General features: G+C 61.1%; 49 protein-coding genes and 2 tRNA genes (2 of these 51 only partly in view). 31 read left to right on the top strand and 20 right to left on the bottom strand.

The features are described from left to right. The 12 genes from VF285_RS10680 to VF285_RS10625 all read left to right on the top strand — a co-directional run. On the top strand, window positions 1-39 hold the final stretch of the coding sequence (locus VF285_RS10680) for a LysR substrate-binding domain-containing protein (RefSeq protein WP_346952603.1). The gene continues 900 nt to the left of window position 1, outside the view; 39 of the gene's 939 nt are visible here — the last part of the coding sequence; its start codon lies beyond the left edge, outside the window; its stop codon occupies window positions 37-39. A 125-nt stretch (window positions 40-164) separates the two neighbouring features. Continuing rightward, window positions 165-1,637, top strand: coding sequence for an aldehyde dehydrogenase family protein (locus VF285_RS10675; RefSeq protein ID WP_346952602.1), 1,473 nt, complete (start codon window positions 165-167; stop codon window positions 1,635-1,637). Beyond that, entirely contained in the window at window positions 1,634-3,421 is a 1,788-nt protein-coding gene (locus VF285_RS10670) for a thiamine pyrophosphate-binding protein (RefSeq protein ID WP_346952601.1), read from the top strand. The genes VF285_RS10675 and VF285_RS10670 overlap by 4 nt, the downstream gene beginning before the upstream one ends. Window position 3,422: 1 nt before the next feature. Next, a complete protein-coding gene (locus VF285_RS10665; RefSeq protein ID WP_346952600.1) occupies window positions 3,423-4,916 on the top strand; it encodes an FAD-dependent oxidoreductase in 1,494 nt (497 codons plus the stop codon). Window positions 4,917-4,926: 10 nt separating this feature from the next. Continuing rightward, window positions 4,927-5,757, top strand: coding sequence for a sugar phosphate isomerase/epimerase family protein (locus VF285_RS10660; RefSeq protein ID WP_346952599.1), 831 nt, complete (start codon window positions 4,927-4,929; stop codon window positions 5,755-5,757). A gap of 103 nt (window positions 5,758-5,860) precedes the next feature. Next, the gene (locus tag VF285_RS10655; protein ID WP_346952598.1) at window positions 5,861-6,256 is read left to right on the top strand and encodes a cupin domain-containing protein; all 396 of its coding nucleotides are present in this window, start codon (window positions 5,861-5,863) and stop codon (window positions 6,254-6,256) included. 12 nt (window positions 6,257-6,268) lie between these two features. After that, window positions 6,269-7,243 carry an NAD(P)-dependent oxidoreductase gene (locus tag VF285_RS10650; protein WP_346952597.1) on the top strand — a complete coding sequence of 325 codons (975 nt, stop codon included), beginning with the start codon at window positions 6,269-6,271 and terminating at the stop codon, window positions 7,241-7,243. Window positions 7,244-7,363: 120 nt separating this feature from the next. Continuing rightward, window positions 7,364-8,560 carry an amino acid ABC transporter substrate-binding protein gene (locus tag VF285_RS10645; protein ID WP_346952596.1) on the top strand — a complete coding sequence of 399 codons (1,197 nt, stop codon included), beginning with the start codon at window positions 7,364-7,366 and terminating at the stop codon, window positions 8,558-8,560. Window positions 8,561-8,637: 77 nt separating this feature from the next. Then, window positions 8,638-9,513 (top strand): branched-chain amino acid ABC transporter permease, encoded by an 876-nt coding sequence (locus VF285_RS10640; RefSeq protein ID WP_346952595.1) that lies wholly within the window; start codon window positions 8,638-8,640, stop codon window positions 9,511-9,513. After that, window positions 9,510-11,225 carry a branched-chain amino acid ABC transporter ATP-binding protein/permease gene (locus tag VF285_RS10635; RefSeq protein WP_346952594.1) on the top strand — a complete coding sequence of 572 codons (1,716 nt, stop codon included), beginning with the start codon at window positions 9,510-9,512 and terminating at the stop codon, window positions 11,223-11,225. The genes VF285_RS10640 and VF285_RS10635 overlap by 4 nt, the downstream gene beginning before the upstream one ends. Before the next feature lie 2 nt (window positions 11,226-11,227). Then, window positions 11,228-11,965, top strand: a complete 738-nt coding sequence (locus VF285_RS10630) for an ABC transporter ATP-binding protein (protein ID WP_346952593.1) — start codon at window positions 11,228-11,230, stop codon at window positions 11,963-11,965. A gap of 108 nt (window positions 11,966-12,073) precedes the next feature. Then, entirely contained in the window at window positions 12,074-13,432 is a 1,359-nt protein-coding gene (locus VF285_RS10625) for a CoA transferase (RefSeq protein ID WP_346952592.1), read from the top strand. 10 nt (window positions 13,433-13,442) lie between these two features. On the opposite strand, the gene tcuB is transcribed toward VF285_RS10625, so the two are convergent. The 3 genes from tcuB to VF285_RS10610 form a co-directional block, all read right to left on the bottom strand. After that, window positions 13,443-14,612 carry a tricarballylate utilization 4Fe-4S protein TcuB gene (gene tcuB, locus VF285_RS10620; RefSeq protein WP_346952591.1) on the bottom strand — a complete coding sequence of 390 codons (1,170 nt, stop codon included), beginning with the start codon at window positions 14,610-14,612 and terminating at the stop codon, window positions 13,443-13,445. 9 nt (window positions 14,613-14,621) lie between these two features. Beyond that, window positions 14,622-16,025: an FAD-dependent tricarballylate dehydrogenase TcuA gene (gene tcuA, locus VF285_RS10615; RefSeq protein WP_346952707.1), complete on the bottom strand. Its 1,404-nt coding sequence runs from the start codon at window positions 16,023-16,025 to the stop codon at window positions 14,622-14,624. A gap of 80 nt (window positions 16,026-16,105) precedes the next feature. Continuing rightward, entirely contained in the window at window positions 16,106-17,035 is a 930-nt protein-coding gene (locus tag VF285_RS10610) for a LysR family transcriptional regulator (protein WP_346952590.1), read from the bottom strand. A 171-nt stretch (window positions 17,036-17,206) separates the two neighbouring features. Between VF285_RS10610 and VF285_RS10605 the strand changes: the two genes are divergently transcribed. Continuing rightward, on the top strand, window positions 17,207-20,023 hold the full coding sequence (locus tag VF285_RS10605; protein WP_346952589.1) for a pitrilysin family protein: 2,817 nt from the start codon (window positions 17,207-17,209) through the stop codon (window positions 20,021-20,023). 56 nt (window positions 20,024-20,079) lie between these two features. On the opposite strand, the gene dnaJ is transcribed toward VF285_RS10605, so the two are convergent. The 5 genes from dnaJ to hrcA form a co-directional block, all read right to left on the bottom strand. Beyond that, window positions 20,080-21,207, bottom strand: coding sequence for a molecular chaperone DnaJ (gene dnaJ, locus VF285_RS10600; RefSeq protein WP_346952588.1), 1,128 nt, complete (start codon window positions 21,205-21,207; stop codon window positions 20,080-20,082). A 140-nt stretch (window positions 21,208-21,347) separates the two neighbouring features. Continuing rightward, a complete protein-coding gene (gene dnaK, locus VF285_RS10595) occupies window positions 21,348-23,279 on the bottom strand; it encodes a molecular chaperone DnaK (RefSeq protein ID WP_346952587.1) in 1,932 nt (643 codons plus the stop codon). A gap of 99 nt (window positions 23,280-23,378) precedes the next feature. Further along, the gene (grpE, locus tag VF285_RS10590; protein WP_346952586.1) at window positions 23,379-23,969 is read right to left on the bottom strand and encodes a nucleotide exchange factor GrpE; all 591 of its coding nucleotides are present in this window, start codon (window positions 23,967-23,969) and stop codon (window positions 23,379-23,381) included. 96 nt (window positions 23,970-24,065) lie between these two features. Further along, on the bottom strand, window positions 24,066-25,112 hold the full coding sequence (hemH, locus tag VF285_RS10585; protein ID WP_346952585.1) for a ferrochelatase: 1,047 nt from the start codon (window positions 25,110-25,112) through the stop codon (window positions 24,066-24,068). A gap of 26 nt (window positions 25,113-25,138) precedes the next feature. Then, the gene (hrcA, locus tag VF285_RS10580; protein ID WP_346952584.1) at window positions 25,139-26,152 is read right to left on the bottom strand and encodes a heat-inducible transcriptional repressor HrcA; all 1,014 of its coding nucleotides are present in this window, start codon (window positions 26,150-26,152) and stop codon (window positions 25,139-25,141) included. 121 nt (window positions 26,153-26,273) lie between these two features. Here hrcA and VF285_RS10575 point away from each other — a divergent pair, with 121 nt between their 5' ends. Together VF285_RS10575 and recN are read left to right on the top strand one after the other, a co-directional pair. Beyond that, on the top strand, window positions 26,274-27,173 hold the full coding sequence (locus VF285_RS10575) for an NAD kinase (protein ID WP_346952583.1): 900 nt from the start codon (window positions 26,274-26,276) through the stop codon (window positions 27,171-27,173). 5 nt (window positions 27,174-27,178) lie between these two features. Further along, window positions 27,179-28,828 carry a DNA repair protein RecN gene (gene recN / locus VF285_RS10570; RefSeq protein WP_346952706.1) on the top strand — a complete coding sequence of 550 codons (1,650 nt, stop codon included), beginning with the start codon at window positions 27,179-27,181 and terminating at the stop codon, window positions 28,826-28,828. Between the two features lie 3 nt (window positions 28,829-28,831). Here recN and fur read toward each other — a convergent pair whose 3' ends face one another. Next, window positions 28,832-29,257: a ferric iron uptake transcriptional regulator gene (fur, locus tag VF285_RS10565; RefSeq protein WP_346952582.1), complete on the bottom strand. Its 426-nt coding sequence runs from the start codon at window positions 29,255-29,257 to the stop codon at window positions 28,832-28,834. A 219-nt stretch (window positions 29,258-29,476) separates the two neighbouring features. Here fur and VF285_RS10560 point away from each other — a divergent pair, with 219 nt between their 5' ends. Together VF285_RS10560 and dapB are read left to right on the top strand one after the other, a co-directional pair. Beyond that, the gene (locus VF285_RS10560; protein WP_346952581.1) at window positions 29,477-30,001 is read left to right on the top strand and encodes an outer membrane protein assembly factor BamE; all 525 of its coding nucleotides are present in this window, start codon (window positions 29,477-29,479) and stop codon (window positions 29,999-30,001) included. Continuing rightward, window positions 29,998-30,786, top strand: a complete 789-nt coding sequence (gene dapB / locus VF285_RS10555; protein WP_346952580.1) for a 4-hydroxy-tetrahydrodipicolinate reductase — start codon at window positions 29,998-30,000, stop codon at window positions 30,784-30,786. The genes VF285_RS10560 and dapB overlap by 4 nt, the downstream gene beginning before the upstream one ends. Window positions 30,787-30,834: 48 nt before the next feature. On the opposite strand, the gene murB is transcribed toward dapB, so the two are convergent. After that, entirely contained in the window at window positions 30,835-31,995 is a 1,161-nt protein-coding gene (gene murB, locus VF285_RS10550; protein WP_414648122.1) for a UDP-N-acetylmuramate dehydrogenase, read from the bottom strand. Window positions 31,996-32,137: 142 nt separating this feature from the next. On the opposite strand from murB, the gene VF285_RS10545 reads away from it, so the two are divergent. Beyond that, window positions 32,138-32,213: transfer RNA gene (locus VF285_RS10545), tRNA-Gly, on the top strand. A 63-nt stretch (window positions 32,214-32,276) separates the two neighbouring features. Here VF285_RS10545 and VF285_RS10540 read toward each other — a convergent pair. The 3 genes from VF285_RS10540 to VF285_RS10530 form a co-directional block, all read right to left on the bottom strand. Further along, window positions 32,277-32,906, bottom strand: coding sequence for a M15 family metallopeptidase (locus tag VF285_RS10540; RefSeq protein ID WP_346952579.1), 630 nt, complete (start codon window positions 32,904-32,906; stop codon window positions 32,277-32,279). Window positions 32,907-33,041: 135 nt separating this feature from the next. Further along, a complete protein-coding gene (locus VF285_RS10535; protein WP_346952578.1) occupies window positions 33,042-34,061 on the bottom strand; it encodes a sensor domain-containing diguanylate cyclase in 1,020 nt (339 codons plus the stop codon). Window positions 34,062-34,109: 48 nt separating this feature from the next. Beyond that, window positions 34,110-35,246, bottom strand: a complete 1,137-nt coding sequence (locus tag VF285_RS10530; RefSeq protein WP_346952577.1) for a metallophosphoesterase — start codon at window positions 35,244-35,246, stop codon at window positions 34,110-34,112. A gap of 135 nt (window positions 35,247-35,381) precedes the next feature. Between VF285_RS10530 and VF285_RS10525 the strand changes: the two genes are divergently transcribed. Further along, window positions 35,382-35,455, top strand: a tRNA-Cys gene (locus VF285_RS10525). A gap of 129 nt (window positions 35,456-35,584) precedes the next feature. Here VF285_RS10525 and VF285_RS10520 read toward each other — a convergent pair. From VF285_RS10520 to VF285_RS10505, 4 genes are all read right to left on the bottom strand, one after another. Continuing rightward, window positions 35,585-36,784, bottom strand: a complete 1,200-nt coding sequence (locus tag VF285_RS10520; protein ID WP_346952576.1) for an IS256 family transposase — start codon at window positions 36,782-36,784, stop codon at window positions 35,585-35,587. A gap of 208 nt (window positions 36,785-36,992) precedes the next feature. Beyond that, window positions 36,993-37,151: a hypothetical protein gene (locus VF285_RS10515; RefSeq protein WP_346952575.1), complete on the bottom strand. Its 159-nt coding sequence runs from the start codon at window positions 37,149-37,151 to the stop codon at window positions 36,993-36,995. After that, window positions 37,141-38,535: an anti-CBASS protein Acb1 family protein gene (locus tag VF285_RS10510; RefSeq protein ID WP_346952704.1), complete on the bottom strand. Its 1,395-nt coding sequence runs from the start codon at window positions 38,533-38,535 to the stop codon at window positions 37,141-37,143. Before VF285_RS10510 ends, VF285_RS10515 begins: the two co-directional genes overlap by 11 nt. A gap of 277 nt (window positions 38,536-38,812) precedes the next feature. Beyond that, on the bottom strand, window positions 38,813-39,751 hold the full coding sequence (locus tag VF285_RS10505) for a LysR family transcriptional regulator (RefSeq protein WP_346952574.1): 939 nt from the start codon (window positions 39,749-39,751) through the stop codon (window positions 38,813-38,815). Between the two features lie 270 nt (window positions 39,752-40,021). On the opposite strand from VF285_RS10505, the gene VF285_RS10500 reads away from it, so the two are divergent. The 3 genes from VF285_RS10500 (at window position 40,022) to VF285_RS10490 (ending at window position 43,313) form a co-directional block, all read left to right on the top strand. Further along, complete coding sequence (locus VF285_RS10500; protein WP_346952573.1) at window positions 40,022-41,386, top strand: MFS transporter; 1,365 nt, start codon at window positions 40,022-40,024, stop codon at window positions 41,384-41,386. A gap of 11 nt (window positions 41,387-41,397) precedes the next feature. After that, window positions 41,398-42,042, top strand: a complete 645-nt coding sequence (leuD, locus tag VF285_RS10495; protein ID WP_346952572.1) for a 3-isopropylmalate dehydratase small subunit — start codon at window positions 41,398-41,400, stop codon at window positions 42,040-42,042. A gap of 143 nt (window positions 42,043-42,185) precedes the next feature. Continuing rightward, window positions 42,186-43,313 carry an NADH:flavin oxidoreductase/NADH oxidase gene (locus VF285_RS10490; RefSeq protein ID WP_346952571.1) on the top strand — a complete coding sequence of 376 codons (1,128 nt, stop codon included), beginning with the start codon at window positions 42,186-42,188 and terminating at the stop codon, window positions 43,311-43,313. Here the strand turns inward: VF285_RS10490 and VF285_RS10485 are convergent. Beyond that, window positions 43,310-44,776 (bottom strand): M20 family metallopeptidase, encoded by a 1,467-nt coding sequence (locus VF285_RS10485; RefSeq protein ID WP_346952570.1) that lies wholly within the window; start codon window positions 44,774-44,776, stop codon window positions 43,310-43,312. The genes VF285_RS10490 and VF285_RS10485 overlap by 4 nt on opposite strands. Before the next feature lie 141 nt (window positions 44,777-44,917). On the opposite strand from VF285_RS10485, the gene VF285_RS10480 reads away from it, so the two are divergent. The 9 genes from VF285_RS10480 to VF285_RS10440 all read left to right on the top strand — a co-directional run bounded on the left by VF285_RS10480 (window position 44,918) and on the right by VF285_RS10440 (window position 53,544). After that, window positions 44,918-45,538 carry a DUF2946 family protein gene (locus tag VF285_RS10480; protein ID WP_346952569.1) on the top strand — a complete coding sequence of 207 codons (621 nt, stop codon included), beginning with the start codon at window positions 44,918-44,920 and terminating at the stop codon, window positions 45,536-45,538. Further along, window positions 45,535-46,122 (top strand): NUDIX hydrolase, encoded by a 588-nt coding sequence (locus VF285_RS10475; RefSeq protein ID WP_346952568.1) that lies wholly within the window; start codon window positions 45,535-45,537, stop codon window positions 46,120-46,122. The genes VF285_RS10480 and VF285_RS10475 overlap by 4 nt, the downstream gene beginning before the upstream one ends. Window positions 46,123-46,131: 9 nt before the next feature. After that, on the top strand, window positions 46,132-46,932 hold the full coding sequence (gene aat / locus VF285_RS10470; protein ID WP_346952567.1) for a leucyl/phenylalanyl-tRNA--protein transferase: 801 nt from the start codon (window positions 46,132-46,134) through the stop codon (window positions 46,930-46,932). An 84-nt stretch (window positions 46,933-47,016) separates the two neighbouring features. Then, entirely contained in the window at window positions 47,017-47,772 is a 756-nt protein-coding gene (locus VF285_RS10465; RefSeq protein ID WP_346952566.1) for an arginyltransferase, read from the top strand. 88 nt (window positions 47,773-47,860) lie between these two features. Further along, on the top strand, window positions 47,861-48,922 hold the full coding sequence (locus VF285_RS10460) for a quinone-dependent dihydroorotate dehydrogenase (RefSeq protein ID WP_346952565.1): 1,062 nt from the start codon (window positions 47,861-47,863) through the stop codon (window positions 48,920-48,922). A gap of 298 nt (window positions 48,923-49,220) precedes the next feature. Next, window positions 49,221-50,696, top strand: a complete 1,476-nt coding sequence (locus tag VF285_RS10455; RefSeq protein WP_346952564.1) for an ABC transporter substrate-binding protein — start codon at window positions 49,221-49,223, stop codon at window positions 50,694-50,696. Window positions 50,697-50,721: 25 nt separating this feature from the next. Beyond that, a complete protein-coding gene (locus VF285_RS10450; protein WP_346952563.1) occupies window positions 50,722-51,747 on the top strand; it encodes an ABC transporter ATP-binding protein in 1,026 nt (341 codons plus the stop codon). A gap of 3 nt (window positions 51,748-51,750) precedes the next feature. Continuing rightward, on the top strand, window positions 51,751-52,674 hold the full coding sequence (locus tag VF285_RS10445; protein WP_346952562.1) for a sugar ABC transporter permease: 924 nt from the start codon (window positions 51,751-51,753) through the stop codon (window positions 52,672-52,674). Window positions 52,675-52,677: 3 nt separating this feature from the next. After that, on the top strand, window positions 52,678-53,544 hold the full coding sequence (locus VF285_RS10440) for a carbohydrate ABC transporter permease (RefSeq protein ID WP_346952561.1): 867 nt from the start codon (window positions 52,678-52,680) through the stop codon (window positions 53,542-53,544). Window positions 53,545-53,548: 4 nt separating this feature from the next. Here VF285_RS10440 and VF285_RS10435 read toward each other — a convergent pair whose 3' ends face one another. Together VF285_RS10435 and VF285_RS10430 are read right to left on the bottom strand one after the other, a co-directional pair. Continuing rightward, complete coding sequence (locus VF285_RS10435; RefSeq protein ID WP_346952560.1) at window positions 53,549-56,710, bottom strand: efflux RND transporter permease subunit; 3,162 nt, start codon at window positions 56,708-56,710, stop codon at window positions 53,549-53,551. Then, window positions 56,707-57,671, bottom strand: partial view of an efflux RND transporter periplasmic adaptor subunit gene (locus tag VF285_RS10430; RefSeq protein WP_346952559.1) — the 3' portion only. It continues 235 nt past the right edge of the window; only the last 965 of its 1,200 coding nucleotides appear in the window; the start codon falls outside the window, past its right edge — the gene reads right to left on this strand; the stop codon is at window positions 56,707-56,709. The genes VF285_RS10435 and VF285_RS10430 overlap by 4 nt, the downstream gene beginning before the upstream one ends.

Below are 57,671 nucleotides of genomic sequence, written 5' to 3'. Positions count from 1 at the left end.
AAGACGCGGCAGTGGCCCACCATCAAGCTTCTATACTGAAGAATCCCCGCTCCCGGACACGTCCCTCTGTTTCACTTATACCCTTCCTCAAAAAACAGTATTTTCCTTTCACGGCCCGCCTCCTTATCCTGTCCTTATCCACTCATCGAACAAGGCGGACGTCAATGGAAGCACAGGTCGCTCAACATCTGAAAGCAGGCCGCAGCCTGCTCATCTCGGGCGAATGGACACAAGGATCGGCACCCAGCTTTACGGTGCTGAACAAGTTCAGCCAGCAGCCGATCGTGGATGTCAGCACGCCATCGGCGGAACAGGTCCACACCGCCGTGCAGGCGGCGAAACAGGCCTTTCTGGCCAATCGCACCTTGAGTCCGCACGATCGCGGCCAACTTTTGGACGCGACCGCCACCATCCTGGCCGAACGCACCGAGCGCCTTCAAAAGATCATCTGCGCCGAGGCCGGCTTCACCCTGAGCGACGCCGCCGGAGAAATCCGGCGCACCATTCAGACGCTCAGGCTCTCCGCCGAAGAGGCGAGACGCTTTTCGGGCACTCTCATCCCGGTTGACGGCGCTCCTGGTCAGGCGGGCAGAATGTGCTGGACCTTCCGTGCCCCTCTGGGAGTCGTGGCGGCCATCACGCCTTTCAACGCCCCCCTGAATACCGTCGTGCACAAAGTGGCGCCAGCACTGGCAGCCGGCAACGCCATCGTGCTCAAGCCCTCACCTCATACACCACTCATCGCCTGCGAGCTTGCCAGCGCACTCCTCGAAGCGGGAGTGCCCAAGGGGCTGGTAACGGTCCTGCACGGCGGAGCCGAAGTCGTCAATGCACTGCTTGACGAACCAGAGGTGCAGTTCTACGCATTCACTGGCAGCACCGAGGCTGGACGCGCCATCCAGAAAAGAGCCGGTTTACGGCGTACGCAGATGGAACTGGGGTCGATTGCATTCGGCATCGTGTGCGAAGACGCAGATCTGGATTTTGCCATTCCGAAAATCGTCAACGCGGCTTATCGCAAAGCAGGCCAGGTATGTACCTCCATCCAGATCCTGCTGGTGCATGAAAAGATCTTTTCCGCGGTAGAAAGCCGGCTCGTGCCCATCGTAAAAAATATGACGGCTGGGGACCCAAGCAACCCTGCCACGCAGGTTGGCCCCGTCATCAGCAGGCAATCTGCGGAGCGTGTCGCCAACTGGATTGAACAGGCGCAACGTAACGGCACCACCTGCCTCGCAGGGGGTGGCCGTGACGGCAGCGTGATCGCACCTACCCTCCTGAAAAACGTTTCCGCCGATACGCCCCTGGGATGCCAGGAAGTGTTCGGGCCGGTCATGTCGCTCGCCTCCTTTGCCACCAACGACGAAGCAATCGCACGCGTCAATTCCACACCCTTCGGTCTGGCCACCGGAGTTTTCACCAATCGGCTGGACGATGCTTTTCACTTCATCCATGAGATCCAGGCTGGCGGCATCCACATCAACGAGACCCCCAGCTCCCGCGTGGACATGATGCCCTACGGGGGTTCCAAGGCCAGCGGCTTCGGACGCGAAGGACCTTACTACGCCATGCGCGAAATGAGCGAAGAGCGCGTCGCCACTTTCATCCCCAACACTCGTCCAGGAAAACGATCATGACCAAGCGAAAAGGTGGAGAAGTCATCGTCGACTATCTCATCAAGCAAAAAGTGCCCTACGTTTTCGGTATCTGTGGGCACGGCAATGTCGGCATCCTTGACGCGCTGTACGAACGCAAAGACGAGATCCAGCTCGTGTCACCACGGCACGAACAATGTGCAGGCCACATGGCAGACGGGTACTTTCGGGTGCGCCACGAGCCGGTCGCCACCCTGACCTCCACCGGCCCAGGCACGGCAAATCTGGTGATGTCCTTGGTGACGGCGCTGTCCGACTCCTCGGCATTCCTCGCAATCACGGCAAATGTGCCGACTTCTCAGGCCAACCGTGCGCCGTTCCAGGAACTCTACGCCCACAACCAAGCCGATTTCGCACAGGTGTTGCGCCCGGTCGTGAAACGCAGTTTCCAGCCCTCTCGGGTCGACATGCTGCCGCTGGCACTGCGTCAGTCTTTCAACACCATGCTCACCGGCCGCCCGGGCCCGGTGAACATGGACATCCCCTACAACGTCTTCCAAGAAGAAGATGATGTCGAAACGCCCACGGCCGCTCCCACCTTCGGGTCACATCGCCCAGCTGCAAGCATGACAGACCTTGCGACTGCTCTGAAATTGCTGACTGAATCCCGGCGCCCGGCTTTCTTCATCGGCCAGGGCACCACACTCTCGGGCGCCGGGCCGGTGCTGACCGAACTGCAGGCCCGACTGGGCATCCCCGTCATCACCTCACCCAATGGCATGGGATGCGTGCCAGCTGGCGACCCGCTCACACTGGGTTTCATCGGACGCAATGGCCGATATCCCGCCAACCAGGCGGGCCGGCACGCCGATCTGATCATCTGCGTTGGCACGCGCTTCGACGATCGATCTTCGTCCACCTGGAAGCCCGGCTACTCCTGGAACTTCCCTCACACCAAGCTCATCCAGGTCGATCTGGACCCTGCCGAAATGGGCCGTAACTACCCCCCTACCCTCGGTCTGATTGCCGATGCCCGAACCTTCTGTGAACAGCTTCTGGGCGCGCTTACCGCATCGGGTGCACCAGATCGCGAGCAATTCGCGACGTGGCGCGAAGAAATTGCGACCTGGCAAGCCGAGTGGAACCACTTCATCGCCCCCAACTTCAACGCCATCACCACGCCGATTCGCCCGGAATACGTAGTGGGTACTCTGCGCAAAGCGTTGCCGGACGACGTGATCCTGACCCTGGATTCCGGCGTGCACCACAATTGGTTCATGCAGTTCTGGGAACCGCGCAGGCCAGCCAGCATGCTCAACAGCTGGGGCTACTCGTCGATGGGATTCGGGGTCTGCAGCGTGCTCGGAGCGCAGCTTGCCGCACCAGACCGGCCGTGCGTCGCCGTCGTAGGCGACGGCGGGTTCATGATGGCCCCGCACGTGGTGGCCACCGCCGTTGAATACCAGCTCCCGTGCATCTGGATCGTCTGGAACAACTTTGCCTGGGGTGCAATCCGCGATCTGCAATACGGCCTGTTCAAGGGCCGCGAGCTCGGCACCGCATTCTACAAAGGCAAACAGGGGCCCGGTGGGCAGCGCTACAACCCGGATTTCGCAGTCTGGGCACGTGCTTGCGGCGCGGACGGCGTCACCGTCACGCGCAGCGAGGATCTGGCACCCGCCGTCGAACAGGCGATCCGCAACCGGCGGCCCTGCGTGATCGACGTACACGTGGATGGAGAAGTTCGTCCGCCATCAACAGGAACCTGGCAGCTGCCGCCGATCCCCTATCCCGAACCAGCCTTCGGCAAACCCTGGACGGCCTGACATGGCTGACGATCCCAAAGACGCAGTCTTCGACGTACTCGTCATCGGCGGCGGTGGCTCGGGGCTCGCCGCCGCCATCGAAGCGCGTGAAGCAGGTGCCTCGGTGACGCTCCTGGAGAAGAATCCGCGTCTGGGTGGATCCACCGCGTGGTCAATCGGCTCCATCTCGGCAACCCAGACTCCACACCAGCGAGCCCAGGGCATTGAGGACAACCCTCAGCAGCACTGGGAAGACATGCCCAAATTCGCGGGCGGCATGGACAGACCCGATAACGACGCACTGCGCAAGATCCTGTGCGACGAAGTGCCCGCCGCTTTCCAGTGGCTGCTGGATTCAGGTGTCCGATTCATGGGCCCCATGCCGGAGCCACCACACCGGCTGCCGCGCATGCACAACGTGCTACCCAATTCGCGCTCCTACATCTATCACCTTGAAAAGCGTGCACGGCGGGACGGAGTGGACATCCGCTGCAACACCCGCGTCATCGAACTCGTGACCGAAAAGGGGCGCGTCATCGGTGCTCGCGTCGAACGCGATGGCCAGACCCAGCTCTTTCGCGGCATCAATGGTGTGATTCTGGCCGCCGGTGACTTCACGAACAGCCCCGAGCTGAAAGCACGCTTCATGGGCCCGCGGGAAGCCAAGGTCGAGGCCATCAACATGACGGCGACCGGTGATGGCCAGAAAATGGCCGAGGCCTTGGGTGCTACGGTACTCAACGGCGACCTGGCGCTCGGCCCCGAACTCCGATTCATCCCACCTCAGAAAGAAACCCTGGTCCGCCGCTTGCCACCGTGGCGGGCATTGGCCGTCTTTATGCAATGGTCCATGGGCCATCTGCCGCCGGCGATCCTGCGGCCATTTCTCATGCAGTTTCTGACAACTGCGCTCGCGCCCTCGCTATCGCTTTTCGAGGCCGGAGCCGTCCTCGTCAACCAAAATGGTCAGGCCGTACACGACGAACCCAAGAAACTGGCTTACGCCCTGGCTGACGAACTCGGCAATCGTGGCTGGATCATCTTCGGGCAAGAGATTGCGCAGCGGTTCTCAGCCTGGCCAGATTTCATCTCAACCGCGCCAGGAGTGGCCTATGCCTACCTGGCGGACTATGCTCGCAATCGAAAGGACATCTACGCCCGCGCAGACTCCATCAAGGCACTAGCATCGCACCTGAAAATGCGGGAGCCCCTGTTGCAGGAGGCGCTAGGGCACCAGGCCATGACAGGTCCGTACATCGCGCTGGGTCCGGTGCGCTCGGTCTTCGTACACAACGAGGGTGGTCTGAAGGTCGACACCTCGCACCGCGTCCTGGATGCACACGAGCAGCCGATCGACGGACTGTACGCTGTGGGGTCCACCGGCCAAGGGGGGCTGCTGCTCAAGGGGCACGGCCATCACATTGCCTGGGCCTTCGTCTCGGGCCGCCGCGCCGGAAAACTGGTGGCAGCCGCGCGACCCGGTACGAGACGGGCATCAAACCCGCCCCAAGAGTGAGGCAGCACTCATGTCCACCATGCAATCCGCCAGCGTCAACACTTACGGCTACATCTGGAGCCATTCACTCCGAGCGTGTCTGGAACAGCTCGTACCTCATGGGTACCGTCAGTTCGAAGGCGTCATCAACCCGCCCCACCTGGACGTGGAAGCGTCCGAGAGCGAACGACGAGAACTGAAGGCCTACATGCGAGGAGAAGGGCTGTCCTTCACGTCGCTGAACCTGCCCAGCCTGGACACCAATCTCGCCAGCCCCTTCGCCTATACCCGCGAATACACCATCGCGCTCTTCCAGAAGGCTCTGATCCTTGCAGCGGACCTGGGCGCACCCCGGCTGGTCACGGTACCTGGGCGGGTGAATCCGCTACTGCCATGCCCCCCCACCAGATCCCACGCCATACTGCGTGACACGATCGGCGCCCTGATCCCGCTCGCTCGCAACCTTGGCGTAAAGCTGGCCATCGAAAACGTGCCTTTCGCCGCGCTGCCGCACTGCCGGGACATCCGGGAGTTTCTGGACGAAATGAATGACGGCACCTTATGTGCCTGCTACGACGTGGCCAACGCGCACTTCGCCGGAGAATCTCCATCCACCGGTATCGCAGAACTGAACACCAGAATTGAACTGGTGCACTGCTCAGACACAACTCGCAGCGGGTGGCGCCATGACCCAATCGGCAGGGGGAACGTGCCCTTCGAGCTGCTGAAGGACGCCCTGCAGGCACACGGCTACTGCGGACCCATCCTGATGGAAATCATCGCACCCGACATTCTCCCCGCCATCCTGTCCAGCCATGCAGCGCTGGCCCGCATTGGCCTCACCGAGCCGGGTGCGAAATAGCCCCAACGAACTGACGCTCGCCACCGCCTCAAAGCCGACGGCGCCAGGTCGATATCCGCACATGGTTTTTTGTAATCACACCTGATGCAACAAGGAGACCCACATGGCCACATCTCACAACCGCAAGTCAGCCACCTCCCACAAACCCGCGAAGGTCAGGAATCTTGCAGAACTATTCTGGACCGAATACCCCGGACATCACCATCAGGCACTTTCCAAGGCCATCGTCACACCGGAGCTGAGCGGCAGCAAATTCTTCGATCACCGGATTTCCTGTTATGAGCCAGGAGCTTTCGTGGAAAGCCACGTCCACAAGGTTCAGGAACAGATCTATCACTTCCTGAGTGGCGAGGGCGTGCTGATCACCGATGGTGAAAAGCACGTCGTGCACGCCAACGACGTCGCCTTCATCCCGCCAGGGGTGGTACATGAACTGCATTGCACGGGCACGGAAACACTGGTGTTTCTGGTGATCACAACCCCGCCTACGGACGACTGACGAGATTTCACCATGGCAAAAAAAATTCTCGTGACAGGTGCAAGCGGCTGGCTAGGATTCGCCATCGTCAAGGCACTGCTGGCTCGTGGGGATGCGGTGATTGGACTCGATCTCGGGTTCTCTGCGGTGGCCGCCGAGCTGGCGCGGCAAAACTCCTCGCTGACCCTGGTCGTCGCCGATCTCGGCGAATGGAGTCAGGTCGTAGATGCATTCCGCACCTACGAACCGCAAGCCGTCATTCACACGGCGGCCATCGTAGGCGTTGCGCCAGCCGCCAACCTCCCGATCAAGACCCTGCGAGTCAACACAGAAGGCACCATCAACATCCTGGAAGCCATGCGGCTGCACGGCGTCAAGCGACTGATCTACATCAGCACGGAAGAGACCTACGGCGACTTCACCAGTGACATCATCACGGAAGATCACCCACAGAAACCCAACAGTATCTACGGACTCACCAAGCTCGCCGCCGAGCACTATGGCCGCATCTATGCCGACCGCTATGGGCTGGAATGCGTCAACATCCGGACGTGCTGGGTCTACGGCCCCGATCTTCCCAGGGCCCGCGTCCCGAAGATCTTCATCGACGCCGCCCTTGACGGGATGCCCTGTCATCTGCCTGAGGGCGGTGACCTGGCCGTCGATCAGGTGTACATCGACGACACCGTGACCGGGGCACTGCTCGCGCTGGACAAGGCCAACCACCGTTTCGACGCCTACCACATCGCCACAGGCCAGGCCCCTACGATCGCTGACGCCGCGCGCATCGTGAGCGAGCTGGTTCCAGGGGCGGATCTGTATGCAGCAGCTGGCTGGTACCGACATGGTGGACAGTTCCGGACCGCCAGGAAAGGTGCACTCGACATTTCCAGGGCCGGCCGCGAACTCGGCTACGCACCCCAATACGACTTGCGGGCAGGGCTTGAGAAAACTCTGCGCGCAACCCAGGCCGAACGTGCGTCCCGTTCGGCCAACACCCACCCATGAGCAGCAGCCGCATCTCACATTCGGGAGGATCTCTTCAGCCGTATCAAACAACTCGCAACTCTCCACGAAGCTGGTCCTGAGCAGGTCCAGCTTCCACTCTCCTGCAATCACGGAGGCACCATGTTCACCAATCACGACGTTCCACCCAGTAGTCACCCTTTCAGGCTCATCGCAGGGGCAATGCTCTTGGCCGTCGCAGGCGCAGGCAGTACCTACGCGGCACAGCCCGACATCAAGGTTGGACTCTCCATTACCCAGACGGGCCCCTACTCACCACCGGCCATTTTCGAACTCCGGGGCTATCAACTCGCCATTGACGAGATCAACCAGAAGGGCGGCCTCTTGGGGCGCAAGCTGGACCTGATCAAATATGATGACCAGGGCAACCCCTCTACCGCCGTACAGCTCTACCAAAAGCTGCTGACGGACGACAAGGTGGATCTGCTGGTGAGCCCCTACCAGACGGACCTGACGGCCGCCGTGGCCCCCATCGTCAATCGCGCCAAGAAAGTCATGCCATCTCTGGCGGCCAATGTGGAGAACTACTCTGGCAAGTACCCCTACCTGATTCAGGCCATCACGCAGACGCCACAATATATGACGCCCGCGCTCGATCTGGCGGCCTCCAAAGGCTACAAGACGGTCGCACTGCTCATCCAGAACACGCAGTTTCCAATACAGCTCGCAGGCGGGATCGAGGCTGAGGTCAAGAAGCTCGGCATGAAGATCGTCTTCAAGGAATCCTACGATCCGAGCACGACCGATTTCAGTGCTCTGGTTCTGAAGGCTGGCAACACACACCCTGACGTGATCGTGGGCGCCACGTATCTGGCAGACGCCGAAGGTATCGTACGGGCTGCAAAATCGCAGAACGTGAGCGCCAAGATGTTCGCCTTCAGCATCGGGCCCGTGGAGCCTGAGTTCTACAAGTCGCTCGGGTCCGCAGCCAACGGGATTTTCGGTACCACGCTCTACTTTCCTTCCCTGCACACCAAGGGCAACGTTGAATTCGTCAAGTCGTTCAAGGATAAATTCAACGTTGAACCGGACTACCATGCAGCGGTGGCCTATGCCAGCATGAAACTGCTCGGCCAGGCAGTGACGGAAGTGGGCAGCCTGGATCAGACCAAGATCCGTGACGCCATGCTCAAACTGTCCGAAGACACCGTTGTCGGGCACTTCAAGCTGAGCCCCACGGGACTGCAGACGGGCTACCGGAGCTACGTCCTGCAATGGCAGAACGGCAAGCAGGTACTGGTCTGGCCCAAAGAGGACGCCGAAGCAGCGCCAATTCTTCCACACGGCGGCTGGAAGTAAGCCTCAAGCCAGAGTCGGGGCAAAGGCCATCGAAAGCCTGGCCCTGACCTCACACCACTACAGGGATCGACCGAGACATGTGGATCACGATCATCAACCTGCTACTTCTGGGGCTTCTGTGGGGCGGAGTGTACTTGCTCATGGCCACAGGCCTGAACCTCATCTATGGCGTCATGAAAGTCGTAAACCTCGCCCACGGGGACATGATCATCGTAGGAGGACTGCTGGCCTTCACCCTGTTCTCGGCCCATGGAATTTCCCCCATCATCGCGTTTCCTCTGGCGGCTGGGCTGCTGTTTCTGGTGGGCGTAGCGGTCCAGTATCTCATCCTGGAACACATCCCCGTCAAAGGGTCGTTGGGAGAGCTGCGCACGTTGCTTGCAACTTTCGGCTTGTCATACGTCATCGCTAACACGAGCTTCCTCATCTGGGGCTCGCAATTCCAGTCGCTGCCCTTTCTGCAGGGATCGTTCCAGATCGGCCGCATCGCGTTGCCACAGGCACTGGTTGCAGCATCCATCCTGGCATTCTGCACGGCGCTGGCGCTGCACCTGTGGCTCACCCACACAATGGTCGGAAAATCAGTGCGCGCCACGGCCCAGTCAGGGCTGGGTGCCGCCTGCTGCAGCCTCAACGGCCGACTCATCCGTATCATCAGTTTCGGCGTTGGCGCGGCACTGGCAGGCGCCGCAGGCTCGCTAGTCATCACGCTAATTCCGTTTCAAACGACTGGCAGCGGTGATCTTACGATCCAGGCCTTCACTATCATCGCCCTCGGTGGGCTCGGGAACTACATGGGCGCCCTGATCGCAGCCGAACTGCTCGGCATCGCCGAGGTCTTCACTCAATACTACCTGGGTTCCAACTCTGCAAGCGCCGTCATCTACATCGTGTTCATTGGCGTTCTGATCTTTCGTCCACAAGGACTCTTCGGCAAGGTGGGACGCGTATGAAAGGCAAGCTTCTCCAGCCAACCGCTCTGGCCCTGCTGGTTCTGGCCGGCCTGCTCGTCGCGCTGAACGGGTCCGGCTACTACGCCCAAACCCTCTTCACGATCGCACTGTTCATCCTGCTGTCGCTGGGGTGGAACATCATCAGCGGCTTTGCAGGCTACGTCTCCTTTGGCCAAGTGAGCTTCTTTGGCTTTGGTGCCTACGTGGCCGCACTGGCCATGATCCACCTCGAGGCGGAGTGGTACATCGCCGCTATCCTGGCAGCCATCGTCACGGCAGCCCTTGCCCTGCTGCTGGGCTGGATCATGCTTCGACTGCACGGTATCTTCTTCGCTCTCGGCATGTTCGGCCTGGCCCGCATCCTGCAGATCATTGCCAGCAGCCTGTCCATCACGGGTGGCCCCATGGGGACAACCGTGCTGCCTGCAGAGTCACCCAACGAAAGCGCACTCGTCATGGTGCTCGTTGCGGCCTGCGGGATTCTCATCACATACATTCTCAGCCGATCGCGGCTCGGCCTCCGGCTCATGGCCACCCGAGACGACGACCTGGCAGCACAGTCTTCTGGCATCCACACCTTCCGTGCCAAACTTCAGGCGCTCTGCCTGAGTGCGGCATTTGGCGGCATCGGCGGTGCACTGTACGTCTGGAACATAGGCTACCTGGACCCCAGCAGCGCCTTCAACGGCAGCATCGAACTTCAAACGGTGCTCATGGTGCTTGCAGGTGGAATCGGCACCGTATGGGGACCCGTCATCGGCGGCATCCTCATTTCCCTGATCGGCACGTTCCTGTGGGCGCGCTTTCCGACCGAACAGCAGGTCATCCTGGGCGCACTCACGATCTTCATCGCGGTGGTGATGCCCGGCGGTATCACGGCCTTTTTCCAGAAACTGGGCTGGTGGCAACGCGTACCCATCTGGAGCCCTCCACCAACCACTCGGACCGGCCAACTCGATGACGCTACGCCACCCACAGGCACCCCTCAACACACTGCCGTCCTGTCCTGCCGAGATCTTGGCATCCGATTCGGTGGCGTGAAGGCCGTGGACGGTGTCAGTCTGCAAGCGCACCCGGGAGAAATGCTCGCCATCATTGGCCCTAATGGGGCCGGTAAAAGCACCCTGTTCAGCCTTATGTCGAACTACCTGTCTGGAACTGGAACCACGCAGTACAGAGGCCAAGACACACGCGGCATGAAACCTTATGCCCTGGCCCAGCGCGGACTGGCGAGGACCTTTCAGTCCAGCCGCCTGTTCGCGTCGCTGACGGTGTGGGAAACCGTCCTGGCCGCCGCATCATCAGGCAAGATATCTCACAAAGCGGCCACCCAAAACGCGGCCCGAGTTTTGCGGGAGACAGGGCTGATCGAACACTGGGACGCGCTACCTGACACACTGCCACCAGGCCTGCAACGCTTATTGGAAATCGCAAGGGCGCTAGCGCTCAAACCCAAAGTCCTGCTGCTCGACGAGGCCATGGCGGGGATGACAATACAGGAAATCAACCACGTCCACACGGCACTACGTCGAGCAATGAACGACGGTTGTGCCGTCGTCGCCATCGAGCACGTATTGCCTGCCATCGTGGATCTGGCGGCCCGCGCACAGGTGTTGGACTTCGGCAAGACAATCGCCCAGGGAACACCGCACGAAGTATTGCGCGACCCCAGGGTAATCGACGCCTACATGGGCGCGGACTATGAGAGTTGAAGATGACGACCACCACTGAATGTCTGCGACTGGAATCCATCACAGCCGGCTACGGCAAGGTCCCGGTCATCTCTGGCATCGACCTGCGCCTGAACACAGGGGATACCGTCGCCGTAGTCGGGGCCAACGGCGCCGGAAAAACGACGCTGCTGCGTGCCATCATGGGCGAAATTCCAACGCGACAGGGATCCGTAACCTTCGGCTCACACCCCCTGGCCGACCTGCCTACCTACCGGCGCTGCAAGCTGGGCATAGGCTACGTCCCTGAAGGCCGTCAGCTCTTCCCCGACATGTCAGTGCGCGAAAACCTGGAAATGGGTGCTGCCCGCGAGTCAAGCACTGAACGAACCCGCAGGATCACAGAAGTCCTGCGCATTTTCCCGAAACTCGAACCTCTGGTCCACGGGCGCTGTGGCCTCCTGTCGGGCGGTGAACAACAGATGGTCGCTATTGCGCGCGCATTGATGGGGAAACCCAAGTTGCTGCTCCTGGACGAACCCTCTACAGGGCTCGCCCCCAAGATCATCTCCGAGCTTTACGCAACCCTTTCGGGTCTGCTCAAATCAGGGCTCACCATCTTGGTCGTGGAACAGAACGCGCGTGCGGCCCTGCGCTTCGCCCAACGAGCCGTCGTCGTCGAGCAAGGAAAAATCACGGTGACCGGAAGTTCCAGCGAGCTTCTGGCCGACCCGCGCATGGTGGAGGCCTACATGGGCATGGCAGGCATGCACGTTTCCTGACAGCCCCCCGGGTGTATCCTCAGAACGACGACATCCCACTCATTCATTCAAGCGCCTGACGCGGCGTCGGGAGGACACTTGCACGAGTCCTACGGAACAGGCCGCATCATGCTGCAACAGATCCTTGCGGCACTCGATCTGCCGCTGTGTACTGCCGATCGCCTGCGAATCAACGGCAGCGGCTCGCTCGACAGCCCTTACCCGGTCAGCGACCTTGCCTGCGCGACAGTGGGCGGCGCAGCCTTGCTGCTCACTGAAGGGATGGATCTTCCGCAACTGCCCGACGTGCACCTGGACCGGCTTCAGGCTTCTTGGTGGTTCGGCTACAGCCTGAAACCTGAAGGCTGGACGCTCCCGAAGGTGCGTTCTCCCATGACGGGTGACTACCGAGCCCAGGATGGCTGGATACGCATCCACGCCAATGCGCCCCACCATCGCCAAAGGGCTCGGGCCGTACTGGATCTGCCTGAAGCAGCATCGCGCGAGGAAACGGCGGCCCGCGTGCGGCTCTGGCGAGCACAGGCACTGGAAGACGCTCTGGTCGAACAGGCGGCATGTGCGGCAATACTGCGATCCCCCGCAGACTGGAAGGATCACCCCCAAGGCCGGGCGATTGCGGCCGAACCGCTAGTCCACCATACGCCGGGTGGGAAATCCGGCCGTCCCTGCGCGGCCTGGACGAATCCCCGACGCCCCCTGGAAGGGGTGCGGGTCCTTGACCTGACACGAGTGCTGGCTGGGCCCGCTGCCACGCGTTTCCTTGCCGCCTACGGCGCCGACGTGCTGCGATTGGACCCTGCTGACTGGACCGAACCCGGCATGGTCCCTGAAGTCACGGTAGGCAAGCACTGCGCGGCACTCGATCTGCGTGAGCCCGAAGGCCGCCGCCAATTCCAGGCTCTTCTGGGACAAGCTGACGTGCTGATCCACGGCCTGCGGCCTGGCGCGCTGGACCGTCTGGGATTCGACACCGCCACGCGTCAGGCCCTGCGGCCCGGCCTCGTCGACGTCTGCCTGTCGGCCTGGGGCTGGAGCGGACCTTGGTGGATGAGGCGTGGCTTTGACAGCCTGGTGCAGATGAGCACCGGGATTGCATGGCGCGATAGAGAGCCTCGACCCTGCCCCCTCCCCGTCCAGGCGCTCGACCAGGCCACGGGCTACCTGATGGCGGCTTGCGCGTTGCGCGGGCTCATGGGCGTGCGGAAACAGGAGACCGGGAGCTGCTGGCGTGTGTCGCTCGCCCGCACGGCGCAGCTGCTGACCACCGCCGAGAAAAGTCCCCGGAGCCGCTCCGAGCCCCTCATTGCATCCGCAGCGCCGCCTGGCGCGTACGCAGACGAGATCGAGACTACCGCCTGGGGACCCGCGTACCGGCTGCGTCCGCCCTGTACGGCCGGCGATGCGCTCTGGTCCAGCGATCGAGGCGCCGTGGATCTGCGCAGCGACCCGCCGAAATTCTGCCAATGACCGCCAGCCGTCAGGCCGTAGCGGTGGCTTTTGCATCCATGCGCTTGTCCACCGCATTTTTCAGCAGAGCCGCAGACCGAAAGATCCCGTGCGCGAACTTTCCATAGGGCATTGTCAGAAAGAATCCCATGACGGCACCCAGATGGATCGCCAGCAGCAGGCCCATCGCAGGCGTGTCGCGCCACATCAACAAGGCGAGACCCGTGAGGCTCACCAGCAGCAGCAAGGCGATGAAGCCGCGGTCCATAGGCTCCTGAGCCTTGACCTGATGCTGCGGGTTGCGGTGGACATTGAGCCACAGCAACCCGGCCGGCCCTATCAAAAGGCCGATGCCGCCCACGGTGCCAAACAGGACTGGCGCGCTGAAGAAAGGATAGGGAGCTGGATCGTTCAGAAAGTAGTGATAGATCGTCCCCAACGAGGTCGCGATGAAACAACACACGAAACCGTAGAAGGTGAAGTGATGGAACACGCGTCGCCGCAGGGTAAAGCGATCATCCTCGTCGTTGCAGCCCAGACCATGCCCGCCGTCGAGGTACTTCAGCGTGACCACGTTGCCGGTTGCCTGCAGGCCCGCGATGCTCAACGTCGCGTGTGGCACTGCTCCCGGAGAGATCATCCTCCAGAAAGAAGTGACGCCTACACCCAGCGACACGATGGCGTACAGGAAGACGACACCGAACATCACGACCAGCAGATTGTGCGGGAAAATCGCGTAAAAATTGCCGGCCAGGGGAGCATTGAGCCAAGACCCCTGATTGACCAGCAGCACCAGCACCAGGAAGAGCGCCAAACCACCCGCCGTCGCCAGTGCCATGGTCAAGCCTGCCCGCTCATAGAGCTTCCCCAGCGCGCGTGGCCAGGCAAACTCGGCATACGTCTTGGGGCGGACCGCCGCCATGGCCTGCGGCACGTTGACCCCAAACTCGTGAGGGGGAGCATACTGGCACGAATGCAGGCAGGCGCCGCAATTGAAACAGACGTTGGCCAGATAGTGGATATCGGCCTTGTTGAACTCCAGCAAACGCGTCATGGCTGGAAACACGGCGCAGTATCCTTCGCAATAGCGACAGGCGTTGCAGATCGTCATGACGCGCTGGACTTCCTCTTCTTCCGGAGAAAGCATCAGCGTCGAGACGGCATCATGCGTCAAATTCGTGAGGTCCTGAAGGGTATCCATCGATTTTCCTTATGCGGCCAGCGAAGCGGTGCGGCCGAGTGCTGCCGCTGCCGCCTGAGTGCCTGCAATGCGGCCAAATGCCGTACCAATGCTCATGCCCACGCCGGCGGTGTATCCCTGTCCCAGCACGTTGCCCGCCATGACCTCGCCCGCCGCATACAAATTGTCGCTGGGCGCGCCACCGAAATGCACGGCAGCCTGCTCGTCAACCCGAACGCCAAGGTAGGTGAAAGTAATGCCTGGACGCAAGGCGTATGCATAAAAAGGAGGCGTATCCAGAGGACGAGCCCAATGTGTCTTGGACGGGGTCAGGCCCTCGGTGTGACAGTCATCCAGCACCTGGTGGTTGAAGCTCCCCACCCGGCAGGCCCGGTTGTACTCTTTGACGGTGGACGCAAACACGGCGGGGTCCAGGCCCACCTGCTGTGCCAATTCTTCGAAGGTGTTCGCCTGGTCTCCTTTGAAGACGGGTGGCATGAAGTGCCCGACGGCCTTGCGGTCAATGATCGAATAGGCAATCTGTCCCGGTTGCCGCGCCACAAGACGTCCCCAGATGGCATAACGCTTGGGCCAAAAATCCTCGCCTTCGTCGTAAAACCGGTGACCCTCACGGTTCACCACCAGGCCCAGAGACACACAGTCGATGCGGGTACAAATACCACCGTCATAAAGCGGGGCGCGCGCGTCGATGGCAACAGAATGGCACTGGGTCGGATCACCGATGCGATCGGCACCCTGGCCGAGCAAGTCTTTCAGCAGGACACCCTGATTGAAGCGCGTGCCCCGAATCAGAAAATTATCGGCGGGCCACTCGCCCGCCTCATTTTGACCCCAGGCCTCGCGCAACCATTCACGGTTGGATTCAAAGCCGCCAGCCGCCACCACACACGCGCGGGCCGTGATACGCTCGTCACCCACCCAGGCGGCACAGAAATGAGCTCCCTTGAGTTCCAGCCGCGTGACGGGAGATTCGTAGCGAATCTGAACACCCAGGGACTCGGCGCTACGGTAATAGGCATTGACCAGCGCCTTGCCGCCTCCCAGAAAAAATGCGTTGGTACGCGCCACGTGCAACGCACCTGACAAGGGCGGCTGAAAGCGCACGCCATGCTTGCGCATCCACGGCCGACACGTAGACGAGGCCTGAATGGCAATCCTGGCGAGTTGCTCATTGGTTTTGCCACCCGTGACCTTCAACAGATCCTGCCAGAACTCTTCCTCGGGATAGGCCTCAACCAGCACGTCCTGAGGCCCATCGTGCATGCAACGCAGATTACGCGTGTGCGACGAGTTCCCCCCCCGCCATACCTTGGGCGAAGATTCCAGCACCAGCACGCTGGCGCCCGCCTCACGCGCCATCAACGCAGCGCACAAGGCGGCGTTGCCGCCTCCTATAACCAGCACATCGAGCATGTCCGTCACCCAGGAGTGGAATACCCCCAGCATACGAGCGGATACAGACCGGCGCTAGAGACACATTCCGCAAGACATCTTCACGAATCGTGAAGGCTAGTGGCTCCCACCCACTCGCCACCCGCGACCAGCGTGCGCACCACGTCACGCATGACCACTCGCGCGGCAAGGGCGGCGGGCGACAGCTCATCGTCGGACAAACTGGCGAGCAAATTGCGACGCGACAAGCCCGCATCGGAAATCTGCGCCATCCGCAGGCTGGCGGAGGGCATCCGGCGAATAGCGGCCCCGGGTTGAATCGTGGCAATCAAGCCTGCGCCCACGACGTCCATCAGCATGGCCAGAGAATCGATCTCCAGGGTGACGTTCAGGCCCAGCGAAGCATGATCTGCGGCCGACGTCAGCACATTGCGCAGACCATGCAGGCGCGTGGGCATGGCAAGCGGCAAGCCAGAAAGGCTGGACAGGGTCGCTGTCTGGCCCTGCGGAAAGCCGGGGAAACCAGGCACGGCAATCACATAGAGTGCCTCATCGAGCAACGGTGTCACGCTCCACTTATGGGCCGCTTCGTCGTTGAAAAGGATCGCAAGGTCCAACTGACGCGCGTTGAGCATGGACGCCAAATGCCCCGACAGGGCCTCGACCAGATGAAAACGCACGTCCGGGTAGCGCTCACGCATGGCGCGCACCAAGGGCAGCCCCATCACCGAGGCCGTCGTCGGCGCCAGGCCGACACTGACGTAACCCGAAAGACGCGCCTGGCGAGCAGCACGCGCTGCTTCGTCGATATTGCGCAAAGCCAGTTGCGCCTGCCGAAAGAATGCAATACCCGCGTCGGTGGGAACGGCACCGGTGCGTGTACGCTGCAACAATCGGGTGGAAAGCTCGGACTCCAGCCGACTGATCTGCTGACTCAAGGCAGAGGTCACCAGATTCAATTCTCGGGCGGCCCGGCCCAGACTGCCCTGCTCCACCACGCAAACGAAATAGCGCAATTGACGGATTTCCATCCCTGCGATCTTATCGGGGAAGCGGCCTGCCCGTCTATCGTGCTGGAACTAAGCACCGGCCCACCCGTCTAACAGGCTTCGTCCCTTTGGGATCTGCTCGGCACGAACCGCGCCTGAACGCTACATTAACGGTGACGTCCACCCGGTTGGAACCTCACGAGCCTGTACTCCATGATACGTATCAAGACTTTTCTCCTGATCCTGGCCTCTCTCCTGACTCTCCCAGGCCTTGCCCAGGCCAAGCCACAAGCAAAGCCGGATGCCACACCGCCCGCTGCCACCGCCACAAAGCCGGCTGCGACCCCCACTGCAGCAACGCCTCTTCCCAAAGGCATCCAGGAAGTCGTCCTCATCCAGGGGGTGACGGAATACAAGCTGGACAATGGCCTCACCGTGCTGCTGGCACCGGACGACTCCCGCGCACAGACCACCGTCAACATGAGCTACAAGGTGGGCTCCAGCAACGAAGGGCCTGGCGAGACCGGCATGGCTCACTTGCTGGAACACCTGCTGTTCCGGGGCACGCCCAAGCACCCGAATGCGCTGGCCGAATTTGCCAAGCGAGGACTGGCGGCCAACGGCTCGACCACGACCGACCTGACCAACTTCTACGCTACCTTCGCCAGCAATCCCCAGACGCTGCAATGGTTCCTGGGATGGCAGGCGGACGCCATGCTGAATTCCTCCATCACCAAGGCGGACCTCAATGCGGAAATGCCCGTAGTCCGCAACGAAATGGAGCGCGACGACAACAGCCCATTCAATACACTTCTGCAACAAACGGACGCCGCAGCCTACGTCTGGCACCCCTATGGCAGAGCCGTCGTAGGAGCGCGCTCAGATGTGGAGCACGTGGACGTAGCGCAACTGCGCGCCTTCTACCATCGTTTCTACCAGCCTGACAACGCGGTGCTCATCGTCACCGGGAATTTCCAACCCAGCCAAGTGCTGCAGTGGATCGCCGGCGACTTTGGGCCCATGGCGAAGCCTGAGCGCGTGCTGCCCAAGCAATACACCGTCGAACCGGTGCAACAAGGCGCCCGCGCTGTCACACTGCGCCGCGCTGGAGGAAGCCCCATCATCGTGGCGCAGTACCATATTCCAGAGGCTGCGAGCGACAGTTTTGCCGCGCTGTCGATCGGCAGCGACATGCTGTCGGATAGTCCTTCCGGGCCTCTCTACCAGGCCCTCGTGCAAAGTGGAGAGGCCAGCAACGTGTTTGGCTTCGCACGCCCCATGAAACAACCGGGATACGCCATCTTTGGGGCTCAGTTGCAACCCGGCACCGACGTCCCTACGGCACTTCACGCGCTCGAAACCACGCTCGAGGCCAGTGGCGTGTCCAAGCTGGATGAAGCGTCACTGACCCGCGCCCGCACAGCTTGGCTGAACCAATGGAAGCAGACTTACAACCAGTCGGCAGACCTCGCCGACGCACTGTCGGACGGCGTGGCGCAGGGCGATTGGCGGCTCTTTTTCATCAAGAAGCTGCGCGTGCAAGCTCTAACGCTCAAGGATGTCCAGACACAGCTGCAGGCCTGGCTGCTGGCCAGCAACCGAACCAGTGGCCAGTACCTGCCCACCGCCAACCCAAAATACGCACCAACAGCGCCGGCCGCCGACCTCACGGACTGGCTCAAGAAGCTCAAGACGGGAACGAAGCGCCCGGCAGTGGCCGCCTTTGACACCAGCCCGCAGGCGATCGACACCGCCACCCAACGCAGCACGCTGAAGCTCGAAAACGGCCCGGTGTCGCTTGCGCTACTACCGAAACCAGCGGCCGGGGAACGTGTGCACGCGGTCTTGCAGCTGCGCTTCGGTTCGGTAGATCAGTTCAAGGGTCTGAACCTGATTCCTGAAGTCACGGCAGCGATGCTGACACGCGGAACACCCGACATGACCCGCCAACAGATCGACGACAAGCTCAACACGCTCGATTCAGAGCTGTCGTTCAGTGGCGAAGGCAACGTCGTCACGGCGGTGTTGAGCAGCAACCGGACCCAGTTTCCGAATCTGCTGGACCTCACGTTCCATTTGCTGCGCGAGGCGGATTTCCCTGACGCCGAACTCGCCAAAATTCAACGCAGCCTGATGGTGAACGTCGAAAACCAAGCCTCAAACCCCAGCTTTTTGGTGCGCAACGCGCTGGACCGCTACGACCAGCCCTGGAAACCAGACGACATCCGTTATACCTCGACCCCCGAACAGACACTGGCCTGGGCCAAGGCGCTGACTGCCGACGCATTACGGCAATTTCACGCCAAATTCTATGGTGCCGGCAACATCACGCTGTCCGTCGTGGGTGACTTTGACGTCTCCGCCGTCACCACGCACCTGAAGGCAGACCTCAAGGGTTGGCAGTCGGCGCCCGCCTATCAGCGGATCCCAGACCCCTGGTACGCCATGAAACCCAAGGTGTTCCATATTCCTACTCCAGGGAAATCCAATGCGAACTACCGGGCGATTCTGCCCGTCAAGCTGCAGGATACGGATCCTCGCTGGCCGGCGCTGATGCTTGCCAACTATTTGCTGGGGGGATCGGAGGACTCACGCCTGTGGCAACGGGTGCGCGTCAAGGACGGCCTGTCTTACAGCGTGGGCAGCAACCTGAGCGTCTCATCCTGGGAGCCCTCAGGCAGTTGGGTTTTCTTTGCCAGCATGGCGCCGCAGAACGCCCCAGCCTTGGAGCGCGCCATGCAAGACACGATCGCGGCGGCAATCCAGACGGGATTCACGCAGGCGCAGGTGGACCAAGGCGTGAAGTCATTGCTGAACTACTTGCAACTGGGACGCTCGAGTGACGCTTACCTGAGCAGCCGCTGGAGCGACTATCTACATACCGGACGCAGCTTCGCGTGGCAGACTCACATCATCACGCAGCTCAAGGCACTCACGGCCGGCGAGGTGAACAAGGCACTGCACGACACGATCAAGCCCGACCAACTAACCGTTGCAGTGGCTGCTGCGCCGGTACACGACCACCGGTAAACACATTGCCCTCCAGAATATCCGGAGGGCAATGTACGACTTGAGGTGCAAGCGGTTCAGGAGAAAAAGCTCTTGACCTTATCAGTCCATGATTCGCTCTTGGGCGAGTGGCGATCACCGCCACTGCTCAGCGACGTCTCGAACTGACGCAGCAACGCCTTTTGTTCGTCGTTCAAGCGCACTGGCGTCTCGACCGACACGTGACAATACAAATCACCCGGATAGCTTGACCGCACACCTTTGATGCCCTTGCCGCGCAAGCGGAAGGTCTTGCCAGTCTGGGTCCCTTCAGGGATCGTGATCTCGCCCCGTCCGGACAACGTGGGCACCTCTTGCACACCACCCAGCGCTGCCTTGGTAAACGGGATAGTGAGCTCGCAGTGCAAATCTTCACCGTCGCGCTGGAAGATCCCATGGGGCTTGATCCGGATCTCGACATAGAGATCGCCTGCAGGACCACCATTGACGCCGGGTTCACCGTTTCCGGAGGAACGAATGCGCATGCCATCGTCAATCCCTGCCGGGATTTTCACCTGCAGGGTCTTGTTCTTACGGATGCGTCCCACCCCATCACACTCGGGGCAAGGGTCGGTGATTTCCTGGCCTGTGCCATGACACGTAGGGCAGGTCTGCTGCACACTGAAAAAGCCCTGCTGCATGCGTACCGCGCCGCTCCCACCGCAGGTGTGGCAGGTCCGCGGCTTGGTCCCGGCCTTGGCCCCCGTGCCGTGGCAGGTACCACAGGGGTCCCAGCTGGGAATGCGGATCTCGGTATCGAAACCGTTGGCGGCCTGTTCGAGGCTGATTTCCAGCGAATATTTCAAATCTGCACCGCGGTAGACCTGCGGTCCACCGCCTGCACGCCGGCCACCCGCGCCACCGAAGATTTCACCGAAAATATCGCCAAACGCGTCCGCAAAGCCCCCGGCACCGCCCATGCCTGCACCCGCAGCATTCGGGTCCACTCCTGCATGACCAAAGCGGTCGTAAGCAGCCCGTTTTTCTGAGTCGGACAACATCTCGTAGGCCTCTTTGACCTCTTTGAATTTGTCCTCGGCCTCTTTGCTGCCAGGGTTGCGATCCGGGTGGTACTTCATGGCCAGCTTGCGGTAGGCCTTGCGGATGTCATCATCCGACGCGTTCTTGGCGACGCCCAGAATCTCGTAAAAATCTCGTTTTGCCATGAATATCGATTACCCGCTTGATGCGCTGCTGATTAAAGGGCACAAGCCCGGGCCGGCTTACAGCCGGCACCGGGCAGGTGCGAAACGTTGGGGACTGCATCCAAACGCGCGTATGGCGCCTCTGAATGCAGACTCCCTCGTCAGTCGCGCTTGACTTCCTTGAAGTCCGCGTCCACAACATCATCCTGTGCTGGCGCCGCTGCCGCGTCAGGTGCTGCACCCGCAGCACCTTCTGCAGCCTGCTTGGCCTGCATGTCGGCATACATCTTCTCGCCCAGCTTTTGCGAGGCCGTCGACAACGCTTCAACCTTGGCTTCGATCGCCGCCTTGTCGTCCCCGCGCGCAGCTTCTTCCAGTTCCTTGACGGCAGCCTCGATGGCTTCTTTCTCGGAAGCTTCGAGCTTGTCGCCATATTCACTGAGCGACTTGCGGGTGGCGTGCACCAGACCATCGGCCTGATTGCGTGCCTGTGCAAGCTCGGCCACGCGGTGATCCTCCTCGGCATTCGCCTCGGCGTCCTTCACCATGCGTTCGATCTCGTCTTCGCTCAGGCCAGAACTTGCCTTGATCGTGATCTTGTTTTCCTTGCCCGTGCCTTTGTCTTTGGCTGACACATGCAAAATGCCATTGGCATCGATGTCGAAGGTCACCTCGATCTGCGGCAGGCCACGCGGTGACGGCGGAATGCCTTCCAGATTGAATTCACCCAGCGCCTTGTTGCCTGCGGCCACTTCGCGCTCACCCTGATAGACCTTGATGGTCACTGCCGGCTGATTGTCGTCAGCCGTGGAAAACACTTGCGAGAACCGTGTCGGGATCGTCGTGTTCTTCTTGATCATCTTGGTCATGACACCGCCCAGGGTTTCAATCCCAAGGGACAGAGGGGTCACGTCCAGCAGCAGCACGTCTTTGCGATCACCCGAGAGCACGGAGCCCTGGATGGCTGCACCGGCTGCCACGGCTTCGTCGGGATTCACGTCCTTGCGCGGGTCGCGGCCAAAGAACTCCTTGACCTTGTCCTGCACCTTGGGCATGCGGCTCATGCCGCCCACGAGAATCACGTCGTCGATGTCGGACACCTTGATGCCAGCGTCCTTGATGGCGATGCGGCACGGCTCGATGGTGCGCTCGACCAGGTCCTCGACCAGGGCTTCGAGCTTGGAACGCGTGATCTTCAGGTTCAAGTGCTTGGGACCCGAGGCATCGGCCGTGATATACGGCAGATTGATCTCGGTCTGCTGCGTGGACGAGAGTTCGATCTTGGCCTTTTCAGCGGCTTCTTTCAGGCGTTGCAGCGCCAGTACATCCTTGGACAGATCCGTGCCGGATTCTTTCTTGAACTCGGTGATGATGTAGTCGATGATGCGCCGGTCGAAGTCTTCACCGCCCAAGAACGTGTCGCCGTTGGTCGACAGCACTTCAAACTGCTTGTCGCCATCCACATCGGCAATTTCGATGATGGACACGTCGAAGGTACCACCCCCAAGGTCATAGACCGCAATCTTGCGATCGCCGCGCTCGGATTTGTCCAGGCCAAAGGCCAAGGCTGCGGCGGTGGGCTCGTTGATGATGCGTTTGACTTCCAGCCCGGCAATCCGTCCGGCATCCTTGGTGGCCTGCCGCTGGCTGTCGTTGAAGTAGGCCGGTACCGTGATCACAGCCTCGGTGACTTCTTCGCCCAAATAGTCTTCGGCCGTCTTTTTCATCTTGCGCAGCACTTCGGCGGACACCTGGGGAGGCGCCAGCTTTTTGTCCTGGGCTTCGACCCATGCATCACCGTTATCGGCCTTGACGATCTTGAACGGCATCAGGCTGATGTCTTTTTGCACGTACTTTTCGTCGTACTTGCGGCCGATCAGGCGCTTGGCGGCGTAAATGGTGTTTTGCGGGTTGGTGACTGCCTGACGCTTGGCTGGTGCACCGACCAGGATCTCGCCATCCTGCATGTAGGCGATGATGGAAGGCGTGGTGCGTGCGCCCTCGGAGTTTTCGATAATGCGGACCTTGGACCCATCCAGCACGGCGACGCAGCTATTGGTCGTGCCCAGGTCGATCCCGATGATCTTGCTCATGTTAGTGAATCCTGTCGATATTTGAATGAGGGGGCAGGTATTCCTGCCGTTGTTGTTCAGGTGGAGGCAGCCCGTAAATTTTCAAGGCCACCGCAGAGCCTATGACTGGCCGGCAGAGACCATGACCAGCGCCGGGCGCAACACGCGATCAGCGATCAGATAGCCTTTCTGCAAAGTCTGAGCCACGCAGCCTTGGGCGTGTTCGGAAGGAATCGTCGAGATCGCCTGATGCCGATGCGGATCGAAGGCTTCGCCCGGTACCGGCGCGATTTCGTGCATCTGGTTGCGCTCGAACGCGTTATTGAGTTGACGCAGGGTGGACTCGACCCCCTTCTGCCAGTCTTCAAGGCTCTGATCTGCATGGGCGAGTGCCGCCTCGAGGCTGTCGCGCACCGGGATCAGGCTCTCGGCAAAGGACTCGGTGCCGAACTTTCGTGCTTTGGAGACGTCTTCCTGGGCACGGCGACGCACGTTCTCGACTTCGGCATGAGCACGCAACAGCTGGTCGTGATAATCCGCGACCTTGTCCTGAGCCTCTGCCAGCAACGCAGCGAGGTCTTCACCCGGCCCCTGCGCAACAGGGGTCGCAGTATCAGGCGTGGCCTGCGGTACGGTGTTTTCAGGCGCGGCATCCTGCGCCTGGGAACCGGATGGAGCCTGGGGGTCCAGGTCTTCCTGTGGTGCCGACATACTGAAATCTCCAAAAACAATGAAATGCGAACACCTCCCATATGGGGGTGATGACAGATCCTTCAAGCCCCTGAATGAGGATGTCTCAGGCCACGGTCAGACCCAGCCGCCCAGATTCTCGGCCAACAGTGCCGAGAAGTCGGCAGACCATTGGGGGTCGGCATTGAGGCAGGCAATATAGCGAAAATTCTGCCCGCCCGAGGCCAGAAATGCCTCGCGGCATCCCATGTCGATCTCTTCGAGGGTCTCGAGACAATCGGCCACGAACCCCGGGCACATCAGATCCACCGTTCCCACGCCCTGTTTGGCCCACGCTTCCAGCGTGGGCTGCGTATAGGGTTGCAGCCAGGGCGCCGCCCCAAAGCGGCTCTGAAACGCCACATGCAACAGGCCGCCGTCCTCGCCCAGCCGTTCGCGCAACGCCTGGGCAGTCTGCATGCAGTCCCTGAAATAGGGGTCGCCAGCCCGCACCGCTTGTTGAGGAAGCCCGTGAAAACTCAGCAGCAGGCGATCAGGCTTACCGACCTTCTGCCAATGGGCACGCACCGCGCGACACAGCGCATCCTGATAGGCCGGTGCTTGATGAAAGCGATCAAGGAACCGCAATGTAGGTTGATGGCGCAGCTGTGCCATCCAGGCGTTGACGGCATCCACGACGGTCCCCGTCGTGCTCGAAGCGTACTGCGGATACAGCGGGACCACGAGAATGCGGCCACAGCCCGCAGCCCGCAGGCTGCGCAGCTCGTCAGCAATGGCGGGCTGCCCATACCGCATGGCCAAGGCAACCCGGACGGGCAGCCCTCGTGCTCCCAAGGAAGCGGCGACGGCATCACGCAGATCTTCTCCATGCACCAGCAGGGGGGAGCCCCGCTCCATCCAGATGGACTGGTACTTGGGCGCGATGACCGAAGGGCGGCGCGTCAGTACGAGACCGCGCAAGATGATCTGCCACAGCCAGCGAGGCAGCTCGACCACCCGCGGATCTGACAGAAATTCGCCCAGGTAGCGGCGCACGGCGGCGGGCGTGGGAGCGTCCGGAGTACCAAGATTGACAAGCAATACGCCCACCGGACCACGACCCGGCCCAGCAACATCCGGGTCCAAAGCCTGAGGATCAGGCGCTTCAGAAAGGAATCGACTCATAAATAGGTAGGTAGGTAGGTAGGTCTTCAGGAGGCCGCCTGGCCCAAGGCATTGGACAGCATGCGCGCCGTGATGTCCACGATAGGAATCACCCGTTCGTAGGCCATGCGAGTCGGCCCGATCACACCCAAAGTGCCTACGACGCGGCCGTCGACCTTGTAAGGCGCCGTGATGACGGAGACTTCTTCGAGCGGCACCAGGCGGGAATCCCCGCCAATATAAATCTGCACCCCTTGCGCCTGACTGGACACATCCAGCAGATGCAGGAGATCAGTCTTCTGCTCGAACAGCGCAAACAGGCGCCGCAGTCGGTCCATATCGGCCGTCATTTCGGAGATGTCGAGCAGCTTGCCCTCGCCCGAAATCACCACGGACTCGTCAGCCGTATCGGGCGTGCCGATACCGGCATCCACCGCCTGCTGCATGAGCCGGGAGATGTCGGATTGCAAAGACGCCAGCTCTGCTGCCAATGCGATGCGCACTTCGTAGAAAGATTTGCCCGAAAAATGGTGATTGAAGAAATTGGAGGCCTCGAGAAGCTCGGCCTCAGCGTATTCGCGCGGCACGAACAAAATGCGGTTCTGTACGTCGCCATTGGGCGTCACGATGATGAGCAGCACACGCTTGTCGGAAAGACGGATGAATTCGATGTGACGAAAGACCTGTGTACGCTTGGGCGTCAGCACCACCCCGGCAAACTGCGAAAGATTGGACAGCAGCGTCGCCGCTGCCGTCACGGCACGCCCTGGCTCAGCGGCAGGCAGGCTGCCGGTAATCCGCAGATCCGGGCTGAGCTCGTACGGCTGCACGGTCAGCAGACTGTCGACAAAGAGCCGATAACCGCGCGGCGTGGGAACACGCCCCGACGACGTATGCGGGCTGTGGATCAAGCCGAGGTCTTCGAGGTCGGCCATCACGTTGCGGATGGTGGCCGGAGACAAGTCGAACACCTTGGACAGCGTGCGCGAACCCACCGGCTGTCCATCCGAGATGTACCGCTCTACCAGCGCTTTGAGCAATGCCTTGGCTCGATCATCCATGACCCGTTCGTCCAGAGTGCAGGACGTTTGCAGCCTGCCCCACCGGCACGGCTGCAATCATCCCCCTATAATCAGATACTCCCCCTATTATTCCATCTATTTCCGCGAGGCACCCCCTTCCATGCATTTTCACACGGTCGCTTTGGTCGGACGGCATCAGGACAGTGGCATGGATGCCCCACTACGCCGGCTGGGCAAGGTGCTGCGGACGGCCGGGTGTACGGTGTTGATCGAAGCCGAGACCGGGCATCGTACAGGGGTAGACGACTTCGAACAGGCCAGCTTCATCGAAATCGGCGAGCGCGCCGACCTGGCCGTGATCATGGGCGGAGACGGCACCATGCTGGCCGCCGCACGGCAACTGGCCACCACTGACGTCCCGCTCATCGGCATCAACCATGGCCGCCTGGGGTTCATCACCGACATCCCCTTGGGTAGCGCAGACGAGGCCATCACCAGCGTGCTCAACGGCGCCTTCGTTCAGGACGAACGCATCTTGCTCGAAGGTCGGGTCATGCGCGGCGAAGAGCAGATCTTTTCGGGCATGGCACTGAACGACGTCATCATCAACCGTGCGGGGCGCGGCGGCATGATAGAACTGCGCGTCGAATGCAACGGGGCCTTCATGCATAGCCAACGCGCCGACGGCCTGATCATTGCCACACCCACGGGCTCCACAGCCTACGCGCTGTCGGCGGGTGGGCCCATCGTGCACCCGCAGGTGCCGGCACTGGTACTGGTTCCCGTCGCACCGCAAACGCTGTCCAACCGGCCGATCACGCTTCCTGAAGACAGTGTGCTCAGCATCACCATCCTGGCCCTGGGGCGGGTCGAATCGGGCGCCAGCGTGCACTTCGACATGCAGGCCCTGTCCAACTGTCAGGAAGGTGATCGCATCGACGTGCGTCGAAGCCCTTACCGAGTCCGGTTTCTGCATCCCCAGGGATACAGCTACTTCTCAACGCTACGCAGCAAGCTGAACTGGAATCGCATGCTGCACCCATGGGACGAACCCGACTGATCCCCATGCTGCGCGCCCTGCACATCCGCGACTTCGTCATCGTCGACCAGATCGAGCTCGGCTTCGAGGCCGGGTTCACCGTCTTTTCAGGTGAAACGGGTGCAGGCAAATCGATTCTGATCGACGCCCTATCGCTGGCCCTGGGGGGACGAGGTGACGCAGGCCTGGTGCGCGAAGGCGCATCTCGTGCCGACATCAGCGCAATCTTCGAAGCTCCCGCTGCGGCACAGTCCTGGCTCGCCGAGCAATCACTGGAAGGCCCAGAACTCATCCTGCGACGCGTCATCGACGCCCAGGGTCGCAGCAAGGCCTATATCAATGGTTTGCCGGCCACGCTCACGCAGCTGCGCGATCTGGGGGCCCTGCTGGTGGACATCCATGGGCAACACGCTCATCAGAGCCTGCTGGACACCGCCCAACAGCGCTTGCTCCTGGACACGCAAGGGGGACATATCGATAAGGCTCAGGCCCTGACAGAAGCCTGGAACCAATGGCGTGACGCCCAGGCCAGGCTGCAGCAGGCGCAGACGCATGAGGCGGATCAGGCTGAACGCATCAGCCGCCTGACGCAAGACGTCGCCTTTCTGGACGATCTGGCACCGATGGAGAGCGAATGGCCAGACTTGTGTGCCCGACAGTCGCGCCTTGCGCATGCCGAAGCCCTGCTAGAAGGCGCTCAACAGGCCGTCGAGGCACTGGATGGCGAATCCGGGTCCGTCGCCCAGGCTTTGCACGTGGCGCAACAAGCCCTGCAGGCCCTCCTGCGTCACGACCCCAGCCTGGAAGAGCACTACCAGACTCTGGAATCCGCCCGCATCCTGTGCAGCGAAACCGTATCAGGGCTGAACGCCTACGCCGATCGGCTGGAACTGGACCCGGACGCACTCGCTGAGGCGAATACCCGCATGAGCCGGATGTTCGATGCTGCACGGCGCTTCCACACAGAACCCGAGGCCCTGACCGCCTTGCACGAACAAACGCGCAGCTTGCTTCAAGAAGCCGAGGCCGGCCAGAATCTGGACGCCCTGACACAGGCGTGTGCACGTGCCGAAGAACACTACCTGGCATGCGCAAAGAGCTTGTCATCAGCCCGTGCAGTCACCGCGCAGCGTCTGTCAGAACAGGTCACTGCAGCCATGCAAACGCTTTCAATGGAAGGCGGCTCGTTTCGGGTGGATCTCACGGCCAGCAAACCGACTGCCCACGGAATCGATTCAATCGAATTCCTGGTTGCCGGACACGCGGGCGTCACGCCGCGCCCGCTCATCCGCGTCGCCTCGGGCGGTGAGCTGGCTCGAATTTCACTGGCGCTGTCCGTGATCGCGAGCGAAGCAGCGCGGGTCCCAACCTTGATCTTCGACGAGGTGGACAGCGGCATTGGTGGCGCGGTCGCCGAGGTCGTGGGCCGATTGCTGCATCAACTGGGGCTGCGTCACCAAGTCTTGTGCGTGACTCACTTGCCCCAGGTGGCGGCCTGCGCGCGTCAGCACTTTCAGGTCAGCAAGTCGACAGAACAAGGCCAAACGACATCGCAGATCCAGAGCCTGTCTGACGAACTTCGGACCGATGAAATCGCCCGCATGCTGGGCGGGGTCAAAATCACGGCGACCACGCGTGAACACGCACGCGAAATGCTCAGGCTGTCGTCGGCGTAGCGATCAGGCTTTCTTGGCTGCCAGGCATTTGGGGCAAATGCCGTAAAGCATCATATGATGGCTTTCAAGTGCAAAGCCGTTGTCCTTGGCTACCCGTTGCTGGCGTCTTTCGATTTCGGGGTCGGAAAATTCGACCACGCGACCGCAATTGGTGCAGATGAGGTGATCGTGGTGATCCCCGTCGTTGAGTTCGAACACGGCTTTGCCGCCATCGAACTGGCTGCGCAACAGAATGCCCGCCTGCTCGAACTGCGTGAGGACGCGATACACGGTGGCCAGGCCGATGTCTACGTCTTCGGCGATGAGCGCACGGTACACGTCTTCGGCACTGTGATGCCTCGTTTCAGCTTTGCGGAAAACATCAAGGATTTTCAGGCGCGGGAAAGTCGCCTTCAGCCCCATGTTCTTGAGCTCGATTTGGTCGTTCATGTTTGAAGTATCCCGGGTCAGGCACTGGAAAGCAAGCGGCAACAACGGCCAAGCGGCCATCCGACACCGGCCCTTACACGCGCGTCTCTGCGAATTCCCTTTATGATAGCGGTTTTGGGGTTTGCAGACTGCAGACCGCTCATCCGAATTATGGGGGCTTTTGTGCGTATCCGAGCGAGTACCCAATCTCACAGAGTGAAACTATGCCTGGTCACGGGCATGCTGACCCTAGCTCTGGCAGGGTGCGGTTCGACCAACTGGGGCTTCCCTTACCGGGCCACAGTGCAACAAGGGAACTGGATCACCTCGGAACAGGTGGCACAGCTCGAAGTCGGCATGACACGCGACCAAGTGAAGTTCATCCTGGGCACCCCTACCCTTGAAGACGCCTTCCACGCCGACCGCTGGGATTACCCCTTCTACAACCAGCCAGGCTACGGCAAGGACGAACTGCGCAAGTTCACGGTCTGGTTCAAGGACGACAAACTGGTGCGCTGGTCGGGCGACGCACAACCCGACCGCCAGCCATTCCAGAAGATCGACAACGGGCGCGAAGCCATCCAGAAAGAAGGCACCCCCAAGGCCAACCCGCCAGCCGTCGCAGCACCCGCTCAAGGCACTGACACCACGGCTGCACCCACTGATACCACAGCCACTCCGGCGCCAAGCGCTATTCCGGTCCCCGCGATGCCGGCCCCGGTACCGGCTCAGCCAACACCAGCACCCGGAGGCCAGCAGCAATGAGAATCGCCGTCGCAGGAGCCTCCGGCCGTATGGGGCGGATGCTGATTCAGGCTGTGCTCGAAGCCGAAGACCTGACCCTTACCCTCGCATTGGACCACACGGGCTCAGGCGCCCTCGGACAAGATGCAGGCGCGTTCCTGGGCCGTGAAACCGGGGTTCTTGTCACAGACGATTTACAGGCCCTGTCCCAAGCAGATTGCCTGATCGACTTCACTCGCCCTGAAGGCACGCTCAACCATCTGAAGGCCTGCGTGCAGCACGGCGTCAAATGCGTCATTGGTACCACCGGGTTCGACGCGCAAGGCAAACAAGCCATCCGCGCGGCCGCTCAAAAAGTGGGCATCGTGTTTGCACCCAATATGAGCGTGGGTGTCAACGTCACGCTCAAACTGCTGGAAACAGCGGCCAAACTGCTCAACTCAGGCTACGACGTCGAGGTCTTCGAGGCTCACCACCGCAATAAGGTCGACGCCCCTTCCGGCACGGCCCTTGCCATGGGTGGCGCTGTGGCGCAAGCCTGGGGAGTCGCGCTCGACGACGTCGCCGATTGGTCCCGCCATGGCCACACGGGCGTGCGACAAGACGGGCACATCGGATTTTCCAGCGTGCGGGGCGGCGACATCGTGGGAGACCACACGGTGTACTTCTGCGGTATTGGCGAACGCATCGAAATCACGCACCGATCCAGCAGCCGCGCCACCTACGCGCAAGGTAGCCTGCGCGCTGCACGTTACCTGTCGCGCAAAGAATTCGGCCTCTTCGACATGCAGGACGTGCTGGCCTGAATACGGTCGCAGCGGCAGTGTCTCGCGGCTTGCCGTCAGCCACGACAGTCAGTTCAGACTGACGGGCTCCTGCTCCAACGCCACCCCAAAGCGCTGCCGGACATCAGCCTGCACGGCACTCGCCAGCGCGTGCACATCGTCGGCCGTAGCGCCGCCATGGTTGACGAGCACGAGCGACTGGCGATCATGCATACCGACAGGCCCCAGACATCTCCCCTTCCAGCCCGCCTGCTCGATCAACCACCCGGCCGCCAGCTTCACGAAACCGTCAGGCTGCGGATACATCCGCAGCCCCGGAAAACGCACCTGCAAACGCTGTGCCTGAGCCGCAGGAACCATGGGGTTCTTGAAGAAACTGCCGGCATTGCCCAGCACTACCGGGTCGGGCAGCTTGTGGCGCCTGATATCGCAGACTGCGTCGAACACCCGCTGCGGCGTCAGGTCCTTTTTACAGTCGTCCTCATGGGCGCTACTGACAACCGCTTGCGCCTGCGCAGGGTCGCCCACCTGCAGTAACGGATGTCTCCGCAGATCGGGGTAACCCAACCGAGGGGACCAGCGCTTGGGCAAAGCCACCCGCACCCGGGTGATCAACCAGCCCCCCGGCCCCGCCTGCTTGAAAAGGCTGTCACGGTAGGCAAAGCCACAATCGCTGGCAGACAACTCACAGGCACAGCCAGCCCGCAAATCCCAGGCCACTACAGAATGCAGGCGCTCGGCGAGCTCCACCCCGTAGGCGCCAATATTTTGCACCGGAGCCGCACCAACAGTGCCTGGAATCAAGGCCAGGTTCTCGAGCCCAGCCCAGCCCTGAGCTAGGCAGTACGATACGAATCCGTGCCACGATTCGCCAGCCGCCGCCTCCACGATCCAGTGGGTCGCCGTTTCGCGCCACAAGCCCACTCCGCGCAGGGCCACACGCAGCACTCGGTGCTGAGGACATGGCTCCATCACCACGTTGCTGCCGCCGCCCAGAATGAAAGGTGCTTGCGAGGCTGGACATGCTGCAACCTCGCGACACACCTCGGCAAGCTCAGACTCGTCAGACAGCACGGACACCGGTGCACGCGCCGTCAAACCCAGCGTGTTGTAGGGCTGTAAATCCTGCTCGACGAAGGTCAACGGCACGGCAGAAAGCCTCTGTGGAAGGGGAAGGCGTAAGCATACCCTGCTTCCAGCACCACCGAATTTGACACGGAAGTAAGCCATCCCGTATAGTTCGCTTCCTGCCTGATTTCGTGCGGTGACGGGCTTCTTCCAGGAAGCCCCCTAGCCCGGAGAAACACGAAGCCAGTTTGACGAGCGTAGCAAGACGTCATATAATGCAGAGCTTAGCTTCTGGCTAAGAAACGCGGGAATAGCTCAGTTGGTAGAGCGCAACCTTGCCAAGGTTGAGGTCGCGAGTTCGAGACTCGTTTCCCGCTCCAGATTCAAAAAGAGCCCAGACTCCGGTCTGGGCTCTTTTGCGTTTGCAGACGCTGATCAGAAGATCAATGACACTCCACAGTGTCGTAGTACCAGTGCCAAGGTTCGAACTCAATTCCCTGCGAGTTGCCAGCGGGATATGTCATCGAGAATCCGAAACTGGCAGCGTGCTTTGCCAACCACCGATAGGCGATAGTGCTCGCAAAAGCGCGGGTGACAGGTTCGGAGCCAGGGGTTGCAAGATCGATCGCACGCCCGGTCTGGTGCTGGCTGTAGCCGGGTGGGGTGTTCCGCGCCAGGACGTGGGCCAGCGAGGCCCCTTTGCGCAGGTCTGATGCCATGATGTCATATTGATCCTGCGCGCTGCGAAAACCCGATACCCCCTGGATGGAAACCCCGTCTTGCGCGGCAGCAGCAATCATGCGCCGATAGGCGTCGGCAGCTGCAGGCGCGAGCGTCAGGTCGTAGCCGTAGATGTCTTTCCCGGCCACAACGACACGCGCGGCCTGGGGCTCGATCATCATGCCGTGCTTCGACCCATAATCGTTCGTGATGCCCAGCATCTGGCCAAGTTCATGGATTTTTTCGAGATAAGCGGCCGTTGGCGGAGCACTCGGAGCGCACGCCGGTTGCGCGGTATCGGCGCGAGCATCGGCCGAAAGGGTACTCAGTGCGAGACACAGCAGTGCAGCCATCGATACCGACACCAACGCGCAAAAAGGAAGGCCCGATTCAGAACCACGACGAGTGTGCAGGGAATTCCCCACTTTGACGATTGCCCTCAAGGCCCCTTTGCCGACCGGATGGAACACCTGACCCGCCAGAAGAAATCACTGACGCCCGACTTTGCGTGCTTTCTTGACCTGGTACATCAGGCTGTCAGCCAGGCGCAATGCGCCTTCAGCATCCACTTCGAGCGGGTCGATCGCGACCACCCCGACGCTGGCACCGCCGTAATCAATGCTGGTCGTACCAATATCGTAGGTTCCAATGCTAGCCTCGGCAAGGCGACACTGCAGCGCCTGATTGGCTGCCTCTGTCGTGGCCTGCTCATAAGGGCCGGGTGCCAAAACCACAAACTCGTCACCCCCCACGCGCCCCAGCAGGTCAGCCGAACGCAAAGTCTCGTGCATGCGCTGCGCTACTTGCGCCAGCAACCGATCACCGGCCAGGTGGCCATACGTATCATTGATGGCCTTGAAGCCATCCAGGTCGATCAGCCCCACCATGACGTTCTGGCCGTCGCGCTTGGCACGGGCGAGCAGCCGGCCAAGCTCGTCTACGACCGCTCGACGATTAGGCAAGCCGGTCAGCACGTCAATCAGCGCTTGATTTGCCAATTGAGCGTTGGCCACACGCAATTTTTCGACCAGGAGCTCACGCTCGACCCACCTGCCAATCAGGTAAGAAAAAAGTTGCAGCAAGGGCTGAGCGCGCTGAGTCAGCGGCTTTCGATCCATGCTTGCGGCGCACAGAGTGCCCAGCAACTCGCCTTCTTGCGTACGCACGGGGACGCTCAGATAGGTTTGAATCCCAAGCGCACGCGCAGCGTCTGAGTCCCCCCAATGCCCGGAGACATCATCGGTGTACGAAAGGTGTTCATCCAGTGCACGCTTGCACAGTGTGTCTCGCCAAGGAACATCAAGGCCTTCCGGGATCTGGAGGGCCTCCTTGTTGAGCGCGAACTGCACATGCTGAATGCCAGCGTCCAGATCGATCGTGGTCAGGTAAGTGGTCTCGAACTTCGTGGCGACACTGAGCGCATCAAGCAACGGACGGGTCAGTTCCTCAACAGACTGCGCGCGAGGCACCGTTTGCAGGACTTCAGAAAGAAAATCTTCATGTTCCATGCCACTTCCCACTAGAGCCAGCCTCCAGAATATCGCGAAAGGATGCCCTCAGCGCCCAGAGTGCAGCACGATCTGCGTGATTTCCGACGGCCGACCCAAGCGAATTGCCAGACCATTCCACAGGCCGGTGCCATTGCTGACATACAGCACCATGGGTCCCACGTGATAGATACCGGAAAGGAACCCGTTGTTGGCACGCTTCACCAGAAGATCCGGCCCGCGGATCTGGCCGCCATGAGTATGACCCGACAACTGCAACGCAATGCCCGCTTGCGCGTTCTGAACCGCATCGCCAGGCCGGTGCTCGAGCAGGATGGTGGTTGTCCCTGGCGGGACACCCGCCAGTGCAGCCGTGAGATCAGGCTTCGGCAGATCAAAGGCTCCGGCCTGCCGATCCGTGAGGCCAGCGACAGCCAAGGTAGCGCCATCGTGCTGGATCAAGACATGCTGATTCTCCAGCATGTGCAAACCCAACGCCCGGTAGGCCACCATCCAGTCGCGATAATCGGCGTAATACTCGTGATTCCCAGGGATCGCCAGCACGCCGTCCGCCGCTGTCAGGTTCTTGAGAGGGCTGACATCCTGTGCACGCTGTGCCGGGGCGCCATCGGCCAGGTCGCCAGTGATGACGATCAGGTTCGGCTTCAGGGCATCGGCACGAGCGACCACGGCGGCCTGCCAGGACTGCGGCAGCAACCGGCTGGCATGCAGATCAGTCAGCTGCACGATGCGATATCCGTCGAAGGCCTGCGGCAAGTTCGGCAGCGTGATGTTTACCGTCTTCACGTCAGGAACTTTGACCGCCTGCCAGACACCCACCGCCGCCAAAACGAGAGCAAGTGCGCCCACGAACCACTGCACCCCGTGCCCCGTCAGGATGACACGCCCCGGTGCGCGCGCCACGATGAACACCAGGCTGCCCACCACGTCACGCAACAACACCAGCATGCCCAGTAGAAGGAATGCACCAAAGGCCCAGGCCAGGACCAACAGGACCGCTTGCGGCAGCTCGGGGGAGGCCAAAGTCCCAAAATAGCGCCCCGTCACCCAGTGATATTCGGCGGCGAGAAACAGCACCAAGGCCAGCAGCACCCGCCCCCCTGCCCCGATGGGCAGCGGCCAGACAAAACGCCAAATAACGTAGAGCCAGACTGCGCCCATGACAATCGATAAATTGCTGCCCATGATCCACCCGTAATGCTGCAAAAAAGCTGCAACGACCTATCTTAGCCTGCGCCGTCCCAATCAGAATGGTGCCATTGCAAAGTATCGTATAATGGCCGACTTGGCTTGACACGCACGGTGGTTGAGCCGCTTGTTGGCGCAATGGCAGAGTGGTTATGCAGCGGATTGCAAATCCGTGTACGTCGGTTCGATTCCGGCTTGCGCCTCCAGGTTTGATGCGGGTTTACAGGCATTTACCGCAACATCGGATTTCCGCAAACGCATATCTTTGATTGTGTCCCCCCCGCGTGGTGTAACTTCGGGCTCAGTAGAGCTCGGGCGGGTTTGCGCTGCGGTTATCAGTTTGCCACGGCCGGCAGGTCGGCGGCAGGGTGATCAAGGATTTCGTTCAGCGCCTCGCGGGGCATGTAACGAGCGCGCTGCACGATCCACTCGTCATTCTGTTCGCACAGGATGGCGCCGACCAGGCGCCGAACCGCCGCCTCGTTGGGGAAGATGCCCACGACCTCGGTGCGGCGTTTGATCTCGTGATTCAGCCGCTCGATGGGGTTGGTGCTGTGCAGCTTGGTGCGGTGCGCGGGCGGGAAGTTCATGTAGGCCAGGACGTCCTCCTCGGCCGTATCCATGAGCGCGGCTAGCTTGGGCACGGAGGGGCGCAGCTGATCGGCCACGCGGCGCCACTGCTCGCGGGCGGCAGCGGCCGTGTCCTGAGCGAAGGTGGTCGCAATGAAGGCGGCGACCACCCGTTTGCCACGCCGGCCGGCGTAGGACAGGGCGTTGCGCATGAAGTGCACGCGGCAGCGCTGCCAGGAGGCTGTGAACACCTTGGAGACGGCCGCCTTGATGCCGCTGTGGTTGTCGGAGATCACGAGCTTCACACCGCGCAGGCCCCGGTGGGCGAGTCCGCGCAGGAACTCCTTCCAGAACACCTCGGCCTCCGAGGCGCCTATGTCCATGCCCAGCACCTCGCGCCGGCCGTCAGCGTTCACGCCCATCGCGACGATCACCGCCACGCTCACGATGCGGCCTTCCTGGCGCGTCTTCACATAGGTGGCATCGATCCACAGGTAGGGCCAGTCGCCCTCGATGGGACGGGTGAGAAAGGCCTGCACGCGCCCGTCGATCTCCTCGCACAGCCGCGAGACCTCGCTCTTGGATAGCCCCGTGCCGCCCATGGCCTGCACCAGGGCGTCCACCGAGCGGGTCGACACCCCCTGGATGTAGGCCTCCTGGATTACGGCGGTCAGCGCCTTCTCGGTCATGCGCCGTGGTTCGAGAAAGCTTGGAAAGTAGCTGCCCTGGCGCAGCTTCTGGATGCGCAGCTCCACGGCTCCGGCGCGGGTCTGCCAGTCCCGCTCACGGTAACCGTTGCGTTGAGCCAGTCGGGCTGGATTCTTCTGCCCATAGTCCGCGCCCGTGCGGGCCTGCACTTCCAGTTCCATCAGTCGCTGGCTGGCAAAACCGATCATCTCGCGCAGCACGTCGGCGTCGGCGCTCTTCTCAAGCAGCCCTTGAAGTTGCATCATGTCGTTGGTCATCGGTGGTTCCTCAGGTTGGGTCAGGTATGCAACCCAAACCCCTAAACCCGAAACACTACCGGTGACCCCAGTTACACCACTGCGAGGGACACAACCCATCCGGATGAACCGGCTTGAGCTTGACCGGCTTACCCGTTGGAGATCGAAGTTTCATGGCAGGCAATAAAAAAGCCAGCGCGTGGCTGGCCCGAGAAGCACAAGAAGACTTTTAGTCAATATCCTTTGGATCGTATCCAAGGACTGCAATGACAAACGGTGGAGTTTCTTTCAACTCTTCGTCATCCGGGTCATCGTCGGAAGCGTTGCGCCAATCCACAGGCTGCGCTTCAGGCCAGCCAAAATGCACATTAGGCAGTTCATTTTCCAATTGCAGCCTCCCATGGGGCGAATACAGCAGGATCGATGTAGCTTTGAAGCGCAACGGTGGGCGTATTTCCTAAAACGGCTGAAACGCGCTTACCGACCTCTTTGGTCAGCTTCTGATACTCCTTCGCGTTCGTGGGTGATGCCATTCCGGCCACCTCCCTCATTGCCGTGGAGGTCCCAACATGCGTGCGGAAATCTTTGGTTTTGAAGTGGCCGCCATCAAGTGAGTGAGAGTAGCCCAGGAGCGTTTTCTCGCTAATGCCTGCGAAGAGCTTCCCTGTGTTACCTGCTCGCTTTTTGCGTTCGATTAGCATGGCTTTCAATGCCTCGTCACGCACTGGAAGATCAAGCTGGATGCCCTTTTTTCCGACGAATGAAAGAGTCACTTCTGACCCTTCTATTTTAACATGCTGGCCTTTTAAAGTCGTTGCCCCATAAGCCTTTTTCGCCGCTTTCGTGTCTGATTCAGACCCCGGGCGGATGCCCATTTTCATGACCAAATCCATGCAATCGGAATTGGCTCTGACCGCCCGATCGGAGGATTGTCGATCCTTCATAACCTGAGCGGCCATTCCATCGTATTCCCTCATCAGCGCACTGATGCGTCCGAATTTTGCAGCGGCTTGAGACTGCTGAAACCGCTGCGAATAGACGTACTGCGCACGCCCCTTGGAATCCTTGCCTACGGCCTGCAGATCGGCCTCTGGGTCTTGGCTGATCCGGACATCGGTCCAAGCCGGCGGCAGCTTTAGCGCCTGGATGTGTGCGGGCCACAATTTGCGGTCATTTCCAGCATCAATGAGCGTCCCAGATTTACTGGCCCGACCACCACTCTTTCCCGCTGACGCTACGCCGCCCCCAGAACCAGCTTCGAACTTGCCGTCCTGATCGCGTGGATGCTTCGATTCCTCGAACTCCGCAGCGTCCTGAGCGGAAGGGGGTTCCTCTTCCTGCGGTTCTTCCTCCAGCGGACTCAACCCTTCCTCATCCGGTCCTTCGCCAGCGTGCGCCATCATGGGCTCAGGCAGTTCCCGCGAGAGATCCAACGCCGCGTACGGGGAATCCTCTTCGGCAGCCAGATGCTCGCGCACTTCGTCAGGCAAGAGCACGCCCGCATCGATGTACACGTTATCGGTATCGGCCTGCGTTTTTCGAATCGTTGCGGCTTCGGTGGGAGCAACAACCTTGAGCGGATTCCAATCGAACGTGATTTCTGGATCGATTTCGCCGAAAATGGATAACTGCACCGCTTCCAGAATCCACTGGATGACTGGCGAGTAAATCTCTTGGTTGGACGCCAACGTATCCTGGAAGACCTCAATCTCGCCTTGGCTTGTAGCATTCAGCCCCGACGGGGTAATGCCGGTCAAGTACACCAACGGTATGGGTGCTGCACGCGATCAATTGGGCCACACATCAGAGCGCACAACACGCAGATACGTGCGTCACAGACTGGGCAAGAAAGTCACCGCCACCCGCTGAAATTATTTCCGCAAAAAATCGGAAAGCCTTTATTCATGCTGGTCTAAAAACGCATTTTTGGTGCCGTTTGCGGAACAACTAAAAATGCTAGAATGGCTTAAACACACGCTTTCCAGGACTTTCGTAGTCGGATTGCAAATCCGTGTACGTCGGTTCGATTCCGGCTTGCGCCTCCAGCGTTTACAAATAATCATTTACCACCAGCCCGCGGCAACGCGCCAAGTGCCGAATCAGCAACTGAGACGGTAGCGGCAATACCCGAAAGCGGCGTGCCACAATGTTCAACGGACGCTTGCCCCACGGCTCCTTCAGCGCAACCATACGCAACGGCATGACACCCAGGTAGGGTTCAACACTGGGCGATGGCAGAATTCCGACGCCCAACCCGGATGCAACCATGTTGCGCACCGCCTCGAAACCCGTCACTTCCATGCGCACACGCAAGGTACGCCCTAGCCGATCGGCGGCAGACGTACACAACTTGTGAATCGACGTGCCATACGTCAAGCTGATGATGTCCTCGTCCAGAATCTCTTCAAAGCGCACGCCCCGGCGCCGTGCAAACCGGTGGTCGGACGGCAGAACCACAACCAGCTGGTCCACCCCATACGTCAGCACATCCAGATCCAAGGCCGGATCAGGGGCGGAAGAACAGATCCCAATGTCAGTCAAACCCGACACGACGGCCTGCACCACCTGATCGCTGGTCTTCTCAACCAGATCAAGACGGATCTGGGGGTTCTCCTGCAAAAAGGACGAGAGATCCCGGGGCAAATACTGAACCATGGCAGTCAGATTGACATGGATGCGCACATGACCCCGTACCCCATTGGCATATTCCGAGAGCTCGTCCGAGATGCGGCGCAGGTGCTCGTCCAGGCGCTTGGCGTGGTGATACAGTGCTTCGCCGGCGGGCGTGGGCCGAACCCCACGGCTGTGCCGATACAGCAGCACCGTTCCAGCGCGCTCCTCCAGAACCGAGATTCGCTTGCTGGCTGCGGACGCCACAATGTGGTTGCGCCGTGCTGCTGCAAAAATGCTGTGCTCTTCGACCGCTGCGAGAAACACCTGCAGGGACTCGAGGTCAAATGAGATCGGGTTCCGCTCCTTCTGACTCATCCACACGCCTCCCGTGAGCTGACGCCGCTTCCAGGCATCGTAGAAAACGATGCCTGGCGTGAAGATCCATCAATATTCAAATCCCGCCCGGTTCCGTAATATTTATCCCGTCGCAGGGGTCATCGGCCGCTTTGGGCTGATGCACGAGCCTGTGCGGCAACCGTGACGTCAAGACTGTTGCGTGTATCGGACGATACACCAAACGCACAGGAGCGAGCTGCACGTCCTGCGTCGGCACGAAATACAAACAATACTATTCAGGAGACACACATGATAGAGGAATCGGCTATCGCAGCGCCTTCGGGGCGCTGGCACGATGGCCTGACCCGCAAGCACTGGCAGGTGCTGCAGGCGGGCTTCCTGGGCTGGATATTCGACGGCTACGAAGCCATGGCGATCATCGTCGTGCTCGGCCCGATGATGCACTCCATTCTGACCCCGACGCAGGCTGCCTCCACCAGCATCTATGCGGGCGGCGTGATCGGCATCACCCTGCTGGGATGGGGACTGGGCGGCATCGTCGGCGGCGTGCTGGCCGATTACATCGGGCGCAAGCGCATGATGATGTGGTCGATTTTCCTGTATGCCATGTTCTCCGGGTTGACCGTCTTCGCAAATGGGTTCCTGGTTCTGTGTGCACTGCGGTTCCTGACGGGGCTGGCGATGGGCAGTGAATGGGGAACCGGCGTCGCGTTGGTGTCGGAGACCTGGCCGGACCGGGCGCGCGCCAAAGGCCTGGGGTTCTTGCACTCCGGCTTCGGTTGGGGAACCCTGGTAGCCGCCGTCATCTGGTACGCCCTGTCCTCGATTCACCCACTGGGCCAGGAAACCTGGCGCCTGATCTTCGCTGTGGGCGCACTTCCCGCTCTGGGGGTGCTTTATCTCCGACGCGGACTGGATGAATCCGAACAATGGAAGCAGGCCGTGCGGGAAAAGCGCTGGAACGCGACGAGCAATAAAGCCCGGCAAAGCTCCGCGACACAGAAATCCGCCGATAACGACAAGCGCCCATTCACGCTGAAGCTGCTGTTCACAGAGCCGACAGCGCTGCGGCGAACTGTCCTGACCATGATCCTGTCGGCCGTCACCACAGTGGGTTGGTGGGCCATCTCAAGCTGGCTGTTGACCTACACCGTGACGCTCGGCAAAGCAGAAGGCGTCGCAGACCCTGCAGCATGGGGCTCCCGCGTATCGATTACCTATACCATCGGCGCCATCGTGGCCTACATGCTCTCGGGCTTCATCATCGACCTCCTGGGGCGCAGGCTCTTCATGTGCCTGACTTTCCTCGGTTCGTTGCTGGTCACCGTCGCAACCTACAAGCTGACCAGCACGGTCGAGGGGATGGCCATCCTCGCACCCATCAATGGCTTCTTCACACTGGGCTGCGCTTTTGCGTGGATGGCAATCTACCCGGTGGAACTATTTACTCCCACCGTACGTACATCAGCAATCAGCATGATATTCAACGGCGCACGGTTGATCGCCTGGGTATTCCCCATTATTGCAGGCACCCTGATCAAATCTTTCGGCGGCATCCCCAACACCGCACTGACCATGGGCTCCGTCTACCTGCTTGGGATCCTGCTGCCCTGGTTCCTGCCCGAGACCACAGGCAAGAAACTGCCGGAATAAAGGCCACCACCATGCAAGCCTTCGCCACGCACAAGGGGGTGGTGGCCCCCCTGGACCGCGAGAATGTCGACACCGACCTCATCATCCCGAAGCAGTTCATGAAATCCATCCGGCGCTCCGGGTTCGGTGCCAACCTGTTCGACGAGCTACGCTACCTGGACCACGGCGAGCCGGGCATGGACAACAGCAAACGTCCAATCAATCCACACTTCATGTTGAACCAGGCCCGGTATCAACAGGCCTCGATTCTTTTGGGCCGACGAAACTTCGGCTGCGGCTCCAGCCGTGAGCATGCGCCCTGGGCCCTGCAGCAGTATGGATTCAGAGTCCTGGTCGCTCAGTCCTACGCCGATATTTTCTCCAACAACTGCGTGAAGAACGGCCTGCTGCCCATCACGCTGCCCGAGGAAATCGTCGATAACCTCTTCCAAACCGTGGCCAGCACCCCCGGGTACTCGTTGACCGTGGATCTCACCCAGCAGACCGTGTCGGCGCCGGATGGAGAGGTCTGGAAATTCGAGATCGACAGTTATCGGCGCGAAGTCCTGCTTCAGGGCCTGGACGAAATCGGCCAGACCTTGATGCACGCCGACGAGATCCGTGCCTTCGAGGCTCGGCACTTCGCCAGCCACCCCTGGCTGCTCACCCCACACTAGCCAAGCTCGAGACCAGGGCTCCGCTTTGGCACCCTGCTACGTCAGGCCCTGGATTCGTTGCAAAGCCCAAGCCCAAGCCCAAGCCGAATGCCGTCGCTTTTGCTGATAATGTAGAGCCTTGGCTTTTTCGGATGGTACTGCGGATGACAACACCCACCCTCTTCACTCCCCTTCATCTTGGCTCGCTGCAGCTGGACAATCGCATCGTCATCAGCCCGATGTGCCAATACAGCGCTCAAGACGGTTCGGCCAGCAGCTGGCACCGCACGCATCTGGGCAACCTGTCACTGAGCGGTGCGGGCATGCTGCTGCTCGAAGCCACGGCCGTGGAAGCCATTGGGCGAATCACACCCGGGTGCCTCGGACTGTACTCGGACGACAACGAAGGCGCACTGGGGCAGGTGCTCGAAGAAGTACGTGCCTGGAGCAACATCCCGATTGGCGTGCAACTCAACCACGCGGGCCGCAAAGCCTCGTGCCAGGTGCCCTGGAAAGGCGGAATGCTGCTCCACCCGCAAGAAGGTGGCTGGGTGCCTGCAGCGCCCTCGGCGGTCGCCCCACACAACGGTGATCCGGCCCCTCATGCACTGACTCACGCAGACATGGCGCGTATCCGGTCCTGCTTCGTCAGCAGTGCACAGCGAGCCAAGCGGCTTGGGCTCGACGCCATCCAGTTGCACGGCGCACACGGCTACCTGATGCACCAGTTCCTGTCACCGATCTCGAACCAGCGCGACGACCTCTACGGAGGCTCGCTGGAGAACCGGCTACGCTACCCGCTAGAAATCTACGACGCCGTGCGTCAGGTTTGGCCCGACAAGCCCCTGGGCATCCGGGTGTCGGCCACCGACTGGGTGGACGGCGGCTGGGACCTGGACCAGACCGTGGCGCTGGCGCAAGCGCTCAAGGGAAAAGGATGCGATTGGATCGACGTCTCGACGGGTGGACTCTCGCCCCAACAAAAGATCTCGCCGCACCCGTCGTTCCAGGTCCCGTTTGCACAACGTGTCCGCAAAGCGTCAGGCCTCACGACAGGTGGGGTAGGCCTCATCACCAGCGCCAGGCAGGCAGATGACATCATCCGTTCGGGCCAGGCCGACATGATCTCGATTGCACGGGCTATTCTGTGGGACCCCCGCTGGCCCTGGCACGCGGCCGAAGAATTGGGCGCACAGGTTACGGCGGCCCCACAGTACTGGCGCAGCCTGCCACACGGCGCGCACCCCGTATTCCGTGATGAAATCCCGGGCCAAGGCCAGAGCAATTCTTAGGGCAAGGCGGCAATGACCTGCGCCACGCACGCCGTCAGGCGCTTGGCGTAGGGCACATGCAAGAACTCGTTGGGCCCGTGCGCGTTCGATTTGGGCCCCAGTACGCCGCAAATCATGAACTGCGACTTCGGAAACCCCTGCTGCAACAGATTCATGAGCGGGATGGTTCCGCCCTCGCCCATAAAGCCGCAGGCGGCACCAAAGTGCTGCTGAGAGGCCCGCTCCAGGGCCACACCCAGCCACGGCGCCGTTTGCGGCGCATTCCAGCCATTGGCCATACCCACGTCAGGCCGGAAGGTAACCTTCGCCCGATAAGGCGCATCCTGTTCCAAAAGTGATTTCAATGACTGCGCCGCCTTGGCCGCATCCACCAAAGGAGGCAGCCGCAACGACAGCTTGAACGCCGTGCGCGGGCGCAGCACGTTGCCGGCACTGGCCAAAGGCGGCAGACCCTCGGCACCCGTGATTGACAGCGCCGGGCGCCAGGTGCGGTTCAGGGTAGCCTGCTCGGGGTCGGTCGTCATGGGCAGAACCAGGCCGCCGTCAGTGCTGCAGCTCCAGGGAAAACGTCGCCAGACTTCATCACCCAGGATGCGAGCTGCCGCGCGCACCTGTTCGACTCGTTCAGCGGGTATCTCGCAGTGAAACTGTGACGGCAGCACACGACCTGTCTTGCTGTCCTCCAGACGATCCAGCACCTGCCGCATGACGCGGAACGTAGACGGCACCACGCCACTGGCATCCCCGGAGTGCACTCCTTCATCCAGCACCTGTACATCGAGCGTGCCGGTCACCAGCCCGCGAAGCGAAGCCGTCATCCAGAGCTGATCGTAATTTCCTGCACCCGAATCCAGGCAGACTACCAGGGCGACCTGCCCCATGCGCTCACGCAGGGAATCGACGTAGGGCAGAAGATCGTAACTGCCCGATTCTTCACAGGTTTCAATCAGACCGATGCAGCGCGGGCGTGGGACTCCCTGGCGATCCAAGGCCAACACGGCCGTCAACGACGCGTACGCTGCATAGCCGTCATCCGCCCCGCCCCGGCCAAAAAGCTTGCCATCCAGGTACTTGGGGGTCCAGGGACCCAGGCCGGTACGCCAGCCTGAAAACTCGGGCTGCTTGTCCAGGTGACCGTACATCAGTACAGCCTCGCCAGAGTCTGGCCGCGTGGCCGGTGCCTCGAAATAGATGACCGGTGTACGCCCTGGCAAGCGCAGGATTTCCACCGTAAGGCCCTGCACCGCCTGCGCCTGCAACCACCCCACCGCATTGAGTACGACCTGATCAATGTACCCGTGCGCCACCCAATCGGCGTCGAAAGCCGGGCTCTTGGCCGGAATGGCAATATAGTCAGTCAGAGCGGGTACGATTTCGTCGTCCCATTTTTCATCGATGAAGGCTTGCAAGGCCACGCCGTCAGGCTGGGGACGGTGAGCGGCGGAGGCATGAGGTGAATCCATGAGGCATCCTGTGAGTCGGCGCGTTGGCGTTGGCATACTTTTGATTCTACGCCCGGGGGCGTCGCCTAAAATGGCGGACAGGGCGTTGCACGCATCCCCCAAATGCAGGCGGATCACTTCCCCGAGACGCGAGGTCTTCTGATGGATGAACAAGTTCTGGCCGCCATGGTCCGCTGGCCGCATGTACCGGACGTCTATGGCTGGCTGTCGCTCTCGCCGCGCGGAATCTGGCACCTGCATCCCGGTGGTCACGGGACCAGGCTCGACAACGTCGGCGAACCCATCACCAGCCCTCAGATCAATGCCTTCATCGGCCGAAACTACACCGCCGATTCGGCAGGCCGCTGGTACTTTCAGAATGGCCCGCAAAGAGTCTACGTACGGCTGGACGCCGCTCCCTGGATACTCCGGACCACGCCCGATGCAGCCGGAATCCTATGCCTGGCCACCCACACAGGAACGGCCTTCGGCTCGATCACACACTGGTGGCTGGACGAACAAGGCCGCCTGTACGCCCAGTCGGTCCTAGGTGTCGGGATGGTGGACGGTCGAGACCTCCCTCAGTTGCTGGAGCACCTGCATACGCCTCATGGTTCCCTGCTGAATGCGCTGGAGCACAGCACCGCTCAAGGAACCGAGGCGCTCGACGTCGGCCTCGAAGGGGAGCCCCTTGTACCCTGGAACTCGCTCCCGGCGGAGCGCATACGGGAGTCCTCAGGATTCATCCCGAATCCCCAACCAGACGCTAAAATTCCCGCATGACCTCCCCTGCCCCCTCCTTCTATCACCCCGCGCCCCGTGCGCAGCAGTTCTGCTCCCAGTGCGGCCATGCGCTGTCGCACGAAGTCCCGCCCGACGACAACCGGGTACGTGATCTCTGCAAGCACTGCGGCGCAGTGCACTACCAGAATCCGCGCAATGTCGTAGGAGTGGTCCCTATCTGGCATGATCAGGTCTTGCTCTGCCGCCGGGCCATCGAACCTCGATACGGCAAGTGGACACTCCCGGCCGGCTTCATGGAACTGGGCGAAACGACGGAACAAGGGGCCGCGCGCGAGAACCAGGAAGAATCCGGGGCCCGCATCCGCATTCAATCACTACTCACCGTGATCGACGTGCCGTCCGTCAACCAGGTGCACCTGTACTATCTTGCAGAAGTGTTGGACCCGACGCTTGATCCCGGGCCCGAGACCCTGGAAGCCGCCTTCTTCAAACTGGACGCGATCCCCTGGCAAGAGCTGTCATTCCGCTCCGTCAGCACGACGCTGGAACACTATTTGCAGGACAGGCCCGGCGGCCGCTTCCCTACCCATCACTACGCGATCGATCTGCGGTTTCCAGACTGACCTCACCCAATGTCCATTTCATGGGTTGAACCTGACACGCCGCTGCCCAACCCGGTCACCGCGACGCCATCCGGCTTGGTGGCCGCTGGCGGTGACTTGTCTGCCGCACGCCTGGACGAGGCCTATCACAAGGGGCTGTTTCCATGGTTCAGCCCCGGAGACCCCATCCTATGGTGGAGCCCGGACCCCCGCATGGTGTTGCGCTGCGCGGATCTGCACGTCAGCCGATCACTGGCCAAACGCATTCGGCAATTCGGACGCGCAACCAGTCGGCCTGCTCTGCAAGTGACCCTCAACAGCGCATTCCCCGAGGTCATTGCCCACTGTGCGCAACGCGGTGCACCCCGGATTGGCGTCGGCGCAGCCCACCTTGGGCTCACGCAAATCTGGACGGAACAGGCAGAGGGGACCTGGATCACCCCGGACATCGTCGCCGCCTACGGCCAATGGCACCAGCAAGGCCGAGTCCAGAGCATCGAAACCTGGATCGACGGCCAACTGGCGGGCGGACTCTATGGTGTCAGTCTCGGGCGCTGCTTCTTCGGGGAATCCATGTTCAGCCTCGTGGCCGATACCAGCAAAGTAGCCCTGGCTTATCTGGTGAACTATCTACGCCGTTGGGACGTGAGCTGGATTGACTGCCAACAAGAAACGCCCCACCTTGCCAGCCTGGGTGCCAGGCCGATCCCTCGTCAGGATTTTCTAGCCGAGCTCGCGGCAGGCGTGAACCAGCCCTCACCCCCCTGGGGACGTGGACGCCTGATGCCCGATGGCACGCTCATCTCCGAAGCCGAGGTGCGGCACCCCTGAACCCGCGCTCCAAACCGGACTCTTGCTGGTTTTCGACACACACTGGTGCCACAATGGACTGGCCCCGTCTTTCGCGCGTTGGTCATGAGCAAACCTGGTGAATCCATCTTCCGTCATCTGCAGTTCTACACCACGGCGGCCTACCCCTGCAGCTACCTGCCAGGGCGCATGGCACGCTCGGAAGTCGCCGCTCCTGCGCATCTGGTCGACGACGCAGCGTACTCACGGTTGATCGAGCAGGGATTTCGTCGCAGCGGCCTGTTCACGTATCGCCCTTCATGCGGCGAATGCCAGGCCTGCATTCCTTTGCGCGTGGACGCCCGTCGATTCGTGCGCGACCGCACACAACGCAAGCTCTGGCGCCACTTGCATGATCGCCTCACGGTGAACCGCACACTGCTGCACTGGGACGCCACCCACTTCGAGCTCTACCAGCGCTACCAGCGGCAGCGCCACCCCGGGGCGGGTATGGATCAGGACGACCGGGAACAATACACGCAATTTCTGCTCACCAGCCGGGTGCGTTCCGAAATGGCTGAATTCCGCGACACCGATGGGTCGCTGCGCATGGTGGCAATCATGGACCGTATCGAGTCCGGCGTTTCGGCGGTGTACACGTTCTACGACCCGGATTTTCATGGCAGCCTGGGCACCTATGGCATCCTCTGGCAGCTGGATTACTGCCACACCCTGGATCTGCCCTGGCTCTACCTGGGGTACTGGATCAAAGAAAGCCGTAAAATGGCATACAAGTCCAGATTCAGACCACACCAGATCCTGCGCAACGGGATTTGGGTCGAAGCTGCCGACGACGTTTCCGCTGATCACACCCGGCCTTGACCTTTGTCTCGATCTTCGCGGCAAAGTTGCCCTGCGTGTAAAAATCGGACCGCACACTTTCAGTCACCCAGCCGCCTGCCCCCTTGCCATGTCGCTCTTCTTTCAGACCTACCCCATGGCCCGCCGTGCGCTGTTCTCCATGGACCCGGAACGAGCACACGAATGGACGCTGCAGACGCTCAATCGCTTGCAGCACTGTCGCGCCACCCGGCTGCTGACCAACGGACACACGCCGCGGCTCCCTCGCACCGTCATGGGGCTGAAATTGCGCAACCCGGTCGGCCTGGCGGCGGGTCTGGACAAGAACGGCGCCTGCATTGATGGCCTGGCCATGCTGGGCTTCGGCTTCATCGAGGTCGGCACCGTCACGCCCCGCGCACAGACAGGTAATCCGGCCCCCAGAATGTTCCGGTTGCCACGCGCGCGTTGCCTCATCAACCGCATGGGGTTCAACAATGACGGGCTGGATGCCTTCGTCGCCAACGTGCAGCGCAGTCAATGGCGTCGTCAGGGCGGAATCCTGGGCCTCAACATCGGCAAGAATGCGGATACGCCCATTGATCGGGCAGTCGATGACTATCTCGCCTGCCTCGATGGAGTCTACCCCCACGCTGACTACATCACGGTCAATATTTCATCACCCAATACGCGCAACCTGCGAAGCCTGCAGGATCACGAGGCGCTGGACGCGCTCCTGGAATCCCTTCGCGAGCGGCGCGAGGTCCTGGCTGACCAACATGGGCGACGCCCCCCACTGGCCGTCAAGATCGCACCCGATCTTGACGGGGCTGCTATCGACGCCATCGCCGACACGGCAATGCGTCACAAAGTGGATGGCATCATTGCCACCAACACCACGGTCTCGCGAAACGCCGTGCACGGCCTGCCCCACGAACACGAGGCGGGAGGCCTGTCCGGCCCCCCTGTGCACGAAATGTCGTTGAGAGTGATCCGTCGTCTGCGCGAACGGCTGGGACCCTCGATGGCACTCATCGGTGTAGGGGGTATCGAGGCTGGCGATCAGGCGGCCGAGAAAATTCAGGCAGGTGCAGATGCGGTGCAACTCTACACAGGGCTGATCTATCGGGGCCCAGCGCTGGTCCGCGAATGCGTGCAGGCCATGCAGGCGCGCGCCGGCAATCCACGCTGAGATCTTCCACGGCAGGTGCGGGCGGTGGACCCGAGGGCTCGAGAGAAGCCCGAATTCATTAGGTGAAAACCCTGTTACTCCCCTGAGAGCCCCTCCAGCTCTGGGTTTGTCGGCTATTGCGTTCCAAAAAATCCGCATTAAACTCTGTTCAGGTTCCAGAGAGGTGACAACTCGCCTCCCGCGGTAACGAGCCTGGTTGATCACGTCGCAACAAGCTCTCTTCCCCACTAGGGGAGTAGCGCCGCCGAGTGTGGTTCTTCTGACGACCTACTCCCGCCCTTCCCCAAGGAGGCAGGTCATGTCGCATTCGTCTCGCGGCCCCGGTCAGGACCGCACCCAATCTCCGTCCCGTTATTCCGCCGGTCGACGCCGCGTCCTCAAGGCCGGTGGCCTGGCAGGGCTGGCGGCCATTGGCGCGCCCCTTTTTCCACTGAACGCGTTCGCCGCCGACAAAACACTCAAAATTCTGCAATGGAGCCACTTCGTCCCTACCTACGACAAATGGTTTGACGCCTTTGCCAAGGCCTGGGGCGAGGCCAACGGGGTCAAGGTCACCGTCGACCACATCAACATCGCGGATCTGGTCACGGCCACGACCTCCGAAATGTCGGCCAATTCCGGTCACGACATCATCGAACTTGGTCCGGAAGCTGCGCAATTCATGCCCAACGTCGTGGACATGGCAGACGTCAATGAAGAAGCCGCCAAGCAGTTCGGCCCCATCGTCGACATCATCAAGCGAGTGTCCTATAACCCTGTGGTCAAGCAGTGGTATGCGTTCTGCCACGGCTGGACGGTCGATTGCGGCGACTATCGCTACAGCCTCTGGAAAAAAGCGGGCATGGACACGGGCCCGGCCACCTGGATGCAATTGCTCGACATCGGCGAAAAAATCCGCAAGGAACAGGGTATAGAAGTCGGGATCGGCATGTCGCAAGAGCTGGATTCCAACATGGTGGCGCGCTCTGTGCTGTGGTCCTGGGGAGCCTCGGTGCAAGACGCCGAAGACAACGTCATCCTGGGCACCGGCAAGAATCGCGAACTTGCGATCGAGGCTGTCAAGTACATGTCGGATCTCTACCATCGCACGATGACTCCCGCCATCTTTGCCTGGAACGCCGCATCGAACAATCAGGATCTGATTGCCGGCAAGGCTTCGTACATCGTCAACTCGATTTCCGCTTACCGGTCGGCGCAAGAAACCAAACCCGACATCGCCAAAGACGTGTTCTTTACCGGCCCCCTGGCCGGCCCGACAGGCGACGCCTGGGCCAACGTGCACGTGCTGTACAACTACATCATCCCCAAATTCGCCAAGGCCCGTGAAGACACGGCCAAGCGGTTCATCCTGCATCTGGCAGCCAACTATGACCAGGCGATGTACTACAGCAAGCTGTACAACTCGCCCAGCTACTTCGGCACGCCCGTTCCCACCGGCAACCGCACCTACCCGGCCGTAAAGGACGCCAAGACGCTCAAGGACCTGAACGACGCCTGGTTCACCAACGACCCGTTCAAGCTCCCTGGCGAAGCCGATGGCAAGCTCAAACCGCTCATCCCGGCCACCAAATGGACGACGAACCTGGGCCATCCGGGCTACTCCAACCCTGCCGTGGGCGAAGTCTTCAACACCTTCGTTCTACCCAACATGATGGCCAAGGCTGCCCGGGGGGATCTCAAGCCCGAACAGGCGGTCGACGAAGCCGCCAAACAGATCCAATCCATCTACGCCCAATGGCGTGGCCGAGGCTTGATCGGCGGCAAGAAAATCTGACACGTTTCATTTTAAAGGAGGCCCAATGGCCAGCCTGAGCATCGAGCACCTGTGCACCACCTACGACCACGGTCGGGTCAAAGCCGTCAATGACGTCAATATTGAGGTTCCCGATGGGGAATTCCTGGTGCTGCTGGGGGCCTCGGGCTCAGGCAAATCCACACTGATGCGCACCATCGCGGGGCTGGAGCGCCCCACAAGCGGCATCATCCGTATCGACGGCCGCGTGGCCAATGAAGAACCCCCACGCAGCCGCAATATTTCGATGGTCTTTCAGAGCTACGCCCTCTATCCGCACAAGACAGTGGGGCGCAATATCTCGTTCCCTCTCGAAGCCAGCCATATGTCGGCGGCCGAAATCAAAGAAAAGGTCGAATGGGCAGCCAAGCTTTTTCACATTGAAGGCTACCTGGGTCGCAAGCCACGTGCGCTGTCGGGCGGCGAACGCCAGCGTGTCGCCCTGGCGCGCGCGCTGGTACGTACCCCCAGCCTGTTCCTCATGGACGAGCCGCTGTCCAATCTGGACGCCAAGCTGCGGCACTCGGCCCGCCGAGAATTCAAGCGCCTGCACCAGCAAACCGGCATCACGACGCTGTACGTCACACACGACCAGATCGAAGCCATGGGCCTGGGGCAGCGCATCGCGGTCATGAACCACGGGGAACTGCAACAAATCGGCACGCCCCACGAAATCTATCACGAGCCCGCCAACACGTTCGTCGCGCAGTTCATGGGATCGCCACCGATGAACCTGATCCCCGAAGGAGACTGGCTGATTGGCTTCCACGCCGAAGACGCATGGCTGCCCACAGACGATGCAGCGGCACCGGCAGACCAGCACCCTCTGACCATCACCATTCAACAGATCGAGGCACTGGGGGCGGACGCACTGATCTATGCATCGCTGAACGCAACACAGACCGACCTGATTCTCAAGCTGCCCGAACGCTTCTCTCAGGAGCTTGCGCCTGGTCAATCCGCTACATTTTACGTGCCACCCCATAAAATTCGCCGCTTCGACCCGCGCAGCGGCCTGCGCGTCAAGGGCTGAACCATGGCGACGACACACCGACTGACGCTGGATCAGCGTGACACCCTGCTTGCCATGGGCATGGTCCTGCCGGCCATCCTGTACATCGTTCTATTGCTGGGCGTGCCCGTAGTGCTGGCCATCGTCTACAGCCTGAACGACGTCACGACCGGCAGCCCCGTCATGCACTTTGTGGGGCTGGGCAATTTCACGGCACTGCTGGCGACCCCCGACTTCATGCGGGCCGTGAGCAACACCTTCGTGATCACCACCAGTACCCTGGTCGGCGTACTGGTGCTGGGCACGATCCAGGCCGAGCTACTGGTACGCCCCGTTCGGGGCAAATGGCTAATACGGTTTCTGATCCTGCTTCCCTGGACCGCCCCTGCATCACTGTCGGCCATCGCCTGGCTGTGGATGCTGGACTCCACCTTCAGCCCGCTGGACTGGATTCTTCGAGGCGCAGGCCTGCTCGGCCACCCAGGCGCGCTATTCGGCGACTTCTCCAACACCTACTGGCTGGGGCGTAGCGGCCTTGCCCTGTTCTCCATCATTCTGGTCAATGTCTGGCGCTTGCTGCCTCTGGCAACCGTCATCATTCTGGCAGGGCTGAACGGGGTCCCGCGCGACATCATCGAACAATCCGAGATCGATGGTGCCGGCTACTTCCGCCGCCTTTTTCACATCATCCTGCCGATGCTGATTCCGGTGTTTGGCGTGACCATCCTGTTCACCTTCGTCTTCGTGTTTTCGGACATCATCACCGTCTTCATCCTGACGCGCGGCGGCCCCGCCAACGCGACGCAGGTATTGCCCTCGTTGGCTTTCTTCACCGGCGTGCAAGGCGGCGCGCTTGGGCGAGGCGCAGCCACGGCGCTATTCCTGCTGCCTGTGCTGGCCGCCGTCTCCATCCTGATCTTGTCGCTGATCCGACGCCGGGAGATCTGACCCATGACATCCACTCCAGCCCCCACCACACAAGCCCCACGGCACCTGGGGCGCAAGAGCGCACTCTACGTGGGCACGCTTCTGTTCGTGATCTTTTCGGCCCTGCCGTTCTACGTCATGCTCATCACGAGCTTCAAGACGCAGGCCGACATCTTCACCCCTTCTGTCAACCCGTTCTGGTTTCATCATCTCCCCACACTGGACAACCTGCGCCTGCTGTTCGAACAGACCCAATATGTGCAATGGCTGTTGAACACGCTTTACGTGGGCGTGGCCGTCGTCCTGATCACGCTGGTCCTGTCGGTACCTGCTGCCTACGGGCTGGCACGCCTCGCAGGGGGCTGGGGTGAAAGCCTGGGTATCGGCATTTTTCTGACGTATCTGGTCCCCCCCACCCTGCTCTTCATCCCTTTTTCCAAAGTCATCGCATTCTTGGGGCTGCAGAACTCGATGGGGGCGCTGATCGTGGCTTACCCAACCTTCACGATCCCCTTTTGCACTTGGCTGCTGATGGGCTTCTTCAAGGGTATCCCGCGCGATATCGAAGAACAGGCCATGATAGACGGCCACAACCGATTCAGCGCCTTCATGCACGTGGTGCTGCCACTGGCCCTGCCCGGAATTCTGACGGTCATCGTGTTTGCCTTCACCCTGTCGAGCAGCGAATTCATCTACGCGCTGGCGTTCGTGACGCGTTCGGCTGACAAGACCATCAGCATTGCCGTGCCCACAGAGCTGATTCGTGGTGACGTGTTCCACTGGGGCCCGTTGCTGGCGGGGGCACTCATCGCCAGTATCCCGATCGCGGTGCTCTATACGTTCTTCATCGATCAGCTGGTGGCAGGCCTGACGGCCGTGGCACGAGACTAGAACACTACGCAGACCGTTGTGCTGCCCTCAGGCGCCGCAACTTGCGCGCCTGTTTCAGCGCACGGCCGCGTATGTAATGGTGGTGCACGCGATCCAGGTACAGATACACGACTGGCGTTGTGAACAGGGTCAGGGCCTGCGACAGAATCAGGCCGCCCACCATGGTGTAGCCCAGAGGCTGGCGCAACTCCGACCCGGCCCCCGAACCCAACATGAGCGGCAGCCCGGCGAACAAGGCGCAAAGGGTGGTCATCAGAATAGGGCGGAACCGCAACAGGCAGGCCTGGTAGATGGCCTCACGCGGTGATAGCCCCTGCTCGCGCTCGGCCACGATGGCAAAGTCGATGAGCAAGATGCCATTTTTCTTCACAATGCCGATCAGCAGCAAAATCCCGATGAGCGCAATCACACTCAGGTCGAACCCGCTGGCCATCAGGATCAGCAAGGCGCCCACCCCGGCTGCCGGCAGCGTCGACAGAATCGTCAGCGGGTGGATATAGCTTTCGTACAACAACCCCAGCACGATGTAGACGGCCACCAATGCCGCAGCAATCAGATACGGCTGCGTGGCGAGCGATTCCTGGAACGCCTGTGCCGTGCCTTGAAATGAGCCCTGCACCGACAACGGAACTGCCATGGCAGCCTTGGCCTGATTGATGGCATCCACGGCCTGACCCAGGGCGTAGCCCGGTGCCAGGTTGAAGGAAATGGTCACAGCGGGGAATTGCCCCTGGTGGTTGATCGACAGGTAGCCAGGCTTGGACGTGTCGACCTTGACCAGGCTGGACAGTGGGACCTGCGCTCCTGTGAGTGGCGACGTGATGTACAGGTGCGAGAACACGTCAGGGTGTCTCTGCCATTCCGGGGTGATTTCCAGCACCACGTTGTAGCTGTTGATCTGCGTGAAATACTGCGCCACCTGACGCTGCCCCAGTGCGTCGTAGATGATGTTGTCTATCATGGCCGGCGTGATGCCAAACATGGCCGCCCGGGACCGGTCAATGGTCACCACTGCCGTATTGGCCCGGTTCTGCTGGTCCGTGGCCAGATCCGTCAGGGGCGCGAGCGTGCGAAAGCGTTCCAGCAAGCGCGGCGCCCAGACGTTCAGCTCATTCAGATCGGGGCTGGTGAGCGTGTATTGATATTGCGTGCGCGACAGGCGCCCCCCGACATTGATGTCCTGCCCTGCCTGCATGAAGAGCCGCACACCCGGAACTTTGGCCAACTGAGGCTGAAGACGGCGGATGACTTCGTCGGCAGACGCCGTACGACCTTCGGAGCGTGGACGCAGGCTGATGAAGTAACGCCCATTATTGAAGGTCGGCGCGTTGCTCGTCATGCCAAACGCGGTGATGTCAGGGTCTTTCCGCAAGACGTCGGCCAGCGCCATCATGCGGTCATTCATGGCCTCGAAAGAACTGCTCTGAGAAGCCTCGGCAATGCCGAAGATCGCACCGGTGTCCTGTTGCGGGAAAAAGCCCTTGGGGATGACGATGAACAGAGCCGCAGAAGCCACTACCGTCGCCAGAAATACGCACAAGGTGATGAACGAGTGGTTCAACACCACGTCCAGGCCCCGTTTGTACCCCTGCAACAGCAGGTCGAAGCTACGCTCGAAAGCGCGATAGACCCGCCCATGACGCGCCTGCTGCAGATCGCGCAGAAAGCGCGAACACAGCATGGGGGTCAACGTGAGCGTCACCAGCACCGACACCGCAATCGTCATCGTGACCGTGACGGCAAACTCGCGAAACAGGCGGCCAACGATCCCCCCCATCAACAACAGCGGGATGAAGACAGCCGTGAGGGACACGGAAATCGACACGATGGTGAAACCGATTTCTTCTGCGCCCTTCAGGGCAGCCTCCATGGGCTTCATGCCTTCTTCGACGTGGCGCCAGATGTTTTCCAGCATGACCACCGCATCGTCGACGATGAACCCGACAGAGATGGTCAGCGCCATCAGCGACAGGTTGTCCAGACTGTAGCCAACCAGGTACATCAGCGCAAAAGTGCCCATGAGCACCAGCGGCACGGCCACGCTCGCGATCAGTGTGCCAGCCACGTTGCGCAGGAACATGAAAATCACGCCGACTACCAGCGCAATGGATAGCAGCAGAGTGAACTCCACCTCATGCACCGAGGCCTGAATGTTCTGCGTGCGATCGACCAGCGTACTGACGTGAATGCTGGCCGGCATCGAGGCCATAAGGCTGGGCAGCTCGGCGCGAATGCGTGCCACGGTGTCGATGACGTTGGCGCCCGGCTCTTTGGTCACGCCCACAACCAGAGAGCGCCCCCCCATGACCCGATCGGAGTCATTGGCGCCCGCGCCAGCGTACGCCCAGGCCGCCTGCTTGGCGTCTTCGGGCCCCGCAATGGCGCGGCCGATATCCCGCACACGCACCGGGGCGCCCTTGCGCCACGCGATGATGGCGTCGTTCCAGGGCGAGGCGTCCAGAATCTGATCGTTGGTGTAGACGGTATAGCTTTGCTCAGGTCCGTCGATGGTACCTTTTGGCTGGCTGACGGTGGTGTTGGCAATGACCCCTCGGATGGCTTCCAGATCCAGGCCCAGCGCCGCGACCTTGCGTGGATCAACCTGGATACGGATGGCAGGCTTCTGCTGCCCGAAGATGTTCACCTGCCCCACGCCTTGAACGCGGGAGAGTTGCTGCGCCAGAATGTTGTCCGCGTAGTCGTTGACGACGGTGATCGGGAGCACGTCCGATTGCACGGACAGGATCAGGATGGAAAAATCCGCCGGGTTGATCTTGCGAAATGTGGGGGGACTGGGCAGATTTGCAGGCAACTGGCGTGCCGCCGCGTTGATGGCCGTCTGCACGTCCAGCGCCGCACCATCGATGTTACGGCTCAGATCGAACTGCAAGGTAATGTTCGAAGACCCCAACGCATTGGTGGAGCTCATCTGCGCCAGCCCGGGAATCGTCGAAAACTGCCGCTCCAAGGGCTGAGCCACGCTGGTGGCCATGGTCTCCGGATTTGCACCGGGTAGCTTGGCGGACACCTGAATGGTAGGAAAATCCACCTGAGGCAGGGGTGCCACCGGCAGCAGATTGAAAACGGCAGCTCCGACCAGAAACAGCGCCAGGGCCAACAACGACGTGCCAATGGGGCGCCGGATGAAACGCGCCGAAATGCTCACGATGAGGCTCCGCCCTGCGCCTTTTCAGCCGGCGCTTCGGCCACCTTCAGGCCCGGGCGCAGCTTGTACTGGCCGTCAACCACGATGCGTTGCCCGGCCTTCAGCCCCTTGGAGACCACGGACAGACCATCTTGCGACACCGGTACCGATACCGCTTGTACCTTGACCGTATCGTCTGGCTGAACCGTATAGACGTATAAACCGTCCGCCCCCCGCTGAACCGCGCTATCGGGCACCACGAGGGCACCGGCGCGATCCCCCAGAATCAGTCGGACATCGACCGCCTGACCTGGCCAGAGTCGTTCTGCCGAGTTGTCCAGACGTGCCTTCAGACGCAGGGTAGCGCTACCGGCATCGATCTGGTTGTCGATCAATTCCAGCGTGCCCTGCCCGAGAAGCTGGGTCTGACCCTGGGCATAGACCTCGACGGGCAAGGGACGTACAGCAGGCGCTGAAACGCCTTTTTGCGCCGGTGCCGAAGCCAGGCCGGCAGCCGACTGTACTTGCGCAAACGCGGTGTCGGGCACCGTGAACATGACGGCAATGGGGTCCATCTGGTTGATGACCACCAGCCCTCCTGCATCGGTCGCATGCACCAGATTGCCAGGGTCCACCTGCAAGACGCCCGTGCGTCCGGTCAGAGGCGACACGATGCGCGTGTAATCGAGCTGCACCTGGGCATACTGGACCTGCGCCTGATCGGACTGAAGGGTCGCTTCGAGCGCCGTCACCTGCGCCTTTTGCGTATCCAGCGTCTGACGTTCGATGGCCGATTGGCTGACCAACTGGGTGTAGCGCTTCAGATCACGGCGCGCGTTGTCGAGCTGCGCCTGGTCACGCGCCTGTTGGGCACGAGCCTGCGCGAGCTGCGCCTTCTGCACGCGATCATCAAGCCGCGCCAGCAACTGCCCTTGATGAACCTGATCGCCTTCGTGGAACCCCACGGATTCGAGCTGACCGT

The sequence above is a fragment of the Castellaniella sp. genome (assembly GCF_036379515.1).
In the GTDB taxonomy this organism is placed as follows: domain Bacteria; phylum Pseudomonadota; class Gammaproteobacteria; order Burkholderiales; family Burkholderiaceae_B; genus Castellaniella.
The sequence above is the reverse complement of the archived record's forward strand: the minus strand, read 5'-3'. Positions and strand labels throughout refer to the sequence as shown.

Excerpts from the sequence above, each read along its gene's own strand:
- VF285_RS10665 (WP_346952600.1), top strand. The coding sequence starts at position 3,423 with ATGGCTGACGATCCCAAAGACGCAGTCTTCGACGTACTCGTCATCGGC.
- VF285_RS10630 (WP_346952593.1), top strand. The coding sequence starts at position 11,228 with ATGACGACCACCACTGAATGTCTGCGACTGGAATCCATCACAGCCGGC.
- VF285_RS10610 (WP_346952590.1), bottom strand. The coding sequence starts at position 17,035 with ATGGAAATCCGTCAATTGCGCTATTTCGTTTGCGTGGTGGAGCAGGGC.
- fur (WP_346952582.1), bottom strand. The coding sequence starts at position 29,257 with ATGAACGACCAAATCGAGCTCAAGAACATGGGGCTGAAGGCGACTTTC.
- hemH (WP_346952585.1), bottom strand. The coding sequence starts at position 25,112 with ATGAGTCGATTCCTTTCTGAAGCGCCTGATCCTCAGGCTTTGGACCCG.
- VF285_RS10460 (WP_346952565.1), top strand. The coding sequence starts at position 47,861 with ATGTCGCTCTTCTTTCAGACCTACCCCATGGCCCGCCGTGCGCTGTTC.
- VF285_RS10475 (WP_346952568.1), top strand. The coding sequence starts at position 45,535 with ATGACCTCCCCTGCCCCCTCCTTCTATCACCCCGCGCCCCGTGCGCAG.
- VF285_RS10660 (WP_346952599.1), top strand. The coding sequence starts at position 4,927 with ATGTCCACCATGCAATCCGCCAGCGTCAACACTTACGGCTACATCTGG.
- leuD (WP_346952572.1), top strand. The coding sequence starts at position 41,398 with ATGCAAGCCTTCGCCACGCACAAGGGGGTGGTGGCCCCCCTGGACCGC.
- VF285_RS10575 (WP_346952583.1), top strand. The coding sequence starts at position 26,274 with ATGCATTTTCACACGGTCGCTTTGGTCGGACGGCATCAGGACAGTGGC.
- VF285_RS10450 (WP_346952563.1), top strand. The coding sequence starts at position 50,722 with ATGGCCAGCCTGAGCATCGAGCACCTGTGCACCACCTACGACCACGGT.
- VF285_RS10605 (WP_346952589.1), top strand. The coding sequence starts at position 17,207 with ATGATACGTATCAAGACTTTTCTCCTGATCCTGGCCTCTCTCCTGACT.
- VF285_RS10465 (WP_346952566.1), top strand. The coding sequence starts at position 47,017 with ATGAGCAAACCTGGTGAATCCATCTTCCGTCATCTGCAGTTCTACACC.
- VF285_RS10480 (WP_346952569.1), top strand. The coding sequence starts at position 44,918 with ATGGATGAACAAGTTCTGGCCGCCATGGTCCGCTGGCCGCATGTACCG.
- VF285_RS10440 (WP_346952561.1), top strand. The coding sequence starts at position 52,678 with ATGACATCCACTCCAGCCCCCACCACACAAGCCCCACGGCACCTGGGG.
- tcuB (WP_346952591.1), bottom strand. The coding sequence starts at position 14,612 with ATGGATACCCTTCAGGACCTCACGAATTTGACGCATGATGCCGTCTCG.
- VF285_RS10535 (WP_346952578.1), bottom strand. The coding sequence starts at position 34,061 with ATGGAACATGAAGATTTTCTTTCTGAAGTCCTGCAAACGGTGCCTCGC.
- dapB (WP_346952580.1), top strand. The coding sequence starts at position 29,998 with ATGAGAATCGCCGTCGCAGGAGCCTCCGGCCGTATGGGGCGGATGCTG.
- VF285_RS10625 (WP_346952592.1), top strand. The coding sequence starts at position 12,074 with ATGCTGCAACAGATCCTTGCGGCACTCGATCTGCCGCTGTGTACTGCC.
- dnaJ (WP_346952588.1), bottom strand. The coding sequence starts at position 21,207 with ATGGCAAAACGAGATTTTTACGAGATTCTGGGCGTCGCCAAGAACGCG.
- hrcA (WP_346952584.1), bottom strand. The coding sequence starts at position 26,152 with ATGGATGATCGAGCCAAGGCATTGCTCAAAGCGCTGGTAGAGCGGTAC.
- grpE (WP_346952586.1), bottom strand. The coding sequence starts at position 23,969 with ATGTCGGCACCACAGGAAGACCTGGACCCCCAGGCTCCATCCGGTTCC.
- recN (WP_346952706.1), top strand. The coding sequence starts at position 27,179 with ATGCTGCGCGCCCTGCACATCCGCGACTTCGTCATCGTCGACCAGATC.
- murB (WP_414648122.1), bottom strand. The coding sequence starts at position 31,995 with ATGGCTTACTTCCGTGTCAAATTCGGTGGTGCTGGAAGCAGGGTATGC.
- VF285_RS10650 (WP_346952597.1), top strand. The coding sequence starts at position 6,269 with ATGGCAAAAAAAATTCTCGTGACAGGTGCAAGCGGCTGGCTAGGATTC.
- aat (WP_346952567.1), top strand. The coding sequence starts at position 46,132 with ATGTCCATTTCATGGGTTGAACCTGACACGCCGCTGCCCAACCCGGTC.
- VF285_RS10520 (WP_346952576.1), bottom strand. The coding sequence starts at position 36,784 with ATGACCAACGACATGATGCAACTTCAAGGGCTGCTTGAGAAGAGCGCC.
- VF285_RS10645 (WP_346952596.1), top strand. The coding sequence starts at position 7,364 with ATGTTCACCAATCACGACGTTCCACCCAGTAGTCACCCTTTCAGGCTC.
- dnaK (WP_346952587.1), bottom strand. The coding sequence starts at position 23,279 with ATGAGCAAGATCATCGGGATCGACCTGGGCACGACCAATAGCTGCGTC.
- VF285_RS10455 (WP_346952564.1), top strand. The coding sequence starts at position 49,221 with ATGTCGCATTCGTCTCGCGGCCCCGGTCAGGACCGCACCCAATCTCCG.
- VF285_RS10560 (WP_346952581.1), top strand. The coding sequence starts at position 29,477 with ATGCTGACCCTAGCTCTGGCAGGGTGCGGTTCGACCAACTGGGGCTTC.
- VF285_RS10670 (WP_346952601.1), top strand. The coding sequence starts at position 1,634 with ATGACCAAGCGAAAAGGTGGAGAAGTCATCGTCGACTATCTCATCAAG.
- VF285_RS10445 (WP_346952562.1), top strand. The coding sequence starts at position 51,751 with ATGGCGACGACACACCGACTGACGCTGGATCAGCGTGACACCCTGCTT.
- VF285_RS10485 (WP_346952570.1), bottom strand. The coding sequence starts at position 44,776 with ATGGATTCACCTCATGCCTCCGCCGCTCACCGTCCCCAGCCTGACGGC.
- VF285_RS10655 (WP_346952598.1), top strand. The coding sequence starts at position 5,861 with ATGGCCACATCTCACAACCGCAAGTCAGCCACCTCCCACAAACCCGCG.
- VF285_RS10500 (WP_346952573.1), top strand. The coding sequence starts at position 40,022 with ATGATAGAGGAATCGGCTATCGCAGCGCCTTCGGGGCGCTGGCACGAT.
- VF285_RS10675 (WP_346952602.1), top strand. The coding sequence starts at position 165 with ATGGAAGCACAGGTCGCTCAACATCTGAAAGCAGGCCGCAGCCTGCTC.
- VF285_RS10540 (WP_346952579.1), bottom strand. The coding sequence starts at position 32,906 with ATGGCTGCACTGCTGTGTCTCGCACTGAGTACCCTTTCGGCCGATGCT.
- VF285_RS10490 (WP_346952571.1), top strand. The coding sequence starts at position 42,186 with ATGACAACACCCACCCTCTTCACTCCCCTTCATCTTGGCTCGCTGCAG.
- VF285_RS10505 (WP_346952574.1), bottom strand. The coding sequence starts at position 39,751 with ATGAGTCAGAAGGAGCGGAACCCGATCTCATTTGACCTCGAGTCCCTG.
- tcuA (WP_346952707.1), bottom strand. The coding sequence starts at position 16,025 with ATGCTCGATGTGCTGGTTATAGGAGGCGGCAACGCCGCCTTGTGCGCT.
- VF285_RS10635 (WP_346952594.1), top strand. The coding sequence starts at position 9,510 with ATGAAAGGCAAGCTTCTCCAGCCAACCGCTCTGGCCCTGCTGGTTCTG.
- VF285_RS10530 (WP_346952577.1), bottom strand. The coding sequence starts at position 35,246 with ATGGGCAGCAATTTATCGATTGTCATGGGCGCAGTCTGGCTCTACGTT.
- VF285_RS10640 (WP_346952595.1), top strand. The coding sequence starts at position 8,638 with ATGTGGATCACGATCATCAACCTGCTACTTCTGGGGCTTCTGTGGGGC.